Source organism: Rheinheimera sp. UJ63 (genome assembly GCF_021568285.1).
In the GTDB taxonomy this organism is placed as follows: domain Bacteria; phylum Pseudomonadota; class Gammaproteobacteria; order Enterobacterales; family Alteromonadaceae; genus Alishewanella; species Alishewanella maricola.
On the sequence record NZ_JAKGTQ010000003.1, the window covers coordinates 172,557 to 230,227 of the forward strand.

Annotated in this window: 52 protein-coding genes and 1 riboswitch (2 of these 53 cut by a window edge); of the genes, 28 read left to right on the plus strand and 24 right to left on the minus strand. The window is 47.0% G+C overall.

The annotated features are described in order from the left end of the window. The 3 genes in view from glgX to malQ are tightly spaced (at most 48 nt apart) and all read right to left on the minus strand, a layout consistent with a single transcriptional unit that may run on beyond the window. Nucleotides 1–391: the beginning of a glycogen debranching protein GlgX gene (gene glgX / locus L1N97_RS10955; protein WP_236129809.1), read on the minus strand. Its footprint begins 1,658 nt before the window's first position; the window shows 391 of its 2,049 coding nt (coding positions 1–391); the start codon lies at nucleotides 389–391; the stop codon falls past the left edge of the window. 9 nt (nucleotides 392–400) lie between these two features. Beyond that, complete coding sequence (gene glgB, locus L1N97_RS10960; protein WP_236129810.1) at nucleotides 401–2,590, minus strand: 1,4-alpha-glucan branching protein GlgB; 2,190 nt, start codon at nucleotides 2,588–2,590, stop codon at nucleotides 401–403. 48 nt (nucleotides 2,591–2,638) lie between these two features. Further along, nucleotides 2,639–4,831 (minus strand): 4-alpha-glucanotransferase, encoded by a 2,193-nt coding sequence (gene malQ / locus L1N97_RS10965; protein WP_236129811.1) that lies wholly within the window; start codon nucleotides 4,829–4,831, stop codon nucleotides 2,639–2,641. Between the two features lie 208 nt (nucleotides 4,832–5,039). Between malQ and gap the strand changes: the two genes are divergently transcribed. Then, complete coding sequence (gene gap / locus L1N97_RS10970) at nucleotides 5,040–6,047, plus strand: type I glyceraldehyde-3-phosphate dehydrogenase (protein WP_229585847.1); 1,008 nt, start codon at nucleotides 5,040–5,042, stop codon at nucleotides 6,045–6,047. A gap of 98 nt (nucleotides 6,048–6,145) precedes the next feature. After that, on the plus strand, nucleotides 6,146–7,000 hold the full coding sequence (locus tag L1N97_RS10975) for a D-hexose-6-phosphate mutarotase (RefSeq protein ID WP_236129812.1): 855 nt from the start codon (nucleotides 6,146–6,148) through the stop codon (nucleotides 6,998–7,000). A gap of 84 nt (nucleotides 7,001–7,084) precedes the next feature. Here the strand turns inward: L1N97_RS10975 and L1N97_RS10980 are convergent, their stop codons facing one another. After that, on the minus strand, nucleotides 7,085–7,510 hold the full coding sequence (locus L1N97_RS10980) for a hypothetical protein (RefSeq protein ID WP_236129813.1): 426 nt from the start codon (nucleotides 7,508–7,510) through the stop codon (nucleotides 7,085–7,087). A 284-nt stretch (nucleotides 7,511–7,794) separates the two neighbouring features. On the opposite strand from L1N97_RS10980, the gene ccoN reads away from it, so the two are divergent. The 11 genes from ccoN (at nucleotide 7,795) to ttcA (ending at nucleotide 17,544) form a co-directional block, all read left to right on the plus strand. Beyond that, nucleotides 7,795–9,222: a cytochrome-c oxidase, cbb3-type subunit I gene (ccoN, locus tag L1N97_RS10985; protein WP_229585844.1), complete on the plus strand. Its 1,428-nt coding sequence runs from the start codon at nucleotides 7,795–7,797 to the stop codon at nucleotides 9,220–9,222. Between the two features lie 11 nt (nucleotides 9,223–9,233). Further along, nucleotides 9,234–9,842, plus strand: a complete 609-nt coding sequence (gene ccoO / locus L1N97_RS10990; RefSeq protein WP_229585843.1) for a cytochrome-c oxidase, cbb3-type subunit II — start codon at nucleotides 9,234–9,236, stop codon at nucleotides 9,840–9,842. Between the two features lie 5 nt (nucleotides 9,843–9,847). Then, a complete protein-coding gene (locus L1N97_RS10995; RefSeq protein ID WP_226750978.1) occupies nucleotides 9,848–10,030 on the plus strand; it encodes a cbb3-type cytochrome oxidase subunit 3 in 183 nt (60 codons plus the stop codon). Then, complete coding sequence (gene ccoP, locus L1N97_RS11000; protein WP_229585842.1) at nucleotides 10,023–10,997, plus strand: cytochrome-c oxidase, cbb3-type subunit III; 975 nt, start codon at nucleotides 10,023–10,025, stop codon at nucleotides 10,995–10,997. The genes L1N97_RS10995 and ccoP overlap by 8 nt, the downstream gene beginning before the upstream one ends. Nucleotides 10,998–11,063: 66 nt before the next feature. Then, nucleotides 11,064–11,549: a FixH family protein gene (locus tag L1N97_RS11005; RefSeq protein ID WP_229585841.1), complete on the plus strand. Its 486-nt coding sequence runs from the start codon at nucleotides 11,064–11,066 to the stop codon at nucleotides 11,547–11,549. Between the two features lie 14 nt (nucleotides 11,550–11,563). Beyond that, the gene (locus L1N97_RS11010) at nucleotides 11,564–13,945 is read left to right on the plus strand and encodes a heavy metal translocating P-type ATPase (protein ID WP_236129814.1); all 2,382 of its coding nucleotides are present in this window, start codon (nucleotides 11,564–11,566) and stop codon (nucleotides 13,943–13,945) included. After that, nucleotides 13,942–14,121 carry a cbb3-type cytochrome oxidase assembly protein CcoS gene (ccoS, locus tag L1N97_RS11015; RefSeq protein ID WP_226750974.1) on the plus strand — a complete coding sequence of 60 codons (180 nt, stop codon included), beginning with the start codon at nucleotides 13,942–13,944 and terminating at the stop codon, nucleotides 14,119–14,121. Before L1N97_RS11010 ends, ccoS begins: the two co-directional genes overlap by 4 nt. Next, complete coding sequence (locus L1N97_RS11020; RefSeq protein WP_229585839.1) at nucleotides 14,111–14,785, plus strand: sulfite exporter TauE/SafE family protein; 675 nt, start codon at nucleotides 14,111–14,113, stop codon at nucleotides 14,783–14,785. Before ccoS ends, L1N97_RS11020 begins: the two co-directional genes overlap by 11 nt. Nucleotides 14,786–14,820: 35 nt before the next feature. After that, a complete protein-coding gene (gene fnr / locus L1N97_RS11025) occupies nucleotides 14,821–15,525 on the plus strand; it encodes a fumarate/nitrate reduction transcriptional regulator Fnr (RefSeq protein WP_236129815.1) in 705 nt (234 codons plus the stop codon). 97 nt (nucleotides 15,526–15,622) lie between these two features. Next, nucleotides 15,623–16,555: a universal stress protein UspE gene (gene uspE / locus L1N97_RS11030; RefSeq protein WP_236129816.1), complete on the plus strand. Its 933-nt coding sequence runs from the start codon at nucleotides 15,623–15,625 to the stop codon at nucleotides 16,553–16,555. Nucleotides 16,556–16,623: 68 nt separating this feature from the next. Further along, the gene (gene ttcA / locus L1N97_RS11035; RefSeq protein ID WP_236129817.1) at nucleotides 16,624–17,544 is read left to right on the plus strand and encodes a tRNA 2-thiocytidine(32) synthetase TtcA; all 921 of its coding nucleotides are present in this window, start codon (nucleotides 16,624–16,626) and stop codon (nucleotides 17,542–17,544) included. 198 nt (nucleotides 17,545–17,742) lie between these two features. On the opposite strand, the gene L1N97_RS11040 is transcribed toward ttcA, so the two are convergent. Next, entirely contained in the window at nucleotides 17,743–18,618 is an 876-nt protein-coding gene (locus L1N97_RS11040; RefSeq protein ID WP_229585835.1) for a glucosaminidase domain-containing protein, read from the minus strand. Between the two features lie 226 nt (nucleotides 18,619–18,844). On the opposite strand from L1N97_RS11040, the gene L1N97_RS11045 reads away from it, so the two are divergent. Both L1N97_RS11045 and L1N97_RS11050 read left to right on the plus strand, forming a co-directional pair. Beyond that, the gene (locus L1N97_RS11045; RefSeq protein ID WP_226750968.1) at nucleotides 18,845–20,062 is read left to right on the plus strand and encodes a pyridoxal phosphate-dependent aminotransferase; all 1,218 of its coding nucleotides are present in this window, start codon (nucleotides 18,845–18,847) and stop codon (nucleotides 20,060–20,062) included. A gap of 114 nt (nucleotides 20,063–20,176) precedes the next feature. Further along, nucleotides 20,177–21,571, plus strand: a complete 1,395-nt coding sequence (locus L1N97_RS11050) for an alanine/glycine:cation symporter family protein (protein ID WP_236129818.1) — start codon at nucleotides 20,177–20,179, stop codon at nucleotides 21,569–21,571. Between the two features lie 138 nt (nucleotides 21,572–21,709). On the opposite strand, the gene L1N97_RS11055 is transcribed toward L1N97_RS11050, so the two are convergent. Then, entirely contained in the window at nucleotides 21,710–22,048 is a 339-nt protein-coding gene (locus L1N97_RS11055) for a YebG family protein (RefSeq protein WP_229585832.1), read from the minus strand. 142 nt (nucleotides 22,049–22,190) lie between these two features. Between L1N97_RS11055 and L1N97_RS11060 the strand changes: the two genes are divergently transcribed. The 3 genes from L1N97_RS11060 to L1N97_RS11070 all read left to right on the plus strand — a co-directional run bounded on the left by L1N97_RS11060 (nucleotide 22,191) and on the right by L1N97_RS11070 (nucleotide 24,942). Continuing rightward, nucleotides 22,191–23,471, plus strand: coding sequence for an anti-phage deoxyguanosine triphosphatase (locus L1N97_RS11060; RefSeq protein ID WP_236129819.1), 1,281 nt, complete (start codon nucleotides 22,191–22,193; stop codon nucleotides 23,469–23,471). Nucleotides 23,472–23,486: 15 nt separating this feature from the next. After that, nucleotides 23,487–24,527, plus strand: a complete 1,041-nt coding sequence (locus L1N97_RS11065; protein WP_236129820.1) for a patatin-like phospholipase family protein — start codon at nucleotides 23,487–23,489, stop codon at nucleotides 24,525–24,527. A gap of 91 nt (nucleotides 24,528–24,618) precedes the next feature. After that, nucleotides 24,619–24,942, plus strand: coding sequence for a hypothetical protein (locus tag L1N97_RS11070; protein ID WP_229585829.1), 324 nt, complete (start codon nucleotides 24,619–24,621; stop codon nucleotides 24,940–24,942). Here L1N97_RS11070 and L1N97_RS11075 read toward each other — a convergent pair. The 4 genes from L1N97_RS11075 to L1N97_RS11090 are packed head-to-tail and all read right to left on the minus strand — an operon-like array spanning nucleotide 24,925 to nucleotide 28,221. After that, a complete protein-coding gene (locus L1N97_RS11075; protein ID WP_236129821.1) occupies nucleotides 24,925–25,782 on the minus strand; it encodes a cobalamin-binding protein in 858 nt (285 codons plus the stop codon). The genes L1N97_RS11070 and L1N97_RS11075 overlap by 18 nt on opposite strands. Then, nucleotides 25,783–26,388 (minus strand): cob(I)yrinic acid a,c-diamide adenosyltransferase, encoded by a 606-nt coding sequence (gene cobO, locus L1N97_RS11080; RefSeq protein ID WP_226750961.1) that lies wholly within the window; start codon nucleotides 26,386–26,388, stop codon nucleotides 25,783–25,785. A 1-nt stretch (nucleotide 26,389) separates the two neighbouring features. After that, a complete protein-coding gene (locus L1N97_RS11085) occupies nucleotides 26,390–27,400 on the minus strand; it encodes a FecCD family ABC transporter permease (protein WP_236129822.1) in 1,011 nt (336 codons plus the stop codon). Next, entirely contained in the window at nucleotides 27,394–28,221 is an 828-nt protein-coding gene (locus L1N97_RS11090; protein ID WP_236129823.1) for an ABC transporter ATP-binding protein, read from the minus strand. The genes L1N97_RS11085 and L1N97_RS11090 overlap by 7 nt, the downstream gene beginning before the upstream one ends. 85 nt (nucleotides 28,222–28,306) lie before the next feature. Next, a riboswitch (cobalamin riboswitch) is annotated at nucleotides 28,307–28,477 on the minus strand. A 220-nt stretch (nucleotides 28,478–28,697) separates the two neighbouring features. Between L1N97_RS11090 and L1N97_RS11095 the strand changes: the two genes are divergently transcribed. Both L1N97_RS11095 and L1N97_RS11100 read left to right on the plus strand, forming a co-directional pair. Then, nucleotides 28,698–29,249, plus strand: coding sequence for an NADPH-dependent FMN reductase (locus L1N97_RS11095; RefSeq protein ID WP_236129824.1), 552 nt, complete (start codon nucleotides 28,698–28,700; stop codon nucleotides 29,247–29,249). Nucleotides 29,250–29,398: 149 nt separating this feature from the next. Next, a complete protein-coding gene (locus L1N97_RS11100) occupies nucleotides 29,399–30,139 on the plus strand; it encodes a hypothetical protein (protein WP_236129825.1) in 741 nt (246 codons plus the stop codon). A 200-nt stretch (nucleotides 30,140–30,339) separates the two neighbouring features. Here the strand turns inward: L1N97_RS11100 and L1N97_RS11105 are convergent, their stop codons facing one another. Further along, nucleotides 30,340–32,358, minus strand: coding sequence for a S9 family peptidase (locus tag L1N97_RS11105; RefSeq protein ID WP_236129826.1), 2,019 nt, complete (start codon nucleotides 32,356–32,358; stop codon nucleotides 30,340–30,342). Nucleotides 32,359–32,409: 51 nt separating this feature from the next. Next, nucleotides 32,410–33,948 carry a fumarate hydratase gene (locus tag L1N97_RS11110; RefSeq protein WP_226750955.1) on the minus strand — a complete coding sequence of 513 codons (1,539 nt, stop codon included), beginning with the start codon at nucleotides 33,946–33,948 and terminating at the stop codon, nucleotides 32,410–32,412. 99 nt (nucleotides 33,949–34,047) lie between these two features. On the opposite strand from L1N97_RS11110, the gene pabB reads away from it, so the two are divergent. The 3 genes from pabB to L1N97_RS11125 all read left to right on the plus strand — a co-directional run bounded on the left by pabB (nucleotide 34,048) and on the right by L1N97_RS11125 (nucleotide 37,645). Beyond that, on the plus strand, nucleotides 34,048–35,460 hold the full coding sequence (gene pabB, locus L1N97_RS11115; RefSeq protein WP_236129827.1) for an aminodeoxychorismate synthase component I: 1,413 nt from the start codon (nucleotides 34,048–34,050) through the stop codon (nucleotides 35,458–35,460). Further along, the gene (locus L1N97_RS11120) at nucleotides 35,438–36,016 is read left to right on the plus strand and encodes a CoA pyrophosphatase (RefSeq protein ID WP_236129828.1); all 579 of its coding nucleotides are present in this window, start codon (nucleotides 35,438–35,440) and stop codon (nucleotides 36,014–36,016) included. Before pabB ends, L1N97_RS11120 begins: the two co-directional genes overlap by 23 nt. A 246-nt stretch (nucleotides 36,017–36,262) precedes the next feature. Further along, a complete protein-coding gene (locus L1N97_RS11125; protein WP_267867489.1) occupies nucleotides 36,263–37,645 on the plus strand; it encodes an L-serine ammonia-lyase in 1,383 nt (460 codons plus the stop codon). A gap of 72 nt (nucleotides 37,646–37,717) precedes the next feature. Here the strand turns inward: L1N97_RS11125 and L1N97_RS11130 are convergent, their stop codons facing one another. From L1N97_RS11130 to L1N97_RS11150, 5 genes are all read right to left on the minus strand, one after another. Beyond that, a complete protein-coding gene (locus L1N97_RS11130; RefSeq protein ID WP_236129829.1) occupies nucleotides 37,718–38,170 on the minus strand; it encodes a hypothetical protein in 453 nt (150 codons plus the stop codon). A 129-nt stretch (nucleotides 38,171–38,299) separates the two neighbouring features. Next, entirely contained in the window at nucleotides 38,300–38,566 is a 267-nt protein-coding gene (locus L1N97_RS11135; RefSeq protein WP_229585818.1) for a putative signal transducing protein, read from the minus strand. A gap of 21 nt (nucleotides 38,567–38,587) precedes the next feature. Further along, entirely contained in the window at nucleotides 38,588–40,168 is a 1,581-nt protein-coding gene (locus tag L1N97_RS11140; RefSeq protein ID WP_236129830.1) for an L-lactate permease, read from the minus strand. A gap of 19 nt (nucleotides 40,169–40,187) precedes the next feature. Continuing rightward, the gene (locus L1N97_RS11145) at nucleotides 40,188–43,655 is read right to left on the minus strand and encodes an efflux RND transporter permease subunit (protein WP_236129831.1); all 3,468 of its coding nucleotides are present in this window, start codon (nucleotides 43,653–43,655) and stop codon (nucleotides 40,188–40,190) included. Continuing rightward, complete coding sequence (locus tag L1N97_RS11150; RefSeq protein ID WP_236129832.1) at nucleotides 43,648–44,880, minus strand: efflux RND transporter periplasmic adaptor subunit; 1,233 nt, start codon at nucleotides 44,878–44,880, stop codon at nucleotides 43,648–43,650. The genes L1N97_RS11145 and L1N97_RS11150 overlap by 8 nt, the downstream gene beginning before the upstream one ends. A gap of 395 nt (nucleotides 44,881–45,275) precedes the next feature. Between L1N97_RS11150 and L1N97_RS11155 the strand changes: the two genes are divergently transcribed. Next, nucleotides 45,276–45,584 (plus strand): isoamylase early set domain-containing protein, encoded by a 309-nt coding sequence (locus tag L1N97_RS11155; RefSeq protein WP_236129833.1) that lies wholly within the window; start codon nucleotides 45,276–45,278, stop codon nucleotides 45,582–45,584. Nucleotides 45,585–45,675: 91 nt separating this feature from the next. On the opposite strand, the gene L1N97_RS11160 is transcribed toward L1N97_RS11155, so the two are convergent. Beyond that, nucleotides 45,676–46,794, minus strand: coding sequence for a beta-ketoacyl-ACP synthase III (locus L1N97_RS11160; RefSeq protein ID WP_236129834.1), 1,119 nt, complete (start codon nucleotides 46,792–46,794; stop codon nucleotides 45,676–45,678). A 223-nt stretch (nucleotides 46,795–47,017) separates the two neighbouring features. On the opposite strand from L1N97_RS11160, the gene tamA reads away from it, so the two are divergent. Together tamA and tamB are read left to right on the plus strand one after the other, a co-directional pair. Further along, nucleotides 47,018–48,721: an autotransporter assembly complex protein TamA gene (gene tamA, locus L1N97_RS11165; RefSeq protein WP_236129835.1), complete on the plus strand. Its 1,704-nt coding sequence runs from the start codon at nucleotides 47,018–47,020 to the stop codon at nucleotides 48,719–48,721. Between the two features lie 31 nt (nucleotides 48,722–48,752). Then, nucleotides 48,753–52,487 (plus strand): autotransporter assembly complex protein TamB, encoded by a 3,735-nt coding sequence (gene tamB / locus L1N97_RS11170; RefSeq protein ID WP_236129836.1) that lies wholly within the window; start codon nucleotides 48,753–48,755, stop codon nucleotides 52,485–52,487. Nucleotides 52,488–52,536: 49 nt separating this feature from the next. Here tamB and L1N97_RS11175 read toward each other — a convergent pair whose 3' ends face one another. Continuing rightward, nucleotides 52,537–52,755, minus strand: a complete 219-nt coding sequence (locus L1N97_RS11175) for a YcxB family protein (RefSeq protein WP_236129837.1) — start codon at nucleotides 52,753–52,755, stop codon at nucleotides 52,537–52,539. 438 nt (nucleotides 52,756–53,193) lie between these two features. Beyond that, nucleotides 53,194–53,523 (minus strand): hypothetical protein, encoded by a 330-nt coding sequence (locus L1N97_RS11180; protein ID WP_229585808.1) that lies wholly within the window; start codon nucleotides 53,521–53,523, stop codon nucleotides 53,194–53,196. A 143-nt stretch (nucleotides 53,524–53,666) separates the two neighbouring features. Between L1N97_RS11180 and L1N97_RS11185 the strand changes: the two genes are divergently transcribed. Then, nucleotides 53,667–53,951: a type II toxin-antitoxin system RelB/DinJ family antitoxin gene (locus tag L1N97_RS11185; RefSeq protein WP_236129838.1), complete on the plus strand. Its 285-nt coding sequence runs from the start codon at nucleotides 53,667–53,669 to the stop codon at nucleotides 53,949–53,951. Further along, nucleotides 53,938–54,207: a type II toxin-antitoxin system YafQ family toxin gene (locus L1N97_RS11190; protein WP_236129839.1), complete on the plus strand. Its 270-nt coding sequence runs from the start codon at nucleotides 53,938–53,940 to the stop codon at nucleotides 54,205–54,207. Before L1N97_RS11185 ends, L1N97_RS11190 begins: the two co-directional genes overlap by 14 nt. Nucleotides 54,208–54,303: 96 nt before the next feature. Here the strand turns inward: L1N97_RS11190 and L1N97_RS11195 are convergent, their stop codons facing one another. From L1N97_RS11195 to L1N97_RS11210, 4 genes are all read right to left on the minus strand, one after another. Further along, nucleotides 54,304–54,750 (minus strand): hypothetical protein, encoded by a 447-nt coding sequence (locus L1N97_RS11195; RefSeq protein WP_236129840.1) that lies wholly within the window; start codon nucleotides 54,748–54,750, stop codon nucleotides 54,304–54,306. Between the two features lie 96 nt (nucleotides 54,751–54,846). Further along, on the minus strand, nucleotides 54,847–55,284 hold the full coding sequence (locus L1N97_RS11200) for a hypothetical protein (RefSeq protein WP_229585805.1): 438 nt from the start codon (nucleotides 55,282–55,284) through the stop codon (nucleotides 54,847–54,849). Nucleotides 55,285–56,754: 1,470 nt separating this feature from the next. Continuing rightward, nucleotides 56,755–57,528 (minus strand): methyltransferase, encoded by a 774-nt coding sequence (locus L1N97_RS11205; protein ID WP_236129841.1) that lies wholly within the window; start codon nucleotides 57,526–57,528, stop codon nucleotides 56,755–56,757. Between the two features lie 20 nt (nucleotides 57,529–57,548). After that, nucleotides 57,549–57,671: the 3' portion of a Nif3-like dinuclear metal center hexameric protein gene (locus L1N97_RS11210; RefSeq protein WP_236129842.1), read on the minus strand. 636 nt of this gene lie beyond the right edge of the window; only the last 123 of its 759 coding nucleotides appear in the window; its start codon lies off the right edge, out of view; the stop codon is at nucleotides 57,549–57,551.

Below are 57,671 nucleotides of genomic sequence, written 5' to 3' on the forward strand. Positions count from 1 at the left end.
CTTTCGCTAAAGAATAATGACTGTGGCTAGCGTACTGGCGTTCTTGCCAAATTTGTGGCCGATTTAACTTGCGACAATAAGGGTCAAGTAATAAACGCTCTTTATCAAAACGTAAACCAGCATCCGGAATAGTGGGCCCAGCCGCTTTTAGCGCATATAAAGAGCCCTGCTCAATACCACTGACCGCCACATGCCAGATTTCACCGGTACGGCCTTGAAAGGGGATCTCGGCAAGCAACTCTTCGGTGTCGGGCAGAAACAAACACAAGGTCAGTTCACTGGCATCAGGAGCATACACAGCAAAATTCCACGTTTCTGCTTGCACTAAACTCGCCCCTAACGGACTCGGCTGGCCAGCAGACATTTTTAACAACCCAATGACGGCGGTCATGGTATTTCCTTAGATTTTTTGTCGAATGTATAACGTCGATAATGGCGGTAAATCTAACACGATACTACAAGCCTGACCGTGCATAGCCTGCTCAAGCGCTAGCAAAGGTGCTTGCTGCACCGGATAATTACTGCCCCAGTAATGTTCGCTATCGGTATTTAAAATGATTTCGTATTCACCGGCCTGTGCCACACCTAAACAAAAAGCATTGCGTGGAACCGGGGTAAAATTACTGACCACATAGACCCGCTCGCCTGCGGCATCTTGCCGAAACAAGCTTACGGTACTGTGTGCAGCATCCTGATGATCTAACCAACCAAAACCGGCGGTGTCATAATCTAATTGGTACAAAGGCGTATGACCGCGATAGGTATGGTTTAGATCACGAAACAACTGCTGCATACCGCGATGTTTATCAAAGCTCAGTAAATGCCAATCTAGGCTTTGTGAGTGCGACCATTCTCGCGCTTGCGCAAACTCAATGCCCATAAAATTCATTTTCTTACCCGGATGGGCAAACATAAAGGCTAAAAAGGCACGCATATTGGCCGCTTTTTGCCATTCGTCACCCGGCATTTTTTCTAACAAACTGCCTTTACCATGCACGACTTCATCATGCGATAACGGTAAAATGAAGTTTTCATTATAGGCATAGACCATTGAAAACGTCAGATCGCCATGATGATACTGCCGATAAGCCGGATCTTTACTGATATAGCGCAAGCTGTCATTCATCCAGCCCATATTCCACTTAAAGCCAAAGCCTAAGCCGCCACTATCAGTGGGTCGTGATACTTGAGGAAACGAGGTCGACTCTTCCGCAATGGTCATCGCTAAAGGGAATTTGCTATACACTTCACGGTTAAGCCATTGAAACAAACTAATGGCTTCATAGTTATGATTACCCCCATCAATGTTTGGCACCCACTCTCCCGCATTACGCGAGTAATCCCAATACAACATCGAGGCCACGGCATCGACACGGATCCCATCAATGTGGAAGTGTTCGAGCCAATAAATCGCACTCGCCACTAAAAACTGTCGCACATAGTCTTTACCAAAGTCATAAATGCAGGAGTTCCAATCTGGATGCCAGCCACGACGCGGATCTTCGTATTCGTATAAACAACTGCCATCAAACCGTGCTAAGCCATGGCCGTCTTCAGGGAAGTGCGCCGGAACCCAATCTAAAATCACGCCAATACCGGCCTGGTGGCAAGCATCGACAAAGGCTTTAAAGTCATCTGGATGACCAAAGCGGGAGGTCGGCGCAAATAAACCCAATGGCTGATAGCCCCAAGAACCATCAAAGGGGTGCTCCATAATCGGCATCAGTTCGATGTGGGTATACCCCATCTCAAGCACATAAGGAATTAACTGTGCAGCAAGCGCTTGATAACTCAGCGGGGCATTTTCACTGTCACGACGCCAAGAGCCTGGATGCACCTCATAGATGCTCATCGCACTTTGATAGACATTGCCAGACTTTCGTGTTGTCCAGTTTTGATCTTGCCACTGATAAGCGCCATGATCATAAACTAAGGAAGCATGTGACGGATATTGCTCAGCATAAAACGCCAGCGGGTCGGCTTTGTGCGGTAATAAATCGCCATGTTTGTTTTTAACTTCAAATTTATAACGAGTGCCAGTGGCGATTTCAGGCATCACTAATACCCAATGCCCGCATTCGGTGCGCTCCATCGGATGACAACGGCCATCCCAATGGTTCATATCGCCAACCAAACTGACGGTGCTGGCATCCGGCGCGTACACGGCAAAGCGAGTAGCCGGTAGGCTTTTACCAGCAAAATCTAAAGTGATCAGCTGAGCACCTAACTGGCGGTATAAATTTTCTGGCTGGGAATGCACAAAATGCACAGCATGATAGGCTTGCTCAGTAAACTGATAGGGATCAACCAACCGATATTGGTGTTGTCCTTGCTTAACTTGAAGATAATAAGGCACGGCTTTACGTTTTCTCGGCTGCGCCAGTTCAAACACACCCGGGCAGCCTATCACTGCAGCTAATTGCCCTAAGCTTTTATCGGTATTAGCATCAAAAGCTTCAACTTCACTCGCATGAGGTAGATAGCAGCGTAACACTAAGCCTTTATTTTTATTGTCTGGTTGCATTAACTGCCAACCCAAAACACTAAAGGGCTGTCTGCAGCGCGCTTGTGCAAAAAACGTTAAGTTCATTACCTTGTCCTTATCTTATTATTGTTGCTTAATCCTGAGTCAACACGATTACTGGCCTTTACGGCGAAGTGCGAGTTGCTTTAATAATTCATTGATCGGTGCTTCGGTGGTCCATTGCTCCAGATCACGGCTTAATTTACGCCGCCAGTTTGGATATTCATTACTGGTGCCAGGCACATTGACCGGTTGCGTCATCTCTAGCCAGTCTTCGATTTGTAAACATAATAATTGTGAGCTGCCACTGGCTAAATGTTGCTGTAAGGCAAAATTGAGTACCCGGTCCATGGCTAGCTGATCGACACTACGTGGGTAATCAGCGGGTAGCAAGTTATGGCCATGCAAAGAATCTAAAATACGTTGTTTATTGTGATGACGCTGATGATAAAGCTGCTCTAATTGCGCTTCATCTTGATATAACCCGAGCGCTTTGCCCAGTTTTAAATCTTCACAATGCCAAAAACCAATTAAGGTCGGCAAGTCATGCGTACTGAGTGTCGCCATTGCTTGTTGCGGGTAGTGTGCTGGCGAAATATAGCCACCATCGGCAGCTGTTTCAAAAAAGAATACCCGATAAGAATACATGCCAAATTGCTGTAATAACTCGCGAATACCGTCTGGCACCGTACCTAGGTCTTCACCAATAATCACCGCCTGTTGCCGCTGACTCTCTAAGGCTAAGATCCCGAGCAAATCCATAATAGGATAATACACATAAGCACCGCCACCGGCATTAGTTGCGGCCTTAGGTACCCACCACAACCGCAGAAGCGCCATCACATGGTCAATGCGCAGCGCCCCCGCGTTTTGCATATTACTGCGAAATAAATCAATCATCGGCTGGTAAGCTTGCTGATATAACTGATAAGGCTTCATTGGTGGCAGCCCCCAGTTTTGTCCGGCAGGCCCTAATGGATCTGGCGGAGCACCTACGCTGGCATCACGACAATATAACTCAGGGTTGCCCCAAATCTCAGTAGACGCTTCGCTGACGCCCACGGCCAGATCGCGATATAAACCTAGCAACATGCCACTGTCTTTAGCCAGTTGCTGGGCTTGCGCTAATTGCTCTGTGGCCAGAAATTGCAGGTAACAATAAAAATCGAGTTCCGCCGCGTGATCTTGGGCAAATTGCAGTACTGCGGTATCAGTAGGATCACGGTATTGTTCTGGCCAATTTGGCCACCCCCAATATTGTGAGTCTTGCTGATACAGCCAAGCATGTAGCGCATCATATAAGGCTAGCTGCTGTAAGCTCTCACCGCCATCGGCTTTAAACTTTGCAAACGCAGCCAGTAGTTTTGACTGTTTTGTGCTTTGTGTTTGCAGCCACTGATATAAGCTTTTTAATACAGGCAGTTTTAACGTCATTACGGTGGGGTAATCCACCCAGTCTGCGGCACGCACCGCTTTTAATTTCTCCTGAAATGCGGTGTCTTTAACTTGCTGTTGTGCAGCAGCACATTGCGCATAGCCCGGCACAGCCGTAACATCAAGATAAATAATATTTAACCAACGCCGCGAAGACGGGCTATAAGGGCTGGCATTATCGGCAATAGCGGGATAAAGCGCATGAATAGGATTTAACCCAACAAAATCAGCACCATGCGCCCCAAGATAACGCACTAAATTATTCAGATCAGTAAAATCACCAATGCCCCAATTCCGCGCTGAACGCAGCGCATATAATTGGATTGCTGTGCCCCACTGTTTTTGTTCAGTAAAGGCAGGCGGTTGATAACAGCGCTCAGGCGCAATAATCAGTTTTTGACTGACTGACAATTCTGTACCGGCGCAGGTTAAGATCAACTGATGATAACCTAACGGTAATGCCCCATCGAAGACATGTAAATATTGCTGATATTCTTCCTCTTGCAGCACGGTCACTTGCGTTAGCTCACCATTAACCGGCGTTAACGGATAATCCGTTACCTTGCCCTGCTCGGTGATCAGTTGCAAAACAAAATCTGTGTTAGCCAAGGCTAATGGCACTTGCACTTCAAGTTGCCATTGCTCCGCGACCGGCTGGACAGAAACAGGGGCAATTAACTGCTGCCAAAAATCGAGTTGTCGTTCAAGTAATTCTGTGCGGGTCGCGTCATCATCTGCAACCGGGTAACCCATTGCAGCTAATAAGGCTAATTGATTGACTTCGCTGACTTCTGTCGGCTGCCCCCAGGCATCATTAAAATGTGTTTCGATACCATTAAAAGCGATAAGTTGTGCCCGTAAAGCTGCGTCCATTGGAATTCCTTGGCAAATTAGAACTAATATAAAGCATTCTAAGCGGCATAGATGCCGATGTCATGAGCTAATTTATGTCATAAAATTACAAAAAAGCCAACAAAACAGTTTTCAAGCTTGAAAAATGTGGCAAAAAATGTAATTTTACTACATATTATATTGATATTACTTTTTCAAACTTAGTCTAGCACTTAACAGCGGGGTTCTTATGTCAATTCGTGTTGCTATTAACGGTTTCGGCCGTATCGGTCGTAATGTACTACGCGCACTCTATGAGAGCAGCAAAAATTACGATATTAAAGTGGTTGCCATTAACGACTTAGGTGATGCGTCAATTAATGCTCACTTATTAAAATATGATACTGCCCATGGCATTTTCGCGGCTGACGTTAAGCATGATGAGCGAGCTATCTATGTTAATAACGATGAGATCCGCACGTTAAGCGTCCGTAACCCTGCCGATTTACCTTGGGCTGAGCTGAAAGTAGATGTCGTACTAGAATGTACTGGCCTGTTTACTGATCGTAAAACGGCTGGCGCGCATTTAACCGCAGGTGCCAAGAAAGTGATTATTTCTGCACCTGGTAAAGATGTTGATGCAACGGTTGTTTATGGTGTTAACCATCAGATTTTAACGCCAGAGATGAACATTATCTCTAACGCATCTTGCACCACTAACTGTTTAGCGCCGATTGCTAAACCGTTATATGAAGCGCTAGGTATCGAGTCAGGTTTAATGACCACTATTCATGCTTATACTAACGATCAACGTTTAAGTGATGTGTATCACACTGACTTGCGTCGTGCTCGCGCAGCGGCCATGTCTATGATACCAACTAAAACCGGTGCGGCAGCGGCTGTGGGTTTAGTGGTACCTGAACTAAAAGGCAAATTTGACGGTTTAGCGGTACGGGTACCGACGTTAAATGTGTCGTTGGTTGATTTAACCTTTATCGCCGGTCGTGAAACCGACGCAGAAGAAGTGAATAGTATTATTCGCCAAGCTGCAGCGAGCAGCCCGATGAATCAGGTATTGCATGTTAACGATTTACCTTTGGTGTCAATCGACTTTAACCACAATCCCATGTCATCTATCTTTGATGCCACTGAAACACGGGTGTTGGGCCGTTTAGTCAAAGTGATGAGCTGGTATGACAATGAGTGGGGCTTTAGCAACCGTATGCTAGATAACACTGTTGAATTAATGAAGTTCTAAGCCTTACGCTTTTCAACAACAGCCAGCCTTTGCTGGCTGTTTGCGTTTAAGCCTATAATAACGTTTTAATAATCACAGCACCGTTGTTGAGGAATAGCATGTCAATCGCCAGCGCACAATTGGGTTTTGCCCATCTTACCGATCTACCCTGTTATCGCCTACAGTTTCAGCAAGCCAGTTTAGTGGTGTCACTTTATGGTGGGCATTTACTGTCTTATCAACCGCAACCTGGGCAAGAAACGCTGTGGTTATCGCCACTTGCAAGCTGGCATCAACAACAACCGCTACGCGGGGGTGTACCGATTTGCTGGCCTTGGTTTGGTCCAATTGAAGCCAAATTAAACCCAGAGCAGCAAGCCGTACCCAATCATGGGTTAGTGCGCAATCGAATGTGGACCTTTATCGACAGCCAAGCGCACAGCGATTTTAATAGCCTAACCTTAAACATCAGTATCGATGATATGCCTGGACATCGGGCTAAAACACTCAGCTTAACGCTTTGTTTGCGACTTTATGCCGATAAGCTGAGTATCACACTCGAATGTGACGAACCCCTGTTACAACAAGCCGCTTTACACAGCTATTTCCAAGTGCCCTCGCTGAGCGCTTGCACTGTGCAGGGGTTGGGTCAGCGCTTTATAGATAAAGTTAGGCAACAACAACACTTTATTGAAGCGGATCCCGTCGTGTTTAATCAAGAAATTGATCGGGTTTATCTTGAACCAGCAGCGCAGTTAAGCGTGCAAAGCGGTCAGTATCAGCTACTTATTGACCAACAAGGGCATGACAGCACCGTGCTGTGGAACCCGGCAGCAGAACGTAGCAAAGCGATGGCGGATTTGCCTGATCACGGTTATCAAGAATTTGTCTGCGTTGAAACGGCACAACTGCAGATGGCTACGCCTAGCCCATTGCAGTTAACACAGACATTGCAGCTAACAAAAACAGAGTAACGGCGCTAGCGCCAAATTGCACTGGCACAACTGCAGATTGATAACCCTAACCCACTGCAAGTTAACAAAGACAGAGTCACAGCGTTAGCGCCAACTGGAGGTGAACTGCAGCTGATGCAGTTCACGTTCACCATCTTGATAATCCAAAATCAATTGTAATTGCCACTGCATATCTGGATCGCGACAAGCGCCCAAGAACAGCTCGGCCTGCCAAGTTGTTAACGCCTCAGGCTGTTCTGCTGCTTGCTGGCGCCAGACTAGCGGAATGCGCCCCATATACATGGAAATACCTTGGAGCTCACCGCTGATGGCTCGTAAAGGCTTTTGACTTTGTAAACGGAGCTGTAAAGGGGTTTCTACAGGTGCATGCTCTGGAGAGAGCGTGAGTTGCAGCGTCGCGGTTTGCAGCAACAGTAGCTGACTGGTATTCTCGGCGGGTGGTTGACATGCTGTTAACGCCAATAAAAAGAGTAAAGAAATAACAACGTTAAGCGCAGTTCGTATCAACAATTTATTGCCACTAGATTGTGCTAAAACGCTATTTTAACCGTAACAGCACAAAAAAAACCAGCGCAGCCGAAAAGCGATGATAAATTGAACAGTGACTTTGTTCTACATCATAAAAACGGCTGTTTTACCTATCTTTTGACCGGTAAAACTCGTATCATTCGAGCCAATTATAGTAGGTAAGATTAGGCATTGAGAATATTGTGCCGATAGTACCTGCCTATCACAAGAAGGGCCACCTCAAGGTGGTATATTTAGTAACCAGCAAAACTGCAGCGGAACTCAACATGAGCCAGACCAAACCGTTAAATGTTGAATACAACTATAGCGTTGTCCGCCTCTTTGCCATCACTACCGTATTATGGGGTATTGTTGGCATGGTGGTGGGTGTATTACTTGCAGCCCAGTTATACTGGCCAGCGCTTAACTTCGACACCCCGTGGCTGACCTACAGCCGTCTTCGTCCCTTACATACCAATGCGGTTATCTTCGCGTTCGGAACCAGTGCTTTGTTCGCCACTTGTTATTACGTTGTGCAACGCACCTGTCAGGTACGTTTGTTTGCTGAAAAGCTGGCAATGTTTACATTTTGGGGCTGGCAAGCGGTTATTGTTGCCGCGGCAATTACCTTACCTATGGGTATTAGCCAAAGCAAAGAATATGCCGAGCTAGAGTGGCCAATCGATATTTTAATTACTGTCGTTTGGGTGTCGTTCGCTATTGTTTTCTTTGGTACTTTAGCCAAACGTAAAACCAGCCATATCTATGTAGCCAACTGGTTCTACGGTGGTTTTATTATCACGGTTGCTGCGCTGCATATTGTCAACAGCATGGTTATCCCACTGAATTTAGTTAAGTCTTATTCAATTTATGCCGGTGCCGTCGATGCCATGGTGCAGTGGTGGTATGGTCACAATGCGGTCGGTTTCCTATTAACCGCAGGCTTCTTAGGGATGATGTATTACTTCGTACCTAAACAATCAGGCCGCCCTGTTTACTCATACCGCTTATCGATTGTGCACTTCTGGGCACTGATTGCGTTATATATTTGGGCTGGCCCACACCACTTACATTACACTGCCCTGCCAGACTGGACTCAGTCTTTAGGTATGGTGATGTCAGTGATTTTATTCGTACCAAGCTGGGGCGGTATGATCAACGGTATCATGACCCTGTCAGGCGCATGGCATAAACTGAAAACCGACCCCATCTTACGCTTCTTAATCGTTTCCTTATCATTCTATGGTATGTCAACGTTTGAAGGCCCAATGATGGCCATCAAATCCGTTAATGCCTTATCGCACTATACTGATTGGACTATCGGCCACGTGCACTCAGGTGCTTTGGGTTGGGTTGCGATGATTTCAATCGGCGCGATGTACCACTTAATCCCTACTGTCTTTAATAAAGCCGGTATGTACAGCGTAAAACTGGTCAATACTCACTTCTGGTTACACACTATCGGTGTGGTACTTTACATCGTTGCTATGTGGATTAGCGGTATTATGCAGGGCATGATGTGGCGTGCAGTGAACACTGACGGCACCCTGACTTACAGCTTTGTACAAAGCCTTGAAGCCTCTATGCCCTTCTATCTGATGCGTTTTATCGGTGGTGTATTCGTCGTAACAGGTATGTTAATCATGGCCTACAACGTCTACAAAACGGTAAGTAGTAAACATCCCGCTGCACAGCCTGCAGTGGCGACGGCGTAAGGAGACTGACCATGCAAAAGAATCATCATGAAAAAGTCGAAAAAAGCGTGGGTTTGTTAGGGGTGTTAACAATCGTCGCGATCAGCTTCGGTACCCTGGTACAAATTACACCTTTGATGTTTATGGAAGAAACCACGCAACCGATTGATGGCTTAAAGCCTTATACGGCGCTGCAGATGGAAGGTCGTGATATCTTCATTCGTGAAGGTTGTACCAACTGTCACAGCCAGATGGTGCGACCATTCCGTGCTGAAGTAGAACGTTATGGTCACTACTCTGTTGCCGGTGAAAGTGTTTGGGAACACCCATTTTTGTGGGGTTCCAAGCGGACGGGTCCCGACTTAGCCCGTGTGGGTCAACGGTATAGTGACGACTGGCATTATGCTCACTTAATGGATCCTCGTTCAGTGGTGCCACAGTCAAATATGCCAGCTTACCCGTGGTTAGATGCTAACCTGCTTGATGGCAAGTATACCGCGAAAAAATTAGAAATATTCCGTAAGTTCGGCGTGCCGTACACGGATGAAGATATCGCTGGTGCAGCTGAAGCAGTGCAAGGTAAAACTGAAATGGAAGCCCTGATTGCATATCTGCAATCGCTGGGCACCGCCTTAAAGTAATCGCCATGGAATTTGCAACAGTTCATAGCATTCTGACAGTGATTCTGTTCGTCGCGTTTGTTGCTTTCGTTATTTGGGCTTACAGTAAAAAACGTAAGTCCGATTTCGACGAAGCAGCCAACCTTGTTTTTGATGACGAGCCAGAATCAAAAAAACAACATTCTAAACGGGAGTCGGAGCATGAGTAGCTTCTGGAGTCTTTGGATTTGGGTACTAACCATCCCAGTATTGGTGCTGTGTTTAGTCCTGATCATGTGGAACTTAAAAAACTATGTCGGTGTGCCTGAAGATGAGACCACTGATCACGAAGTGGATGGCTTAAAGGAATTTAACAACCCACTACCAAAATGGTGGACGTACATGTTCCTTGCCACCTTAGTCTGGTCGGTGTTTTACTTAGCCGCCTATCCAGGTTTAGGTAATTACAAAGGTTTCTTAGGTTGGACTAGCTCTAACCAAGGTATCAAATCTTTGGAAGAATCTCGCCAAGCGGTATTACAAGCGCAAGCTGAAGGCCGTAACGTACAGTTAGATATGGAAGTGGCTAAAGCTGATGAAGTGTATGGCCCCGTATTTCAACAATTTGCTCAGCGCGATGTGTTGGACTTAGCCTACGATCCAGAAGCGTTAAAGATTGGCCAGCGCTTGTTCTTACAAAACTGTGCCTTATGTCATGGTTCTGATGGACGCGGCCAACGTGGCTTCCCAAATTTAACCGACAACGATTGGTTATATGGTGGCACAGCAGACAAGATCAAAGAAACCTTATTGCACGGTCGTAAAGCCGCCATGCCAGGTTGGGAAGCCGCACTAGGTGACCAAGGGATCAAAGAGATGACCGCTTATGTTCTGCAGTTATCGGGTCGTGCTGTTAACGAAAAAGATGCGGAAGCCGGTAAAGCGAAATTTGGTATGTGTGCTGCCTGTCACGGTGTTGATGGTCGTGGTAGCGTCGCGCATAACTTACCTTTCGGTGCCCCTAACCTAACGGATAACATTTGGTTATATGGCGGTTCTTCAGCCACTATCGAAGAAACACTGCGGTTAGGTCGTTACGGTGTAATGCCGGCCTTTAAAACGACGTTAGGCGAAGACAAGGTGCATATCCTAACGGCTTATGTGTATCGACTGTCTAATCCGGAAGACTTGCGCTAAACCGCACAGCAATCCGAAGCGCACTAAGCCCCGTAAAGGGGCTTAGTTTTATGAACGAGGTGAGTTATGCAAGAAGATACTAAACCCTGGTATAAATACGCTTGGACCTGGGTGTTAATCGCCATCCCTGTGGTCACCGCATTAAAAGCCGTTCACACCGTTGTGGTGATGCAGCAGCATAAGCCTGAAATCGTCATTGACGACTATTATCAAGCCGGTAAAAGTATCAATATGCAGCTGGCGAAATATCGCGAAGCCGCCCTGCGCAATATGGATGCACGTATTTTGGTCGCCGGTAATCGGGCGGTCATTCGATTTACTGAAAACCAAGTACTGGGTGAAACCATTCATCTTGATTTTTACCACCCTACCCTAGGTGCACATGATTTTGCGGTAGATGCCGAACGCAGTGGCGAGCTACTGTATGTGGCAACATTACCTATTACGCCAGACGGCCGTTGGCGTTTAACCGTATCAGACAAATCCGAAGAATGGCGACTGCGCGCCAACTTAACACTGCCGGCAGAACAAGAAATTAAACTGGGTTATTAAGAAGGATAACGGCTGTGGCAGCAGTTAGGTGTTTTCATTGCCATGAAACGGTACACACCGGCGAGCGTTTTACTTTAAACGTTGACGGGCAACAACATAATTTTTGCTGTGCTGGCTGCCAAGCCGTCGCTGATACCATCTTTAGTAATGGTCTTGCCGATTATTATCGTTTTCGAACGGCTGCAGCCACTAAGAACGATGCCCTACCTTTGGATCTCAGCGCCGAATTAAGCCAATTTGATAACGAGGCGGTGTTAGCCGATATTAGTCAGCAGCATGATGAGCTAACCGATATTGAATTGTCCATCAGTGGTATGAGCTGTGCAGCTTGTGCTTGGCTAATCGAAAAACAACTTCGCAAACTGCCTCAGCTCCACAGTGTGAGCATTAACGCCTCAACCCAGCGAGCATTGCTGCGGTTTGATAGTAAGCAGCTGTCGCTAAGCGCTATTTTACAACGTATCAACGAGATTGGTTATCAAGCCAGCCCCTTTGTGGCCGATCAAGAAGAGCACAAATTCAAACTCGAGCTTAACCGTTATCTCAAGCGGCTCGCGGTATCCGGCATTTTAACCATGCAAGTGATGATGCTGGCTTTTGCGCTGTATTTTGGCGAATACACTGGCATTGAAACAGCCCACGAAGGCTATCTACGTTGGATCAGTTTGCTTTTAACGATCCCTGTGGTGCTGTATGCCGCTAAACCTTTTGTAGTCAGTGCTTGGCGCAGTATTAAAGCACGACAAATGAATATGGACGTGCCGGTTACGCTGGCCCTGTATTACACCTTTTTTGCGTCTGCGTATGCCACCGCGATGCAAACCGGCGAAGTGTATTTTGAATCCGTTTGCATGTTTACTTTCTTGCTGCAATTAGGCAAATTCTTTGAATTCCGCGCGCGTGCGCAAGCCCGCGAAGCGACCAGTAATTTATTAAAAATTATGCCAGTTACGGCCACCCTTCACACCGAACAAGGGCCACAGCCCACATCGGCTCGGCGCTTACAAACGGGCGATATCATCTTAGTTAAAGCCGGTGAAACCCTGCCCGCCGATGGCATAGTAAAAGACGGGCAAAGCTCAGTTGATGAGTCGATGTTAACCGGTGAATATCGCGCGATCAGTAAAACAATTGGCGATACAGTATTGGCCGGTAGCGTTAATCATGATGGTTTATTACAGGTGCAAGTAAGCCGAGTTTTAGCCCATTCGCGCTTAGGTCAAATCATTCAATTACAACAACTGACGCTGAGCCAAAAACCGAAACTAGTCGAAAAAACTGACCAATTAGCCAAGTATTTTGTTGAGCGTTTGTTGGTGATCGCCCTGCTCACTTTCTTACTTTGGTATTTCTGGTGGGATCCCAGCCGCGCATTTTGGGTCACCCTATCGGTGTTAGTTGCCACCTGCCCTTGCGCGCTTAGCTTAGCGACCCCCACGGCGATAACCTGTGCCTTGGCCAGATTAAATCGACAAGGCGTGCTAATTAAAAATGCCCAAGTGCTAGAGGTTTTACCCAACATTAGCCATATCGTGGTAGATAAAACCGGCACCTTAACTGAAGGTAAATTTAGCTTACAACAGGTGCACAGGGTCAACCCTGCCCTAGCTGAAACCGATTTACTAAACTTAGTGGCCAATTTAGAACAATATTCTGAGCATCCGATTGCCCGGGCCTTTGCGCCGTATTTAACGCAGCCCCTAACATTAAACGACGTACAGGTAGCCATTGGCGCCGGTATTCGTGCTCGTTGGCAAGGCCAGCAACTCAAAGTAGGCAGCGCACAATTTTGTGGCGTACCGGCAGAGCTAGAATGGCAGGTGTATTTTACTCTCGATAACCAACTGCAAGCCAAGTTGCAACTCGTCGATAAATTACGCGAAGAAGCGACGGCGTTAATTCAGCAACTGCAGCAGCAAGGCTATAAACTAGGGATGTTAACCGGTGATCACTCGGTACAAGCAGAACAATTAACCGCAGCGTTAAAACTCGACTTTATGCACAAAGGTTGCAGCCCTGAAGATAAAGTTACCGAGATCCAACAATTAATCGCTGCAGGTGCCAAAGTACTGATGCTCGGTGACGGTATTAACGATAGCCCGAGCTTTAACGCTGCGCATATTTCGGTTGCGGTGCAATCTGGCACCGATTTATCGAAAAACCAAGCAGACGTCGTATTTTTAAAAGCCGATTTACGCTTATTACAAAATCTCCTACAAGGTGGCAAACAAACCGCCCGAGTGATCAAACAGAACCTTGGCTGGTCAGTGGGCTACAATCTGGTTATTATCCCCCTAGCCGTTGCGGGTTTTGTTTCCCCTTACATTGCCGTGATTGGCATGTCGTTTAGCTCGCTGTTAGTGGTATCCAATTCATTGAGGTTACTGAAAAAATGAGCATTATCTATGTACTGATCCCGATTGCCATCCTGTTTGTGGCTATTGGCATTGGTATTTTCTTTTGGGCGGTGCGCTCAAAGCAATTTGAAGATTTAGAAAAAGAAGGCTTAAGTATCTTGTTCGACGAAGATAAGCCCAAAGCGACACCACCGAACAAGCCTGATGAACATTGATTATGTCGCGGCGCTGCTGATTGGTTTTTTAGGCAGCAGCCATTGTTTAGTCATGTGCGGTGGTATTGTTGCCGCCTTGCAATTTGCCATGCCATCCCAAAGTGCTTGGCAAAAGTTTCGCTTACAAGTGTTGTTAAGCCTTGGCCGCTTGATTACCTATGCCTGCTTTGGTGGCTTGGTCGGTTATTTTGGTGCGACCGCCATGGGCATAACCGGGGCCACTTTTATTGGGTTGCGTTTATTGGCCGGCTTATTATTACTGGCGATGGCGCTGTATATTGCTAGGCTTTGGTTTGGTTTAACCCGCTTAGAGCGCGCAGGGCAAGGTTTATGGCGTTTCATCCAACCTTATACCAAACGCTTATTACCGCTTGATAGCAGTGGTAAAGCCCTAAGCTATGGCATGTTATGGGGCTTTTTGCCTTGTGGCTTGGTTTATTCGACCCTTAGTTGGAGTTTAGCCAGCGGCAGTGCCAGTAGCGGTGCACTGATCATGTTACTTTTTGGTGTCGGCACCTTACCGGCGTTACTGGTATTTGGCTCCGCGGCTAATAGCTTAGTCAAACTAAAAAACCAATTATGGTTTCGTTACAGCGCGGCATTATTGTTAGCGGTTTATGGTATTTATACAATATGGCTTGCTTTGCATAGACTAGTTTTTTAAGCTGTTACCCTATTAAGGGAAAAAGGGTGTGTGTGATGCAACGTTCAGCTATAAATTGTCAGGATTGCGGTTTTAGTCAGCTGTGTTTACCGTTTTCGCTCAGTGAGCAAGAAATGAGCAAACTTGATGATATCATTCAGCGAAAGCGCCCTTTGCACAAAGGCGATATGTTGTTTGAAAGCGGTAACGAGCTTAAATCGTTGTATGCCATCCGCACGGGCTCCTTTAAAACCTTTACGCTCACCTCACAAGGTGAGCAGCAAATCACCGGCTTTCATTTACCTGGCGATGTCATTGGTTTTGACGCCATCAATACTGAAAAACATGCCAGCTATGCTGAAGCCCTAGAAACCGGTATGATTTGTGAAATCCCCTATCAAAACCTTGAAAATCTGTTAGGTCAATTACCTAAACTGCGCCAGCAAATGATGCGCTTAATGAGCCAAGATATTCAATCTGATCAACAAATGATGTTGCTGTTAAATCGTAAAACCGCAGAGCAAAAATTGGCAACATTTTTAAATCATTTGGCTTCGCGTTATGGCAATCGTGGTTTTTCTGAAAAAGCCTTCCGGCTTAGTATGACCCGCAGCGACATTGGTAATTATTTGGGCTTGACCGTAGAAACCATCAGCCGCTTGCTCAGTAAAATGCACAAAGATGAAATTATTCAAGTTGATGGCAAGCTCATCACTATTTTGGATGCCCCTAGCTTAACCGCGCTTTCAGGCCAGTGTTAACGCCCCTTAACTTGATATAGCACAAACATAAATCCCACTTAATCGCTTATCTTGGTCTACACTTAGATAAGCTTATTGACTTAAGAGGGAAGCTTTAATGTCTATTTACAATAATGTGTTAGTGGTTTTAGATCCGATCGCTGATGAGCAAAAAGCGCTCGATAGGGCCATCGAACTTGCCCGCAAGCAAGGCTGTCAACTGACCGCTTTTCTTAGTGTTTATGAATTCTCTTACGAGATGACCACCATGTTATCGGGTGACGAGCGCGAATCGATGAAACAGTCGGTGATTAAAGATCGCGAGCTTTGGGTCAAAACCTTATTAGAACAACCCAGCGCCTTGGGTTTAGACATCAAAATGCACGTGGTTTGGCACAATCGCCCCTTTGAAGCCGTGGTGAAAACCGTCTTAGATGATGATTATGATCTCGTGATCAAAGGGACGCATGATCATGATGTTTTAAAATCGATGATTTTCACACCGACTGATTGGCATATTTTGCGTAAATGTCCTTGCCCAGTATTGTTAGTTAAAGATCATGCTTGGCCTGCTAAAGGCAATATCATTGCTGCCGTTAATGCCGGTAGTGAGCAAGAGCATCACCTGTCATTAAATCAACGGGTGATCCACAAAGCACAACAAATGTCGCAATTACTCGATGCTAAGGTGCATTTAGTCAATGCCTACCCCGGCACCCCGGTGAATATCGCGATTGAGATCCCCGAGTTTAATCCACAAGAATACAACGACACCCTTCGCCGCCATCATAAAGATGCGATATTAAGTCTGGCCGAAAAACATCAAATCAGCAAAGATCAATGTCATGTGTTAGAGGGTATGCCAGAAGACGTGATCCCGAAACTGGCCAAAAAGCTGGATGCCGAAATGGTCATTATCGGCACTATTGGGCGTACGGGCTTATCTGCGGCGATCATTGGTAATACCGCTGAACATGTCATCGACCGCCTAGATTGCGATGTGTTAGCCATGAAACCCGCTGACTTTATTTGTCCGCTTGAAAAAAGCTAACTATCAGACTTTGGTAAAGGCGCGAGGTTGGGTATAATGAGCGCCTTTTTTCTGGCGGGTAGTTACTGATGTCGCACGCAGCACAAGCAAAAGCTCAATACAATCTGAACAAATTACATAAAAGATTGCGCCGGGGTGTGGGTCAAGCCATTGCTGATTTCGGCATGATTGAAGAAGGTGATAAGATTATGGTCTGCCTTTCTGGCGGCAAAGACTCTTACACCATGCTCGATATCCTGATGAATTTACAGCAATCCGCGCCGGTAAACTTTAGCCTCATTGCCGTTAACCTCGATCAAAAACAACCGGGCTTCCCTGCTGAGGTATTACCTCAGTATTTAAACCAGCTGGGTATTGAATATCTGATTGTTACTGAAGATACCTACTCGATAGTCAAAGATAAAATTCCAGAGGGTAAAACCACCTGTTCGCTGTGTTCACGTTTGCGCCGGGGTATTTTATATCGCACCGCAAAAGAGCTGGGCGCCACTAAAATTGCGTTAGGCCATCATCGTGATGATATGCTTGAAACCCTGTTTTTAAACATGTTTTATGGTGGCAAGATGAAGTCGATGCCGCCTAAACTGGTCAGCGACAACGGTGAGCATATCGTGATCCGGCCTTTGGCTTATTGCAAAGAAAAAGACATTGAAAAATACGCTGTTGCACGGCAATTCCCGATCATCCCTTGTAACCTTTGTGGCTCACAAGACGGCCTGCAGCGCCAAGTGGTCAAAGAGATGCTGCAAGATTGGGATAAACGCTTTCCAGGGCGCATAGAAACCATGTTTCAAGCCATGCAAAACATCGTGCCATCACATTTAGCAGATAAATCGCTGTTTAATTTCGCTGGGCTGACGAAGGGCGACGCTTTAATGACTGAGGGTGATTTAGCATTTGATAAAGCGACTATCCCCAGCATTCCGGTTGGCTTAGAAATAGATAGCGATGATGAGCAGCCGCTGCTACAAGCGGTCGAGTTAAACTAACCCCTGATTATCGCTGCGCTTTAACTTGGCATCATGCTGTTGGAGCGCAGCCTTTCGTTTGGCATAGCGGCGCGCTATGCCTGTTTGCCTTTGATAACCATGCTGCACCTTGGCTTATGCGCATTTTGGCTGCTTAGCGGTGATGTCCAGCTAAACGATACCCAACAGCATATCGCAGCGCGGGCAATAGCGAGCAGCTTAATCCTCTAAAAAACGTCGATTGTAACGGATCATGGCGGTTATCTCTTCGATGTACTCTTCACCGCGCTCAGAATAAGCATGCAGCCCATGCGCTAATGCTTCACCACGTAAGGGGCGATCTTGCTCACGCAACTTCCAGCGGATTTGGCGTAACGACTCATAGGTATGAAAAGTATTCAGATTATAAAAATAACTGCTAATCGCTGCGGAGGCATCTTCAAATCGGGCCACTTCGTGAAACTGATCTTCAGCACGATTTAATGGCACCAGGCCACAGCCCTCCCGAAAGCACCATTGCCCAAAAAAGTTATAGCCTTCCACGGCAAAACGACTGGTACCCCAAGCCGACTCATTGGCTGCCTGCATTAAGACTAAACTCTCCGGAATAATATCCACGCGCAGCAGTAATTCTTGCAGCGATGCCATATCCGTTTCGGTAATATCTAAGCGGAACTCATCATACAAACTATAAAGAAAGGCATATTCGTCGATATGTAAGCGCATATTCTTACGCTTTTTATCTTCAATTTCTAATAATTGCTCGCGCAATAACAGCAAGCGTTGATTCTCGCGACGCACATGAGGACGCAAATAATCAAAAAAAGCTTTTTTCTTTTTGCGGACATCTGTAATAGCATTAAAGTCCGGTAACGGCCGAGCGGGGATTTCAGAGCGAGGATAAGCCAACCGCTGTAGCAGTTTTTTCTGATCAGCCTGCGATAATGCAGACAGCCGAGTTGGGATCTGCCATTGCTCGAAAGACTCGAGCGAATCGCTTTCTTTTAGTGGTTCGAGTTGGCTAAAAGGGCTTAACGTGGCAATCAGCACCCCTAACCAAAACAACACCAGCAATAATTTTCGGAAAAACAGCATTAACCACCTTTGTCATGAAACAACAATTCAACACTATTAGAACGTATTATTATTATTTAACCTGCCATTCTACCGCCTTAGTCTGCTAGATTCGACCAAAAGTTGCTACGCTGGGTTTTTTTACGCATTTTATGCTGAAATCATTGCAAATTTAGTCTGTCTGATAAAAACTGGCTTAATAAGATTTAGCTGTCTGGATGGATATAACGGGGTAAATGGCGAAGATATGAAACCAATTGAACGTTCAACTAAGTTAGATGGGGTATGTTATGACATCCGTGGGCCCGTTGCTCGAGAAGCCAAGCGCATGGAAGAAGAAGGTCATCGGATCCTAAAACTCAATATTGGTAACCCTGCCCCTTTTGGTTTTGAAGCACCCGATGAAATTCTCAAGCACGTTATTCATAATTTGCCAACGGCACAGGGCTATTCTGATTCACAAGGTATCTATCCGGCGCGAGTGGCTGTCGCGCAATATTATCAACAACGGGGTATTCGTGGTGCCGATGCCGATGATGTTTATATCGGTAATGGCGTTTCTGAACTGATTTTGATGGCCTTACAAGGTTTATTGAATACCGCCGATGAAGTGTTAGTGCCGATGCCCGATTATCCGCTGTGGACTGCCGCGGTTAATTTAGCGGGGGGCAAAGCGGTACATTATTTATGTGATGAACAACAGGACTGGTATCCTTCACTTGAGGATATTAAAGCGAAGATCAGCAAAAAAACCCGTGCTATCGTGTTAATCAACCCGAATAACCCAACCGGTGCGGTGTACAGCCCAGAATTCTTACGTGAACTGCTTGAAATCGCCCGGCAACATAAGCTGGTGGTGATGAGTGATGAGATCTACGACAAAGTCTTATACGACGGTACCGAGCATGTCAGCACGGCAGCATTAGCAGATGATTTAGTAATGCTGACCTTTGGTGGCTTATCTAAAAATTACCGCATAGCCGGTTTTCGCATCGGTTGGTTGTTTATCTCTGGTGCGAAAAAGCTCGCCAAAAACTATATCGAGGGTTTAAATATCCTGGCCTCGATGCGCTTATGTGCCAATGTGCCCTGCCAGCACGCCGTACAAACGGCACTGGGCGGCTATCAAAGCATTAATGAACTTACCGTTCCCGGTGGCCGTTTATACGATCAAATGGATTTGGCGCACAAGTTGGTCAATGAGATTGATGGCGTAAGCTGCATGCGCCCAAAAGGCGCCATGTATCTCTTCCCCAAAATTGATTTAAAGAAATATCACATTAAAGATGACGAACTGTTCGTGTTAGATTTTTTACGGCAACACAAAGTGCTGTTAGTGCATGGTCGCGCCTTTAACTGGCCAGAGCCGGATCACTTTAGGATTGTTACACTGCCGCATAAAGATCAATTACGACAGGCAATTAGTAAGCTTGCACAATTTTTACCCAGCTATAGTCAAGAATAAAACATAACGCTTTAACAGCTTCATCGGTAAAAATGCCGTGTTTGACACATCACTGTTGTCAGCACGGCGTCAAGCAGGTATGCTCGGCCAGGTTGTAGCCATCTGGATAGCAAAATGTCTGCTGAATACTTTTTTCAATCTCTGTTTGAAGCTTTTACGACGCAACTTGCTGCAGTCGTATTTTACGCCTTTTCCTTTAATGGCGTGGATATTCCCTTGGTCATGATTTGGCTAATCAGCGGTGCCATCATTTTTACCCTGTACCTCGGGTTTATTAATATTCGTGGCTTTCGCTATGCGATTGGCCGCTTATTCGCCAAACCAGAACGCGATAGCGCCGGTGAAATCTCCCCTTATAAAGCCCTAACCACCGCCCTCTCTGGTACGGTGGGTACAGGTAATATTGCAGGTGTGGCGATTGCTATCAGCCTTGGCGGCCCGGGCGCGACGTTTTGGATGATCATGGCCGGTTTATTGGGCATGTCGACCAAGTTTGTCGAATGTACCTTGGCTGTGAAGTATCGTCAGCAAAACGCCGACGGCAGTATCTCGGGTGGCCCGATGTTCTACATTAAAGCCGCGCTGGATAAATACCATTTACCGCGCTTGGGCTCCGCTTTGGCCATCTTTTTTTCTATTGCTGTTATCTTTGGCTCGGCCGGCTTTGTGCATGTAAACCAAGGCTTTGTGCAAGTAGAAAGTGTAACGGGCTTTGATCAGCCCTGGCTGTTCGGGGTGATTTACGCGGCGCTAATTGGCGCAGTGATTATTGGCGGGATCAAAAGTATTGCCAATGTCACCAGTAAACTGGTGCCTTTTATGTGTGCCATTTACTTGCTGGCTGCCTTGGTGGTGATTGCACAGCATTTACCTGCCGTGCCCAGCGCCTTGCTGTTAATCGTACAAAGTGCCTTTGCGCCCGATGCGGCCTATGGTGGTTTTATTGGCGTGTTGATCCAAGGTTTTCGGCGCGCCGCTTACTCGAATGAAGCGGGCATTGGCTCGTCGCCTATCGCGCATGCGGCTGCCCGAACCAAAGATCCTATCTCGCAAGGTTTTGTCGGCTTGCTCGAACCCTTTATTGATACGGTGGTGATTTGTACCATTACCGCTTTGGTGATTATTTTAACTGGGGCTTATCAATTACAAGGGCTGGATGGCGTACAAATTACCTCGGGTGCGTTTGCTACGGTATTTGATTGGTTTCCGATAGTCTTGATGGTGGCGTTGTTGCTGTTTGGTTTTTCAACCGTGCTTAGCTGGTCTTATTATGGCTTAACCGGCTGGCGTTACATTATGGGTACCGGCCCAAAAATGACCACGCTGTATAAGATTTTATTCTGTGGCATGGTATCGATGGGCGCAGTACCCAGCATTATGGCAGTGTTTGATTTTATCGATTCAATGATTTTCTTAATGGCGATCCCAAATATTCTGGCCCTGTATTTACTGCTGCCAGAGGTAAAAGCCGATTTAAATCGTTATTGGCAAAACCGCGTTAAACACTAGATCGTGTTGAAGTAGCTAAGCCTGGTTGCGCAACTGAGACTTGTGCTGCCAATAAGAGCAACACCTTGCCTTTGGCGCTTCACGCGCGCAGACAAGGTGTTGCCTTAGCCGTATTGGCTAGGAAGGCTGAGCTGAGGGTTAAGCCGCTTGCTCGGTTTTACTGCTTTTCTTTACGGCCGTTAACTCTGCTGCGCTTTGCTGCGACTTCTCGCTGACTTTAGGCTCTTTCGCTGCCGTTTTTGCTGGCGCTTTTTTGGCACCTAAGGCAATTAATACCGCGTCTTTTTGCTGCGCTAAATATAACGCCAAGGTTTCAGTTTGTTGTTCGTCAGCGATTAAAGCGCTGTCTTGAAGTAATAGTTGCAAAGCATCTGCCGTATCGAGCATTTTGTCATAGGCATCCGCCTCAGCTTTTGAGGTAAACGTCATTTTTTCTACTCCATTTCGCTCTACAACATATTTGGTGATTACCGCCATCGTTTTACCCTCTGCTAGAAAACTGTTTATTTATACAGTATAAATAAGACCCTGTCCAGCGCTCGCATCTGAGCTGTAATTGCATTACTATCATCACTATAACAAGGCCTAATCGAACTATAGCGATTTCAGCGGAGGATTTATGGGTTCAGTTTGGTCAGAACGGCGGTCGGCGGCACCCGGTAGTCGCCCGTTAGATCATCGTACGCCATGGCAACGAGATCGGGCTCGTGTGTTACATTCAGCTGCCTTTCGTCGTTTGCAGTCTAAAACGCAAATTCTTGGTATTGGTCAAAATGACTTTTACCGCACGCGGTTAACCCATTCTTTAGAAACCGCGCAAATTGGCACCGGTTTACTCAATCAATTACGCCTAAACGCGGATGATACCGTACGCGCCTTTTTACCCGAAGACAACCTAATGGAAGCGCTGTGTTTAGCGCATGACTTAGGTCACCCCCCTTTTGGGCATGGTGGCGAAACAGCACTTAATTACAAAATGCTGGCCTACGGTGGCTTTGAAGGCAACGGCCAAACCTTACGTATTGTCAGTAAATTAGAACCTTATACCGAACATCACGGTATGGATTTAACACGCCGCACCTTACTGGGATTATTAAAATATCCGGTGCTACAACCGATGCTGACAGCACCAATCCAGCTCGATAACCCGTTAAGTTTAGCGCCGTGGAAACCCGCAAAGGCGATTTTTGCGGCTGACAGTGCTATTTTAGATTGGATCTTAGCGCCACTTAGCGCAGCCGATCGCCAAGCGTTTCAACAAACCCAAGTACTGGATGACTCACCGTGGCAAAAATCGCGCTATAAATCCTTAGATGCGTCGATTATGGAGCTGGCCGATGACATCGCTTATGGGGTACATGATCTCGAAGATGCTATCGTGTTGGGGAACATAAGCTTTAGCCAATGGCAACAGTTTACCGCTGAGCCCTTTGCTGCACTGCACCACGAGCAACAACAAGCACTGCAGGCCGTTGGCGTTAAGTTGTTTGCTAAGGCGCATCACTTGCGCAAAGATGCGATTGGCTCCTTGGTAAATCAGTTAATTACGTCGGTATCGTTATATGAAAGCCTACCCCGCTGCGAAGAGCCGTTAATTCGTTTTAATGCCTGCCTAGCTGAAGCCGAGCAACATATCTTACAAACGCTGAAACAACTGGTCTATCGTTGTGTGATCCAACAACCGACCATTCAACAATCACGCTTTCGTAGTCAAAATATGTTATTGAAATTATTCGATGCTTTTGCCTCTGATCCCCAACGTTTATTGCCGCTTAACACGCAGCAACGTTGGTTAGATGCCGCGGATAAAACTGCCAAGCAGCGGGTAATTTGCGATTATATTTCAGGCATGACCGATGATTATGCCGAGCGGATGTATGGCAGCTTATTTGGTAGTTAAACTGAGGGCGTAAGAGTGCAAAGACCACTTCGTGTACTCGCAGGCCAACGCGCCTTTACACAGATCCAACAACAGGGCTTACACGCTGATGATATCAGCGTAATGATTGGCGCCAGCGGTGGCCCTAAATGGTTTTGCCTGTATGGGCTTGATCAGTATCTGCTTACACAATTTTTTAAAAACCGCAGCAAGCCATTGCACCTGCTGGGCAGCTCTGCCGGTGCTTGGCGCTTTGCTTGTTACGCCCAGCAAGATGGTGCAGCTGCATCAAGCCGCTTTGCTAAAGCCTACTCCGAAATTCGCTTTCCCCCGCAGGCCGACATCAAACTGATCACGCAGATCTCACAAAATATTATTAAGCAGATCCTGCCGGATAAAGACAGTATTCAACAGGTATTGCAGCACCCGGTTATGAAGTTAAATTTAATAGTTGACCGCGCTAAAGGCTTAAACCGCAGCAACCGCCCTTGGCTGCAAGGCACGGGGTTGATGCTCGCTGCTGGGGCGAATTTATTAAATCGACGATTGTTACGGCATTTTTTTCAGCGTATCCATTTTCATGTCGCCGGTGAAGCGGCGCCTTTTTTCCACAGTGCGGATCTCCCAACCGAACACGTGTTACTGAATGAACACAATTTATCCGCCGCGGTGATCGCCAGTGGTGCCATTCCGATGGTGCTAGAGCCCGTTTTGGATATTCAAGGTGCAGGCCAAGGACACTACTTTGATGGTGGTATCACCGATTATCATTTTAATCAGCAGTTTAGCAGCGAAGGCTTGGTGCTCTATCCGCATTTCTACCCCGACTTAACGCCAGGCTGGTTTGATAAAGGTTTAAAATGGCGCAGAGCCAATCGTGCTTATCTTGATAATGTGGTGATTCTCTGCCCTAGCCCGGCTTGGATCAACAGCTTACCTCACGGCAAAATTCCTGATCGTAAAGACTTTAAACTCAACGAGCCACAGCGCATCCAAGCCTGGCAAACGGTGCTAAGTCGTTCACATGAACTCGCCGACGCCTTTGCCAGTGGCCAATATCAGCTAGAGCGGCTGTAACGTTATTTTTAACTGGCTATTTGTTAGCCGAGGTTGTATTTTTGTCACCTTATCAGCAACAAAAAGGATGTTTTGCAAATGGAGCGGCACAATGTTATCAACTAAATGGATAGTTTTAGGCGGCAGCTTGCTGCTTGGTAACCTGTTATCGGGTTGTACCGCTTTAGGGATGCTCGGTGATAGCCAGCTACAAAGCGACAACAGGCGCGTGGTGCAAGATCAACAAACCGGGCAAAGCAAAACCGTCGAACCCCCTTCACTGTTAACTGAACTGGGCCTTGCGGTAGATAGCGCGGTGATTGAAGGCGTGAAAAAGCTCGGCAAAGACGAGCAGCCCAAAGAAATTTGCAAGCACAACGGTCACTTCAACGAATGCCGACCGCTAGGCAAGCAACGCTCAGATATTATCGACTGAGCCACGATAAGGTTCTAGCCCTTCGCACAAGGCCTGCATGGCATCGAGCATACGTGGGCCTGCTCGATACACCCAATCCGCATTTAAACTAACAAAAGCCTGATTTTTTACCGCGGGCAGGTTGGGATAGCGCTGCCAAAACGCTGCTGTTGCCGCCTGCTGTGGTTGAATAATCACCGTGGGTTGGCGTACTAATAACTGCTCTAACAACGGCTGCGGATAATCGCCCTTAGCATCAGCGAAAATGTTATCACTGGCACACTCACGTAATAGTTGCGCAGGCCAAGCCGAATTGGCGACCGTCGTTAACGGGGCCACCCCCATGGCATAAAACACCCTTGGCCGCGGTTTATGCGCGTAGGCTTTACGCAACGTGGTTAAGCGTTGCTGAAACGCTGCCGCTTGTTGCTGACCTAACTGTGCATGCCCGAGTAAGGCACCGAGCTGCTTTAACTCCAGTGCAATATCATCAAGCATGACCGGATCAGAATAAGCTACCTGAATACCAAATTGCTGCAAGCGTTCAAGATCCTGCGCCGGATTGCCGCTGCGCCAGGCCAGCACCAGATCCGGTTTTAACGCTAAAATGGCCTCAATATTTAAGGCCGCAAAACTGTTCACCCGCGGTAATCCTAAGGCAGCTTCAGGATAATCACTGTAATCACTCACGGCAATTAATTGCTCGCCCGCCCCCACCGCATACACTAATTCCGTAATATGTGGCGCCAGACTGATCACTCGCTGCGGCGCGGCAGCGAGCGGCAAAGCGAGTGGCAAAGCGAGTAGTGCTAAAATAACGCCACTAAGCCAAAGCTGCGACACGCTATGCAATAATCGCATTTACCAATCCAAACCTTGTTGTGCTTTCACACCAGCGTCAAACGCATGTTTTACTGCTTGAATTTCGCTAACGGTATCGGCTAATTCCAAGATACGTCGATGACAAGCGCGACCGGTTATCACCACATGTTGTTTAGCTGGGCGCTGCATCAGCGCTTTTTCAATGCGTTCTAGTGGTAAATAATGATAACTGAGCATGTAGGTAAGCTCGTCTAGTAACACCAAATCGAGCGTATCGTCGGCTAAAAAGCGTTCGGCATCTTGCCACACTCGCTCGGCCGCTTCGATATCCGCCGCTTTGTCTTGCGTATCCCAGGTAAAACCCGTTGCCATCACCGAGAACTCAACACCATGTTGTTGCAGTAAATTACGTTCACCACAAGCCCAACTGCCTTTAATAAATTGCACCACTGCCGCATTCAGACCATGGCCGACCGCGCGTGCCACGGTGCCAAAACCGGCAGTTGATTTACCTTTGCCGTTGCCGGTTATCACTAACAACAAGCCTTTTTCAATATTGGCTCGTGTTACGGCGGCATCAACATACTCTTTTAAGCGTTGTTGCCGTGCCTGATGGCGTTGTTGTTTTAATTCATCTGCACTCATGCTATCCACCTTGTTGTAACTGTCGCCGTAAAATAATCAGAAAGAATACACTGCCAAGCACCGAGGTGATCACCCCTAGTGGAATTTCTTGCATCGCTAACAGGCTACGCGCGGCATTATCCACCCACATCATAAAGATGGCTCCAAATAGCGCCGAGCCCAGTAATAATGGTACTGCCGTTACCCCCATAAAATAACGCACCATATGCGGCACCATTAAGCCCACAAAAGCGATACCACCACACTGCGCCACAATACAGGCAGTGACTAACGCGGTAAGCAGTAATAACACCAGCCGCAGACGCTGTGTATTCACGCCCAAGCTGCGGGCACTGTCGTCTGATAATAACAAGGCATCCAATTGCCGCCTGACCGCCAATGCCACCACCAGCAATACCATCACGGCGGGCGCAATTAATGCCACACTGTGCCAATCGGTTCGACTTAAGCTTCCCATCATCCAAAAAATAACCCGATTAGCCGCAAAAGGCTCAGCAAAATACAGAATAAAGCTGCTTATCGCGCTGAGCATAAATGACACCGCCACCCCAGCGAGTAAGGTCACTTCCATTTTTTGTAGCCGATTACCCATACAGGCAATAAACACCAACAGCACCGCAAGCAGTGCCCCTAAAAAGGCCGCCAACGCCATGCTGATCAGTTGATCGGGTAGCACAATACTGACAATGGTCGCCCCTAACCCAGCACCAGCCATTAAACCAAATAAATAAGGATCAGCCAGTGGATTACGACTGACGTTTTGTAAAACGGCACCGGCCACAGCCAAGCCTGCCCCCACTAACATGGCGACCAGTAAACGAGGTAAACGAATTTGCCAGATAATCGTCTGGGTCAGAGGCTCGCTCACTGCTTGGCCAGTTAAGGCGAGCAGCAACTCACGCCAACTGATCGCGACACTGCCAATCTGCAAACTGAATAGTAAACTCAGCACCAATAAACCGCTTAACAGCCATAGCAAGGCTTGCTGACGGGGTTTTAACTGTTTTAGCATGGGCTTGGCACTCCGACTTTCGCGTGCGCGAGCTCAGGTATAAAGGTCACTTGCAGCCAGCCATAATCGGCTTGCGATGACACCACGCAAGGCAAACCAAAAACCTGCTGTAATAATGCAGGGCGCAAAACGTCGTGTGGCGTACCATAGGCGCGCACCCTACCGTTTTCCAATAACAATAGCTTGTGGCAATAACGTGCGGCTAAATTCAGATCGTGCAAACAACAAATAATGGTTTTATTCAGCCCCTGTAGCAGTTGCAATACCTGATGTTGGTATTTCACATCCAAATGATTGGTCGGCTCATCCAATAATAAAATAGTCGCTTGCTGCACCAAAGCGCGTGCTATATAAAGCCGCTGTAATTCGCCCCCCGATAAGGTATCGGCGCGCAGCTGCGCTTTATCAGCTAAACCCACTTGCTGCAATGCTAACCTTACCTGCTGCTTGTCTTGGGCACTGGTGCCTTCATACCAGCGTTTATGTGGTAACAAGCCCATCGCCGCAACTTGCTCACAAAACAACCCCTGCGGTGCACTGCTGATTTGTGCCACGGTGGCAACTTGCCGCGCTAAAGCTTGTGCACTCTGCTGCTGCAACGGCTGGCCAGAAAGTAAGATTCGGCCACTATTCGGCGCATAACGGCCATTTAATAACTGTAATAAGCTACTCTTACCCGCCCCATTCGGGCCGATAATACCAACGACTTCGTCAGGGGAAATAGTCAACGTAATCTGGTCGAGCGCCAGCACAGAGCCTGTGCTACGCGAATTGGGATACGCTAAACAAAGCTGGTCTAGAGTATAAATGGCGGCTGTCAAAACAATATCCTGTAGTTGCTCGCAGGCAGCATCCTACAGCCCGTTTGACACAGGTGGCAGGCCGCTACCGTGTTTTCCCGCACGGGGGCATTTTTACACCAAGGCAGGTATCCTGACTGACTACGATAACCCATGTTTCGCCTTCCCGTTAAGTGGCCTTGAAACACAGCGTAGTTTACAGTTGCGGGTACAGTTCAGGGTTCGCACCTGATTCCCTATGTTAAGCTTTAAGCTCACCTTAGCGTTTAAGCGTTGCTTGTTATCAGAGAGCAACGCTGAGTATTGTAACAGTAAAAGGTCAAAGCAGATATCGGATTACTGCTTTGCTTTTTTGCGGTTTACCGGTGAAATTGTTTACGCATTTGGTTAACTTTTATCCTGCAATTTTAATGATAACTGCTAGGCTTAAGCTATTTATCAAACCTGAACGCGGCAAGCCTCAAGGCTAAACACCTGACATGGAGCATCCTATCACTATGACAAAAACACTCAACGTCTTGGCCATCGGCGGCAGTTTACGCGCTAAATCAACTAATCGCGGTATGTTGCTATGGGCGCAAGCACACGCACCTCAGGGTATGAAAATTCACCTGGCCGACTTATTGGATGTGCTCTTTTATAACGCCGATTTAGCGGAAAAACCCGCTGCTGTCAGCCGGTTACTTAACGATTTCGCCCAAGCAGATGCATTAATTCTGGGCTGCCCAGAATACAATTACTCACTGGCCCCCGCCTTAAAAAACGCGCTAGATTGGGCCTCGCGTGAACCTGATAATTACCTATTACGTGGCAAGGCGGTGGCCATTATGGGCGCAGCAGGTGGTATGGGTAGCTCGCGCGCGCAATATCATTTACGTCAAGTCTGTGTATATCTCGATTTACACCCGTTAAATAAACCCGAAGTTTTTGCCAATGCGTTTAGCGGCGCTTTTGACAATGAAGGACATTTAATTGATAGTAAAATCCAAGAAAATATTAAACAGCAACTGCTCGCGTTGGCGGCATGGCAACAAAAATTGCAGCCGTAAACTGATAACACGTTGCCCGTAAGGATATTTTTAGCGCCCTTTTAGCTGAACGGGTAACAAAATTCGCCTGAGGTTGCTTTATTAACTCATAAATAGCCGCACAGCATCTCGCAAGATGTTTTAACGCTGAGACTAAACGGATTGATCTGATGAAATGGCTGCTACTTTTTAGCACAATGATCTGGAGTGTATCGTACGCCGAAACGGCAGAAACATTGCCGTCGCAGCTGCAATTTCGCCAAGCGCTAACCTCACCCGCAGCACAATATAGCCAAGCTTTGTTGTCGGAAGCCTATCGGCGTTTAAATATTGATGCGCACTTTATTGATATTCCGTTTGGCCGAAGTTTATTAGAGTCGAACAAAGGCAGCTTAGATGGCGAGCTGGCACGGGTGCTGGATGTCACTAAGCATTACCCTAACCTCGTCGCAGTACCCTATGTATTGTTTGATACCAAGGTCTATTTGTATATCAATCAGCAACGCTGTGCAAAATGCAGCCTAAACGATGTGCCAAGCTTGGCTTATGTCCGAGGCTCTTTGGTGCTGGAAGAAATCTTAAAAAAGCTGCCGCCTTCGCGCCAAGTGATTAGCTCTGGCAGTATCGAAAGTACCAAAAATTTATTCTTAACCGGCAAAGTCGATGCCGTGATTTTTGCGGCTTATCAGCTAAATGCACAAAGCCATTTCCCGATTAACGAGCAATTTATTTTGAGCTTACCCGATTACCATCTACTGCATCGCGACCACAGTGCCTTATTAGAGCCCTTGGCGAATATGCTATTTGAATTAGAACGTGAAGGCTTCACCGAAAATTTGCGGCTCTATTTTGGCATTGCCGCCCCAAGACGACAACTGCAAGCGGGACAGCAACCCTTTGCTTACTATTAACCGCGGCATGACCGCATAACAAAGCCCCGCTGATCGGTCATACCGAGCAGTTTAGTGTTAAGCAAAATGCGGTTTACTCAGTCAACACGCCATGAATCATCCCTGAGGCTTCTTTGCGGCCATCCATGGCCTGCAACGGTTGATTTAGCGCAAACAGCTCATGCTTAACTTACGTGCATTACGCTTAACGGAGCTTATGTTTAACGTGTATATTTATCTAACCACTGAAACACTTCGTTGTACCAACGCACGCGGTTATCCGGGTTTAAGATCCAATGGTTTTCATCTGGAAAGATCACCAACCGTGAATCAATGCCTTTTCGTTGTAAATTAGTAAAAGCCCCTAAGCCCTGAGCATAAGGCACACGGAAATCTTTTAAGCCGTGGATCACCAACATCGGTGTTTGCCACTTTGCGGCATGCGCCGCCGGATTAAACTTTTGATAATCTGACTCAGCCTGCCAAGCTGGCCCGCCTAAATCAAACTCAGGAAACCACAGCTCTTCTGTGCTGCCATAAAAACTCGGCATATCATACAAACCGGCATGGTTCACTAAGCATTTAAAGCCCTCTGGCCAGTTACCGGCGATCCAGTTCATCATAAAACCGCCGTAGGACGCTCCCAGCGCACAAGCACGTTCGCCATCAATCCAAGGCTGCGCTTGCACAATATACTCAAAGCCTTTTTGCAAATCGATTAAGGGCTTGCCGCCCCAATCACGGCTAATCGCATCAGTAAAGGCTTGACCATAACCGGTAGAGCCATGGAAATCGACCATGACCACCGCATAGCCTTTAGCCGCATACATTTGCGCATTCCAACGCTCGTTAAACATATTACCGAAGCTACCTTGTGGCCCACCGTGCACCAAAAATGCCATCGGATACTTTTTGCCTGGCTCAAAATTCCACGGCTTCACTAAATAGCCGTAAACGGTGGCGTCATTTGCCCCTTTAAAGCTGAACTGCTCGTAATCACCAAACTGCACCTGCTCGCGCCAGCGGGCGTTAACATCGGTTAATTGTTGTAATTGCGAACCATCGGGCCCAGTTTGAAAAATTTCTGCTGGCATATTTAAGCGATGATTGGTAAACACAATTTTATCGCTGGCAACCTGTAAGTTAGCGGCATAGCCATCACCATACACTTTGACGACATCACCAAAGCTGGTGTTGATGGCATAAATGCTATATTGCCCCACATCTTGGGTAGTCACATAAATAGTACGATTATCTAAGCCAAACTGATAATCAGAAATCGAGCGATCCCAGTTTGGCGCCACTTCTTTCTTCTCACCGGTCACCAGATCCAACAACATTAAGCCAAAGCGATCGGCTTCAGCGCCGGGTTTTTTCATGGCCAAATAAGCCATAAAACGGCCATCGATAGAGAATTTCGGTTTTGCATCCCAAGCGGGATTATTGGCGGTTAAATTAACTTTTTCGCCACCGCTAATCGGTACCTGGAAAATATCGTAATTGGTATGCCAGGCTTGATCGACGGCAGGGATCTTGGCACTAAACACCAGTTGCTGATTGTCTGGCGTAAAAGCCACTTCGCTGATCCCAGCGATATCGGTATTCCAATCTGCCATCAGATTTTTGGCATCGGTCAGCACTTTATCACCGATGGTGGCGATATGCAGATGTTCACGATATTGATCGCGCCAGTGATCCCAATGCCGAACCATGAGTTGGTCATAAGCCAAGGCACTGTCTTTTTTCTCAGCGTCTTTGGCTTGGGCGTCCAAGGTACATTGTAATGTTTGGCAGCCCGGTTTCACGGTCAACGCTAACGCCAAGGTTTTGCCATCCGCCGCCAGTTTAAACGCATTTACGGGTACCGGCAGTTGGGTTACTTGTTGTGCTTCACCACCGTCTAACGACAACCGCCAAATTTGATTACTGCCACTACGATTGGCAATAAAGAAAATACTCTGGCCGTTAGGATGCCACTGCACTGCAGTTTCACGGCTACTGTGTGTGGTCAGGCGTTTGACACTACGATTTTCACCTAGCGTCATTAGATATAAATCATGGCTGGTATCGGCGGGCGCAAAACCGCCATTGCTCTGGCTGTAAACCACCGCTTGACCATCTGGCGCTAACGCCACATTACCCACTTTATTAAATTGGTTTAGGTGCTCGACCGTCAGCGGCCCCTTTGCCATGGCCGTACTGCTTAAAATACAGGCAGCCAGTAACGTCAGTTTTTTCATCAGTTCCCTCGGTTAGCAAAAGGCCGCAGTCGTTGCTGCGGCCTGTTATTATTATTTCGAGCCTTTGCTTAACTTGGCATCTAACTCAGCGATGTTCGCTTTCCAAATCACCGGCCCTTGTTGGTGCACATTATTACCGTTGCTATCAACGGCAACCGTCACCGGCATATCTTCAACATCAAACTCGTAAATCGCTTCCATACCTAAGTCTGCGAATGCCACTACCCGGGCTTTTTTAATCGCTTTTGACACTAAGTATGCCGCGCCACCTACCGCCATTAAATAGGCTGCTTTGTGTTGCTTGATACTGGCCACGGTTTTATCACCGCGCTCAGATTTACCAATCATGCCCAGTAAACCGGTTTGCGATAACATCATATCGGTAAATTTATCCATTCGGGTTGCGGTAGTTGGACCGGCTGGCCCTACTACTTCATCACCTACCGCATCAACTGGGCCGACGTAATAAATAAATTTGTTTTTAAAATCAACGCCAGCGGGTAAGCCCTCGCCTTTATTCAGCATATCAGCAATACGCTTGTGCGCCGCATCACGCCCCGTTAGCATTTTACCGCTTAGTAATACTGTTTCACCGGCTTGCCAGCTTTGCACTTCCTCGGGTGTCACGGTATCAAGGTTTACCCGACGCACTTTATCGCCTAGCTCCCACGTCACTTGTGGCCAGTCTTCCAATTTAGGCGGCTTAATATCAGCCGGGCCGCTACCATCTAAATGAAAATGTAAATGCCGAGTGGCCGCACAGTTCGGGATCATCACTACCGGTAAAGATGCGGCGTGGGTCGGTACCGATTTGATCTTAATATCAACAACCGTGGTTAAACCGCCTAACCCTTGGGCGCCGATACCTAATTTGTTCACTTTTTCGTACAGCTCAACCCGCAGTTTCTCTTCTGCGGTCTCTGCGCCTTTATCCAGTAAATCTTGAATATCCACGGGATCCATTAATGATTCTTTGGCCAATACCGCCGCTTTTTCAGCCGTACCACCGATACCAATGCCCAGCATGCCTGGAGGACACCAGCCAGCACCCATTTTTGGCAGGGTTTCCAGTACCCAATCCACAATAGAATCTGACGGATTTAACATCGCCATCTTGGTTTTATTTTCAGAGCCACCGCCTTTGGCCGCAATCATCACTTCAACGTGATGGCCTGGGACTAAATCAATGTGCACCACGGCTGGGGTATTATCTTTGGTATTTTTGCGCAGACCGGCAGGATCAGCAACAATAGAGGCTCGTAGCGGATTGTCTGGGTTAAGATAAGCACGACGGGTGCCTTCATCAACCATCTGCTGTACCGTCAAGTCGGTTTTATCCCACTTCACATCCATACCGATCTTCACAAAACAGGTAACGATGCCGGTATCTTGGCAAATAGGCCGGTGCCCTTCTGCCGACATGCGCGAGTTAATTAGAATTTGGGCGATGGCATCTTTAGCCGCTTGGTTTTGCTCTTTATGGTAAGCCACTTCCAGCGCTTTGATAAAATCCAGTGGGTGATAGTAAGAGATATACTGTAATGCATCTTCGATACTATCAATAAAATCTTGTTGGCGAATAACCGTCATGCTTGCCCTTCCTCAGTCGCCAAACTTGGCGAGACATTTAACTATTGATGTAGGTACTGGTATGATAGCGTGCATCGAAAACAGCGGCTAGTCCCAATCATGCAGCAGTATCTAATCTACGACGCGAAAAAGGTTCCTGACCCGATATTTTCTCTGTTAAGCCTGTTCGAGGTATTTGCTGAGCAGCCTTGGTCAATGCTTCTTGACTCGGCAGATGCCAGCCATCCGAATAGTCGTTATCAGATTATGGTTGCCGAGCCCATTGCCACCCTGACCAGTCAGCACGGCGAAACCATCTTAACAGATGAGCACGGCGCCCATCATTACACAACCGATCCGTTTAAGGTATTAGACTGTGCGCTAAAACGGTATTTTCCTAAGGCCATCAGCAGTGAATTGCCCTTTCATGGCGGTGCACTGGGCTATTTTGCTTATGATCTTGGTCGTTACCTGGAAAAACAACCCAGCCTGGCGGCCGCGGATATTCACCTGCCGGATATGGCACTTGGGCTATACAGCTGGGCACTGATTTTTGATCAGCACAGCAAGCAACTGTGGTTTACTGACTATACGGGCGATGCCGAAGAAAATTGGTATAAGTTACAACAACGCTTACAAGCGGCACCTCAAACGTCAAGCCACTTTCAGTTAACCTCAGCTTGGCAAGCCAATATGAGCCAACAGCAATATCAAGAAAAATTTGCGCAAGTACAACAAGAGTTGCTTAGCGGCAACTGCTATCAAATTAACTTAGCGCAGCGCTTTAGTGCAAAGTATCAAGGGGATGAATGGCAAGCCTATAAACTGTTACGTGAGAAAAATGCCGCACCTTTCTCGGCGTTTATTCGTATCCCTGAAGGTGCGGTGATCAGCATGTCACCTGAGCGTTTTATTAAACTTACCGATCGACAAATCGAAACCAAACCGATTAAAGGCACTCGACCGCGTGGGCTTTGCCCTGAGACCGATCAAGCTGAAGCCGATGCGCTGACCCTATCTGAAAAAGATCGCGCTGAAAACGTGATGATTGTCGATTTACTGCGTAACGATCTGGGTAAAGTCAGTGAAGCCGGCTCAGTGAAAGTACCGGCATTGTTTGCTATCGAAAGCTTCCCAGCGGTACACCACTTAGTCAGCACTATCACCAGCACCTTGGCAGCGCCGTTCAGCGCTTGTGACTTATTACGCGGCGCCTTTCCAGGAGGCTCGATCACCGGTGCACCGAAAATCAGTGCTATGCATATTATTGAGCAGTTAGAACCGCATCGGCGTAACGTGTATTGTGGTGCTATTGGCTATATCAGCAGTAACGGCAATATGGATACTAATATTGCCATTCGTACCCTGGTTTGCGAACAAGGACAACTGCATTGCTGGGCCGGCGGCGGTCTGGTGGCAGACTCTGATGCCGATAGCGAATATCAAGAAACCTTAGATAAAGTTGCCCGCATTTTACCGGTACTCTCGGCTACTCGCTCTGATCAGGACGATGATGTTAGCCGCGCAGTTTAAAAATCGCTTTTTGCTGCAGCCTGGTTTGCCACCGCAAAGCGAGTTACTGCCTATCGAGCAAGCCACGCACGTTAGACAAAGTGCGGTGTTGGTGCCGATTATTGATTATGGCGACAGGCTCAGTGTGTTATTTACCCAGCGCTGCTGGCATTTAACCCATCACCCGGGACAAATTAGTTTTCCGGGCGGCAAACTGGAACACACTGAAACGCCTGCGGCCGCTGCGCTACGTGAAACCGAAGAAGAAATCGGCGTTACAGCCAACCGTATTCAGCTATTAGGGCAGTTGAGCTCACATCATACGCTGACCGGTTTTCAAATTAGCCCCTGGGTGGGTTTATTGCCTGCCGGCACCCCGATCATTGCCGATCCGGCTGAAGTCAGCGCGGTGTTTGAAGTGCCACTGACTTTTTTTCTTGACCCACGGAACTGCCATGAACTACGGCTGCCTTTGCGCGGGCAGGCTCGACAACTGCATTTTATGCCTTTTGAGAGCAAATTGATTTGGGGCGCCACCGCAGCCATCATGGCGCAATTGCTGCAACACATCCGCTAACTGAGCTTTAGCCCTGCCACCCTGTAACGTTTTCAATACACCAGCGTGCTATTTGCTTCGGCAAACTCAGAGACGACAGGTCTGCTCACCGGCTCGCGGCTTACAGTCTGTCGGTGCTTCAGCTACAATGGCCTGAACAACACCCCTGCATAAACCAAAATGGAAACGGCCGGGTGCAAGGATTTGCCCACACGCTAGCCCTGCCCTCTGTTCGTCAGCCAATGAGAATTCAGAAGTAGATTTATTATGATTATCAGTGCATTTGATATGTTTAGTATCGGTATCGGCCCCTCTAGCTCACACACGGTTGGCCCGATGCGCGCCGCTAAAAAGTTTACCGAAGACTTAGCACAAAATGAGATGCTACCTCAGGTAGCCAGTGTAAAAGTAGAGCTTTATGGCTCACTTGGCCAAACCGGTATTGGCCATGGCACCGGCAAAGCCGTTATTTTAGGCTTATCGGGCTATCTGCCAGAAACCATTGATCCTGATGCCGTTGACGGTATTTTAAAACAAGTACACGACAGCCAACGTTTACAATTGGCACAGCAACACTCGGTCAGTTTTGCCCGCGAAGGCGCCATTATGTTTCATCGGCGTAAAACGTTAAAAGAGCACTCTAACGGCATGGAGCTGATTGCTTTTGATGCCGAGAAAAATGTCTTGCTGCGCGAAATCTACTTTTCGATTGGCGGTGGCTTTATTGTTAAAGCCAGCGATTTTGCCAAAGAAAAAGAAGCGGCTAGCCAATTTGCCGCCGATAACCCGCCCCCCTTTCCGTTTGAATCTGGTGCCGAATTACTCGCGCTATGTAAAGAACACGGTTTCTGTATTGCCGGTTTAATGCAAGAAAACGAAAAAGTACTGCGCAGCACCCAGCAAATTGAAAGTGAGTTAAATAATATCTGGTTAACGATGCGTGCCTGTATCGAACGGGGTATTCGAACTGAAGGCATTTTACCCGGCGGCCTGAAAGTGCGGCGGCGCGCGCCAGGGCTTTATAAACGTTTAATCGCTGAAAAAAGCAATGATCCGCTGCAAGTGATGGACTGGGTTAACCTGTTTGCTTTAGCGGTGAACGAAGAAAACGCCGCCGGTGGCCGTGTTGTAACGGCGCCGACCAATGGTGCTGCTGGCATTATCCCCGCAGTGTTGATGTACTACGATAAATTTATTCAACCGGTAACCCCAGAAATCGCCTCGCGTTATTTGTTAACCGCAGCGGCCATTGGCATTTTGTATAAGAAAAATGCCTCAATTTCTGGCGCAGAGGTTGGCTGCCAGGGCGAAGTTGGGGTTGCGTGTTCCATGGCCGCCGCCGCCTTAACTGAAATTCTTGGCGGTAGCCCCTCACATGTCGAAAACGCCGCCGAAATTGGTATGGAGCATAATCTTGGGCTAACTTGCGATCCGGTTGGGGGTTTAGTGCAAGTGCCTTGCATTGAACGTAATGCGATGGGCGCCATTAAAGCCATTAACGCTTCACGCTTGGCGATCCGTGGTAGTGGCGATCACAAAGTCTCGTTAGATAAAGTGATTAAAACCATGTGGGATACGGGTAAAGATATGCAAACCAAGTACAAAGAAACATCACGTGGTGGTTTAGCGGTTAATATTATTGAGTGTTAATGGCTTTTTAATATCCCTGCTTGTGCAAGTGAAGTCAGTAAGGCCTAGGTCTCACTGACTTTGCTAAGCAGATTAAACATAATCAATCTTGCCTAACCCCTTAACCAAGTGCGCTTTAAAATCTTCAAGCTGTTCTACCGCAAATACAAAGCTCGGTAATTTGTTGCTATTAAAAGGTAACGAAAAATACACTTGCTGCTCCACCACATCTAGCGCAACTTTTTGTACTTTCTTTATTTCTATATTCGCCTCGCCAATCAGCATTTGCTCAGCATTAAAGCGCACATAATTCCTCGGATCGCTGATGACTAATGGCTTAGGCCCTTTAAATAATTGTGGTAACCAAAAAGGATAGCTGAGCCACAACAAACCATAAAATGTCTCGACCAGCCAAAACTGGTCAGTTATATAGCGATACACTAAGTAAAGGATGCTCAAAAACAACCAGATTGCAAACATGATGCGCGGTTGTTGGTAAAAAGGCTTAGCCTTCACAGCCGATGGTATCGTACTTAACTTTTTCATTTTACTACTAACGTCCTTGTTCATCTGAGCGTTCGTTAATAAAACGCGATAACGGCGGCCCATGCCATACACTGATAGATTACCAGCCGGTTGTCGCGGCTTAATTTATGCATCTTAAACCGTCTGGTGTTATTTAGCGCCTTGCAAACCTGTTTCATCCCAGTCTGCTGCAGTAGGCTCAACGATTTCCGCCGCTTGATAATCTTTTAATAACTGCTCGGCCCGTGGCATGTCTTCATCAGCCACAAACACATTCGCAAAACCCATGGTGCCAATATCGCCAATAGCGCCTTGTAAATAATGACCACCAACATGAGCGGCAATATCATGAGCTTGTAGCATACCGGCGACGATATGTGCTTCGATTATTTCATGCGCTCGAAAGACTATTTGCATACTTCATCCTTTTCTTTGAGCTTAGTTGAAAAACCAGTTTGCCACCAGCACCGCACCTAAGCAATAAAACAGCATTGGCCACAGGGTATAGCGGATGATCTCACCTTCACGGCCATTTAAATTAACCACACTGGCCGCCGCCACCACGTTCACCACACAAATCATATTCCCGGCATTGGCGCCTAGCATTTGTAAGGCCAGCACCAACTGGCTACTCACGTCAGCTTCTATCGCCATGGCGTGCTGAAAACTGCCAAACATCAGATTAGAAAAGGTTGCAGAGCCTGCGATAAAGGAGCCTAAGGCACCAACAAAAGGCGCTAGCCATAACCAACTCTCAGCTAAACTGCCTGCGGCTAGCTGGGCTAAGGCCATCGGCATCGCCGGCAAACCCGCGTCATTCAAATCAGAGTGTAAAAAGATCCGCACCATGGGCACGGCAGCGGCCAAGGCAATCACGGAAGGAAGCAACATCTTGCTACTGTCTTTAAAGGCATGGCGCAACATCTGGCGCGGTGCGGCCAACATAAAACAGGCTAACATGGCCGTGATCACAAAAATTGTGCCCGGTAAATACAAGGGCGCAACGCTAACATTTAAGCTGGAACCGATAATACCCTGCCATTGCCAACTCAGTTGTTGTAACCCGCTTTTAAAGGGTAAAGCCGGCACACGGCTTAGCACCAGCAACAACGCTACCATCAGATAGGGTAACCAGGCACGCCAAAGACTTAAGGTGGGTGCAATGCTTGGCTCTGTTGCTACAGAAGAATTAGCTAACACGCTCGGCAGTAAAAAACGGTACTTGGCGGCAGTGCAAACCAAGGCTAAGCCCACTAAGGCACCTAATACAGAGGGAAACTCTGGACCAAACGCCCACGCCACCCAATAAGCTGGCACAGTAAAGGCTAAGCCGGAAAACAGGGCAAACGGCGCCATAGCAAAACCGGCGCGCCAACTGGCAGGCGTACTGAAATAACGGGTATACAGCACACACATCAACAGCGGTAGCCAAGAGGCCACCATAATATCAATACTAATTGCCGTAAGCGCTATCTGCTGTAATTCGCTGGAGGAGGTGCCTGGTACACCTTGCGCAATCCCCACTAACACCGGCGTACCCACCGCGCCAAAAGACACGGCACTAGAATCGGCAATCAGTGCCAACACCACGGCCGCTAGCGGTGGAAAACCCAAAGCGACGAGTAAGGGTGCAGCAATGGCGGCCGGGGTACCAAAACCGGCAGCACCTTCTAAAAAGCTGCCAAATAGCCAAGCAATAATGATCAGTTGTACGCGTTTGTCGGCCGAGATCTGACTAAAACCCTGTTTGATGACCTCTAAAGCGCCACTACGCTTCAACACATTGAGCAGTAAAATAGCGCCAAAGATGATCCAAATAATGGTCGCAGCAATCACTAAGCCTTCTAACACGGCAGCACTTAATTGCTGTAACGGCATCTGCCACACGCTATAAGCCAATAGCGCGCTAAGCAGTAAACTCAGCGGCATCGCCTGCTTTGCTGGCAGGCGAAATAACACCAATAAGATAAATACACTGAGCAGCGGCATGGCCGCTGTCAGAATTTGCCATAGTGTCATGCCACGCTCCTTGGGCTGATTACTGGCTGGTCACTAAAGATGCCTGATGTTTTTCTTGCCGACTAGGCATGGCACAGATCACGAATACGAATAATCTACCGATGGTCGGAATAAAACTAACAAGCACCCACCAAGGATTCCAACCCACACTGCGTATACGGCGAACCGTGGCGGCGGTTACCGGCAAATACATAAACAACATATAGGTCAAAGCGACCATGCCTTTCGTGCGTAAAATGGCATCAATGATTAAGAACACGACAATCATCACCAGATGCAGCATGTAAAAATGCACATAAGCCTTGCGATCCGTTAAACCACGCCAATCGGCATAACGGCCAAACTCCTGCATAAAGTTACGGAACCACTGTGGTACATGCTTTTTGGCATCTTCCAGCATCACATATAGCGCCGGGATCAACACTAAGGTAATCACCGTAGCGAACAAAATACCAAAAGCCAACGACACCGCCATAGGCACCACAATTTTTGCTTGTAAGCTGCGCTCAAACACAATCGGAACTAAACCCACAAAGGTGGTTAATGACGTCAGCAAAATGGCGCGAAAACGTTGCGTACCGGCTTCCACTACCGCTTGCTTAATCGCGATACCTTCTGCCCGTGCCCGATTGACAAAGTCGACCATGATCAAACTGTCGTTTACCACGACCCCAGCCAGCGCGACCAAACCAAATACGGACATGATACTTAAGCTTAACCCCAACAGCATATGGCCGATTAACGCACCGACTAAACCAAATGGGATCACGCTCATGATAATCAAAGGCTGGGCATAAGATTTCAGCGGTACCGCCATCAAGGCATAAATACAGAACAAGGCAAAGGCACCGGCAATTAATAAATCACGAATGGCATCGACTTCATCCTGACTTGCGCCATCGAGCTCACCGGTGACACCCGGGTATTTTTGTTCCAGCTCTTTAATAAGGGTCTTACGCACTTCGGCGACCACTTTACCCGGTTCAATGCGCGCTTTGTCAGCCGCCGCGGTAACGGTAACGGCTCGTTCACCATTAACCCGGTTGATGGCACTAAAGCTGGGTTGCAAGGTGTAACTGGCAATTTGTGAGAATGGCACTTCGCCGCCGTTAGCGGTGCGCACACGCATATTCTCTAAATCACCAATCGAACGACGCTCTTCTTGTGGGTAGCGCACCATCACTTTAATTTCTTCGCCATTGCGCTGAATACGCTGCGCTTCGGCACCATAAAAACCATAGCGCACCTGACGCGCTAAATCAGCTAAAGTGATGCCTAACACATCGGCCTCGGGCTTTAGCGCCAGCACAATTTCATCGTTGCCGCCGAGCAAGTTATCTTCGATATCAAAGACCCCTTCATAAGTAGCTAAACGCTCTTTTAATTCTGCAGTGGCTAATTGCAAATTAGCCAAATTACTACCGCGTAATTGCAGCGCAATGTCAGCCCCGCCACCAAAACCAGAACTACTGAGTTTAAAGGTTTTTAAGCCTGGAATTTCCGGGATCTGTTCACGCCAGCGTCGACCAATTTCGTTGCTGTCCACTTCGCGACCTTCACTTTTATCCAGTTCAACTTGCAGTTGCCCTGCAGTATCGCTACTGAGGAACACTAAACGATGTTTAACAACTAAATCTTCGCCTTCTGCTAACAGCTCTTTATCTACCCGCATTAACGCTGCTTCAATTTCTTTCATGGCGAGCACCGTTGCTTCGTTAGATGCGCCCTCTTCCATTTGCACCGTGGCGCGTAAGAAATCATTCGGCACATCAGGGAAAAACACCCAACGCACAAAACCGGCCGAAATGACCCCAAACATTAAAATCAACAAGGCAAAAAATACCGCCATGGTTAAATAGCGAAATTCGATGCACTTCTCAATAAAAGGCCGGTATTTCTGTTGAATAAAGTGGTTTAAGTGGCGAGTGACCGCGCCACGGATTTTTTTCAGGGTATTGCTACCAAAACGACCTAAGGCATAAATACCGCCTTTATCGGGATCCCAAGGTTTGGTGTCCATATTGGCAATGTGCGCCGGTAAAATCAGCTTAGATTCCACAATCGAAAACAATAAACACAACACCACAACCCAAGCAATAGAACCCCAAATAGCCGATTGGGCGCCGCCAACCAATAGCATCGGCACAAAGGCAGCTACCGTGGTTAACACCCCGAAGGTGGCTGGCATCGCCACTTTTTTAGCACCGGCAATGACCGCTTCGGTTGACTTGCCGCGTTTTTCAATTTCGGTATAGGCGCTTTCGCCGATGATAATCGCATCATCGACCACTATCCCCAGCACCAAGATAAAACCAAATAAGCTGATCATATTGATGGACACATCAAAAAAGGGCAGCGGTAACATGGCCAAGGCACCCAAGAAACAGATTGGAATACCCACCATCACCCAAAAGGCAATGCGAAATTCTAAAAACAGCGTCAGCGCCAGCAGCACCAATAACACGCCATACAGCAGGTTACTGGTCATTAAATCCAGGCGACCTTGCAAGTAATAGCTCGAATCACCCCAATAATCTAACGAGATACTCGGTGGCAGCTCATTACGCTTAGTTTCAACATATTTTTTAACTGTTTCAGCAATTTGTAGGGTGTCGTCTTCACCCACCGCATCAATGCGCACAGTCACGCTATTTTGGCCATTAAACGTTGCTAAACTGGCGCGCTCAATAAAACCATCGGTCACTGTCGCGATATCACTTAATGTTAAGCGAGTACCATCAGGGTATTTCACCAGAACAATGCTGTCGAAATCGTTTTGATCGTAAGCTTGGCCTTTGGTGCGCAGCAAAATATTGCCGCTTTCTGAACGAATTGAACCACCGGGTAAATCGACCGAACTCCCCCGAATGGCACTGACCACTTGATCAAAGGTTAAACCGTATTCACGCAAGCGTGATTCAGGGATCTCAACAGAGATTTCATAGTTTCGTGCTGAAATCACATCAACCTTGCTCACACCCGGCTGTTTTTTAATTTCATCGCGAATGGTTTTCGCCAGTTCTTTTAATGCCGCCTCTGAGGCTGCACCATAGAGTGATAGAAACATCACATTACTTTGAAAGCGAATCCGATAGACTAATGGCCGCTCGGTTTGCTCTGGCAGGGTGGAAATCGAGTTCACCTGCGTTTTAATCTCCTCCATCACCTCGGTAATGTCATAACCCGAGGCAATTTCCGCCACAACAGTGCCTAAACCTTCAACCGCCGTTGAGCGAATACGTTTTATGCCGTTAACGCCGCGAATACTTTCTTCAATTTTATCAATAACGCCACTTTCCACTTCTTGTGGCGCAGCACCTAAATAAGGCACTCGAATATTCACTTGCTCTAGCTGAATCTCTGGAAAAGCTTGTTTTTTAATGGTTAATACTGCGGCTAATCCGGCCAGCAGTAAAATGATCATCAATAAATTGGCCGCTACGCTATTGCGAGCAAACCAAGCAATAATACCTGTTTCTTTATTCATTGCCGGTTGCCTCAGTTGCGCTTGCGAGTTGCTCGGTTGTTATCGCAGGCGAATCATTATCTGACGCATCCTTGGGCGTATCACCCGCCACGCGCACCACAGTACCACCAATCGGATTGGTGACCGGTGATACCACTAAACGATCGTTCGGCATAAAGCCCGCATTGATATAGGCAAAATTAGCATCAGCGCGTGCTAGGTTAACTTGGCGAAATTGCAAAGTGTTTTGCTCATCAACAATTAACACCCGATTTCCCGCTTGCAGTAAATGCCGTGCCACTTTGACCACTTGTGATGCGGCAATACCACTGATTTCAGCTTGTACAAAACGACCAAATTGCAGCGGCTGGCCGGCGGCATTTTGCCGCTGATAGGGATCGGCTACTTCTGCCACGGCATAAATCACGCGGCTGCGCTCATCCAATACCCCTTCGGTACGCACGATAGTGGCTTGCCATTGCTGTGGTTGCCCTGCTACCACAGTGCTTAAGCTCACCGGAATAGACAAGCTTTGTTGCGTATTGGCTGGCGGTAAAAAACCAAAATCGGTATCCGTTAGTGGTAAACGAATTTCGGCAATCTCAGTGCCGTAAATCATCCCTAACTGAGAGCCGCGAGTGATAAATTGCCCTAAGTTGGCGCTGCGGCTATTCACCATACCGGCATAAGGCGCTCGGATCTGTGTTCTGTCAAGATCACGCTGTGCCCGCTCTACTTCGGCTTCGGCTGCTTGCACGCTGGCTAAGGCACTGGCCAATTGCGGTTGGCGCAAACCTAACGCCGGGGCTTTGCCTTCGGTAAAAGAGCGCCATTCGGTTTCAGCCACGCGGCCACGGGCTTTTTCTTCTTCTAGCTGTGCCTTGGCACCCGCCAATGAGGCTTGCGCCGCCTTGACTGCAGTTTCGTAATCGGCCGGATCCACTTGAAATAACAAGTCGCCTTTTTCAAAAAAACCGCCCACCACAAATTGCTCTGAGACCGCGACAATACGCCCGGTAACTTCAGAGATCAGGGTTGTTTCAAGCTTTGGCGTTACTGTACCTTGCGAAGCAATTTTATAAGTAATGTCTTCGGCAGGTAACTCAGCGGCATTCACTAATAACGCTAAACGCTGCTCTGCCACCTTGGCTGGGGGTTTACGCAACTTTGACAAACCGTAAGCCGAGGCAATGGCGAGTACCAGTATGATGATCGGCAAACCGACCCGCATAAATTTTGAAGACATAAGGTGATCCTGAGTTTAATAAGAATTTGCTATTTGCCATCATACGCAGAATTACGACAGATCGTTGCATTGGTCTGTTAATTTTTGTATCGATAAAAATACGCCGCCAACCCGTGTCGCTAATACCTTAAAAAACGCTGTTACAAGCAAAAGCGCTAATACAAAGGGCTTAGCGCTGATAGCCAGGTAGAGTGTGGCGGCTCGATTTAGGAAAGCCGTATTATTACGCCTGAATGCAAAAAATATTTTGTTACAAACTAATGATGCCAAAAAACCTGCCATGCTTAATTTTTAGGCATTGGCAAAATCGTTACATTGCGTTAGGGTTATGAGGTACCAAACATGATGCTTGGTATCTATTTGATATAATCCCTAAGCCGCAACAGGAGTGTGCAATGAGCATTAGTAAGCAGTATTTGAAAACCAAACCCGCTTGCAAAGTGACCTTTAAGTTGGCAGCTGCTCGCCTGCCTGATGCTACACAGGTTGCTTTGTTAGGGGAGTTCAACGATTGGGATCCTGCAGCCCTTTTGATGAAGAAGAGTAAAGCCGGTGATTTCAGTGCCAGTATTACGTTACCTAAAGATAGCGAATACCAATTTCGTTATCTTATCGATGGTACCACTTGGTTAAATGACGATGAAGCAGATGGCTTTTCACAAAGCGATATGTCGCATGATCAGAACTCAGTATTAAAAATTTAATTAACAAGGGGCATTTCGCCCCTTATTTTTCATAGCCTCAGGCGTTCAATTTAAGTGATAAATTAACCTTTATTGTGGCTTTTGCGCTGCGTTAGCACTTTTCTAAAACTAAACAGCCAACAGAGTATCCGGCGCCAAATGAGCATAAAATGGCTTTGTCACCCGTATCCAATCCTTGTTGATGCAAATGAAAAGCAATAATCGACCCCGCTGAAGCCGTATTGGCATAAGTATCTAACACTAACGGCGCTTCTTCAGGTAAAGGCTCGCGCCCTAAAATTTTCCGCGCAGCGAAGATATTCATATTGATATTGGCTTGATGTAACCACAGCCGTTTTAGCTCGGTTGGCGCAATGTGCTGCGCCGCAAGCTCATCTAAAATGACATCGGCGACAATCGGCAACAACTCTTTGAAAACTTTACGCCCTTGTTGTTTGAAAAAAGGCGTACTGGCATCATGCTGATCAAAGCAATGCTCGGTATAGCCAATATCACAACGAATATTATTAGAAAATTCGGTTTTCAGGCGCATGCCTAAGATACGAAAAGCGTATGGGCTATTTGCGGTTTCTTCCGCTTCAATAAGGGTTGCAGTACACACATCACCAAAAATAAAGTGGCTATCACGATTACGATAATCGACTTGTGGCGAAGCAAATTCGGGGTTGACCACCAAGACGGTTTTCGCCGTGCCACCGCGAATTGCATTGGCAGCATTACTAATGGCAAAGGTGGCAGAAGAACAAGCAACGTTCATATCAAAAGCATAACCGCCCGCCCCTAGCTGCTGTTGCAGTTCTATCGATAAAGCCGGATAAGGGCGCTGCATGTTCGACGCCGCACAAATAATTAAATCGATATCTGCCGGTGTTTTATTCGCTTGAACTAAGGCTTGATGCGCGGCAAACAACGCCATTTCAACCATTTCTGGCATCTGCTCTTCACCACGTTTTTGAAAAATAGGCCGCATCACGGCAGGATCTAAAATGCCGTCTTTATACAACACATGTCGCGATTTAATGCCCGAGGCTTTTTCGATAAACTCGCAACTAGAATACGCCAGTGCCGCTAACTCGCCTGCGGCAATCGCTTCAGCATGTTCCGCATTATATTGATCGGCATACTGATTATAACTTTGTACTAATTCTTCATTACTAATGGTTAGTTCTGGCGTAAATAAGCCAGAGCCGCTGATCACTATGTTTTTCATCGCGCCACCTTGTGTAATTGTGAACCTTTGTCACTTTTGTGGCTCAGTATAACAAACTTGCTGGTCAGAGGTGATGCCAAGTTCAGTTATTGCAGAATATTTCAGCAGTTAGCCTGCTCTTTACTGCCGCCATGCTGGCGATAAGGTACACTTAACTTAACAAGTTCGGTTTTTTGCTGCTAACGACCTAACGTTGGCTAACCGACAACCTCACAGGAGTGTCATGTTCCGATTGATCATGTTTTTAATGTTGTTGCTGCTGCCAAGCATTGCCACGGCGCAAACAAGCTTGCGCCTGACGGGTTTATCTGGCGAGCTGGAAGATAATGTAAAACTTTATCTCGACCGTTATACACCAGACGAGATCTCCACAGCACTGCGTTTTCAATCTCGCTTAGAAGATGACATTAGCACGGCTCTGCAAGCACTGGGCTATTACCACAGCACGGTCAGCATTGAACTGCAACACAGTGGTAAAAATAGTCGGCTGCTCATTCAGGTGGATGCCGGTGAGCCCACGCTTATCAACAAAGCCAATATTCTGATTAACGGCGAAGCGCAAAACGATAGTGATTTTCTGGCACTATTAAAACAAGCCCCCCAAGTTGGCCAAACCGTGCATCATGGCCGCTATGACAGTTTTAAAAAAGCGCTGACAAATTTAGCCCTACGCAAAGGCTATTTTGAGGCAAATTTTAGTCTTGCTCGTTTAGAAGTGGCGCCGGCGCTGAAACAAGCCTTTGTACAACTGACGTTTGACAGTGGCCCTCGTTACCGTTTTGGCCCGGTGAGGTTTCAAGGCAATCAAATTGAAGATGCCCGCTTACAAAGTTTAGTGCCGTTTAAAGTGGGCGATCCTTATCTGGCAACACAACTGGGTGAATTAAACCAAGCGATTGCCAATACCAGTTGGTTTTCTTCTATTTTAGTCACCGGTAATACCGATCAGGTGGCCGAACATATTTTACCGGTGGATGTTGAGCTAGCACCGCGCAAACGCAACAGTATCGAGACCGGTATTGGTTTCTCAGATGATGTGGGCGCGCGCTTAAAGCTCAATTGGTTAAAACCTTGGTTAAATGAGCGTGGTCATAGCTTAGACAGCAAATTAGCGCTGTCGGGGGCCGAGCAAAGTATTCAGGCGGCCTATAAACTGCCATTAGAAAGCGTGGCCACCGATTTCTGGCAATTACAATACGGCCTGCGCAACCGTGATTATCAAGATACCTTGTCAAAAGAGTCTAATTTGGCATTAGAACGGCATTGGCTGCTCAGCAACGATTGGTATCGCACGGCATCGCTACGCTGGTTGTATGAGGATTACACCCAAGCCGATCAACAAGACACCAGCAGCTTAATTATGCCCGGTTTGAGTTTCTCGCGCAGCCGGCAAACGGGTTCAGGCATGCCAACTCGCGCTGATCGCTTGTTATTTGGCGTGGAAGTATCCGATCGCAGTTGGGGCTCTGATGCTAGCTTTGTCAGGTTACGTGGTCGAGCGGGCTACATTACCACCTTTGCCAATAATCATCGTTTCGTCGGTCGGCTAGACGCCGGTGCCGTGCTGATGGAAGATATCGATAACTTACCGCCATCGATCCGTTTTTTCGCTGGTGGCGATAACAACTTACGTGGCTACGCCTATGAATCTGTTTCGCCTCTTAACGATGAAGGCGAACTGATTGGCGGTCGTTACATGACAACGGCCTCAATAGAATATCAATATCGGGTAAAGGGCAACTGGTGGTTAGCCGGCTTTACCGATTATGGCAGTGCTTGGACAGACACCCCAGATTGGAAGCTCGGGGTCGGTTTTGGTGTGCGCTGGGCCTCGCCTATTGGCGCCGTCCGTATCGATTTAGCTTGGGGTTTAGATGCCGTTGATTCCCCTTTCCAACTCCATTTTTCTTTAGGGCCTGAATTATGATCACTCGGTCAGAACAAAGGAGCAGCGTCTAATGCGCGTGCGCCGCTGGTTAAACCGTACACTGGTACTGCCCTTGTTAGCGGTATTACTGTTACTCAGCTTGCTGTTGTTTACGCAGCCAGGGCTACGTTTTAGCGTGTGGATAGCCGATAGCTTGGTCGATGAATTAAGCATCGGCAAAACTGAGGGCGCTTGGTTAAGTGGGGTGAGCTTAGCGGATATTCGCTTTAAAAATGCCATTGCAGATGTGCAACTTGAGAGCCTAACCTTTCGCCTGCAAAAACGCTGCATAATACAGTTGCGTGTGTGTATCCCTGAATTAAAACTGCGTGGTAGTCGGATTGATCTCGCTAGCCTAGCAGAACCCCACCCAGACACGGTAAGCGCAGCACCCGCCGAGGCCAGCGGTTCAGGGCGTATTTTACTTCCTATTCCTATTAACATTAACCGCATCATATTAGAAGATGTGGCCCTCAATACCCCGACTCAGCAACTTGCTTGGCAATCATTTAGTACCACCTTGGTTGCTTGGGGCAGTCGAGTGCGTTTAAGCGAAACACGCTGGCATCAATTAAGCGTTGAGCTCGCGCCAGCAGCTACTGAAACCGCCGCATTAACCGGCTATCATGCGCCGGTATTACCCGAGTTTTCGCTGCCGCTGTCGATCCTGATAGAAGATTTCCAACTGACAGAATTCAGCTTTAAGCAAGCAGGATTGCAACAGCAACTGGCGAAGTTAACTTTGAGTGCCCAGTTAACTCCGCAACAAGTCCGGCTACTGGATGTCAGCGCCGAGCATCCGCTTGCCTCTGTGCAATTCAGCGCCAATGTCGAGTTCAAACCTAACTACCCGCTACAAGCACAACTTGATGCAACGTTAAACCAAGGCGATTTTGCAGGACAACGCTTGAAGTTAACACTCGGTGGCGATCTGGCGGATCTGTCGGTGTCATTGTTGGCTTCAGGGCCGATTACTGCAGAGTTACACAGCGAATTGGCGTTGTTAACCGATGATTTACCGTTGCAACTTAGCCTGCAAAGCCCCCAGTTAAGCTGGCCGTTAAGCGCACCGACTATGCAGTTGCACGACACCCAATTAACAGTGACTGGCCGTTTAAGTGCTTTAAACCTGTCCTTAGCCAGCGCCATCACGGGTAGCAACCTGCCCGACAGTCAACTGCTGCTGCAAGGTCAGTGGCAACATTGGCAACAACAACTTGATCTTGCCCAACTGCAATTGACGACCCTAGGTGGCATTATCAATGCCGAAGGTTTACTCAACTTACAGCAGCAGATAGCCTGGCAATTAGCCCTAACCTTAAGCGATATCCAGCCGGGTCAATATTGGCCTGATTTCCCCGGTCGCTTGCAAGGCTCGCTGCAAACCCAAGGCAGCTATAACACAGCAGGACAACTTGAGTTGCACGTACCACAAGTAAACTTGAGCGGCCCATTACGTGGTCAAGCACTGCAATTACAGGGCGAGTTAGCGCTAACCGGCCAACCCGCGAACGCCGATTGGCAGCTAACAACGCCGGGCTTAACCTTAAGCCACGGCAGCAATACGCTGAGTGTCCAAGGTTCACTGGCAGAACAATGGCAATTGGATGGCGAAATCACACTGCCGCAATTAGCACTGAGTATCCCGGGTTTAAAAGGCGCAATAAACGGTGCTTTATCAGTACGCGGCCTGGCGAAACAGCCTGATATTTCAATCGCACTGAATGCCAGTAAGCTTGACTATGAAGATTTTCGACTGGCCGAAGCGAACCTAACCGCGCAGGTGTCTTTGGCGCAACCGATCCGCAGCCAACTGAAACTGAACGCGACGAAGGGGCAGTATCAACAACAACGTTTGCAGCAATTATCGCTAGAGCTCAGCGGCACCGAGTTGGCACATCAATTAAAACTGGCGCTGACCGCAGATGAGTTCAGTACCGATATCAACTTATCGGGTGCTTTAACCGATCGCCAGCTTTGGCAAGCCGAGCTGCAACAAGTGGCTTTAACCAGCCCAGCAGGCGCTTGGCAATTAACTGCGCCGCTGCCTGTTACCGTCGATATTATCAAGCAACAATTAAGCCTGGCCGCGCATTGTTGGCAGCAAGCCCCCACCACCTTATGTTTAACCGAAGCAACCACCTTAAACCGTGAAGCGATCAGCCTCAGCTTAACGCTAGCAGATTATCAATTAGCGCAATTAAACCCGCTACTGCCCTATCAATCGAGTTTAAAAGGCGGTATTTCACTGCAATTGGCCGCCTATTGGCAACAAGGCCAAGCCGCCAAGGCAACGCTACAATTAAACGGTGAACCGGGCAGTTTTACGCAACAACTGGATGTGCCGGTGACCCTAGATTGGTCGGCATTATCACTCACTGCCTCGCTCGAACAACATCAGCTACGCAGCCAACTTGAGCTGCGTATTGGCAAGGAGGGTGTGTTACAGGCACAAACCTTGATCAGTGATTTAAACCAAGAACAAAAACCGTTACGCAGTGAAATTACGCTACAAAACCTGACATTAGATTTTTTACGGCCGTTACTGGATGAATACAGCGAGCTGGCGGGTACCTTATCCAGCCAATTAAGTATCAGCGGCGATTTAGCCGAGCCGCAAATTGCCGGTGAGCTGCGCCTTGCCGATCTGCGGGTCAAAGGTAAATTAGCGCCAACCGATATTGAGCAAGCCGATTTACAAGTGAAGTTTACCGGTGAACAAGCCAGCTTAAGCGGCATCGTCAACACCCCTGAAGGCCGCGTCACCTTAAGCGGTGATGCTAATTGGCAACAGCGTGAAGATTGGCGTTTAGCGGTGCAAGTTAAAGGGGATGAATTAAAACTGCAGATCCCACAAGCCTTACTGTTTGTAAAACCCGATCTGCAGATCACCGCCGCACCCGGGCGCAGTAAAATAACCGGTTTAGTGCAGATCCCACGTGCAACGATTATCGTTGATAGCTTGCCGCAAAATGCCGTGGGCTTATCCAACGATCTGGTGCTCTTAGATCGCCGCTTAAACCCCATTAGCGAAGAGCAAACGGCGGCCTTTGCCATTGAAACAGACATTCGCGTGCAACTGGGCCAAGCGGTGAATTTATCCGCCTTTGGCTTAAAAACCCGTTTAAACGGTGACTTACGTGTGCAACAACAACAGTTTAACCCCACTGTGCGCGGTGAAGTGAACTTAAAAGACGGTACCTTTCGTGCTTATGGCCAAGACTTATTGATCCGCCAAGGCAAAATGACCTTTAGTGGCCCCGCTGACCAACCGTTCTTAAATGTCGAAGCCATTCGTAACCCAATTAATATGGAAGATGACGTGATCGCCGGTATTCGCGTCACGGGTCCGGCCGATCAACCGGTGATTAGTATTTTCTCCGAGCCCTCCAAACCGCAAGCCAATGCCCTTTCCTATTTAATTATGGGCCGAGATCTCGACAGTGAATCAGGCAATGCCGCCAACAGCGTTACCACCAGCTTAATTGGCATGAGTTTCGCTTCCAGCGGCAAACTGGTTGGGGAAATTGGCGAGGCTTTTGGGGTCAGTGATCTCACTCTGGATACCGAAGGTGCCGGTGATAACTCACAGGTTACCGTCAGTGGTTATCTGACCCGAGATTTGCAACTAAAATACGGTATTGGTATTTTTCAGCCGATTGGCCAGTTTACACTGCGCTATCGCTTAATGCGCAGCCTGTTTTTAGAAGCAGTATCAGGCTTGGATAACGCTGTTGATGTGCTCTACAAATTTGAATTTGATTAAACCAACTTACTTATAAGTGAGCCACGACAGTGGCGACAATAGCACCTTGTTATACATACTTTTTCATTATTGATTGGAGCTCTGCTTTTTCTGTATCTGAGGAAAAAGAAGCAGCAGGGATGATTAAGGCAAAAAGCTTATCTAAGAAAATATAAAGATCACCGCTATTATCTTCTACAGACTCAACGCTTTCCCACTTATAAAAACAATTTCCAAGTGAGTTTATTTCTGTAATTCCGTCAGTACCAAACTCTGGTTTTTTCTCCAAGCATTAAGCCATTTTGATTGGGAATACTCGACTGACGGAGTTTACGCATATTGTTAAAGTAAACGACAATAAACACTACAAAAGGAAGTGCAGTTATTGCCACTGATGGCCAATGAAACCTAGATAATGATATTGAATCAATCTGAAATACAAACATAAAAGCTATGGTTAAAATGCACCAAATAACCATGTTTTTGATGAAACCTATAGCGCCCTTAGGTTGTGGTGTGCACAGGCGTTTAAACGCGTAATGAGTGAAGTTGAGATAATCTTTCTCAGTCACTCTAATTGTCTTAATCATAAATCAACTTTTCCATGTATCTATAACGCAAACTGTCCAGCACACGTAGTGCGCGATGCGAGAACGCTTTGTTAGGAATTTCACTGAACATAGCTATTTGTCATATTTGAGTTTTTGCAAATTGTAAAATAGCGAATTTATATTTCACCCGTTAGCTTAAATTGATAAAACTTTCCGTCCGGTAAATATGTTTCAACATAGAAATTACCTTCAGTTTTAACAGTTAAAAGAGTTTTTTCATTGTGGCTAATTGAAAAACAATATTTATTTTCTGCAGTTTTTGCTACCCAAACAAAAGCTTTTTCTTTATTTGTTAATGTAATAGATTGCGACTTTTCAAATTCAAGGCCCAATAGTCCAGCAAAAGATTTCATTGCAACTAAATCAAATTCGGCAATTTTTGAAACAGTATCTAAGATTGAACCCCGCCAACAGCTTTCTATTGTAACTTCAAGTTTAAGTCCCATTTACTATTCCTTACGCTCCGCGCATGCCCGCGAACTGGTGAGCGTTGCCAAGGTCGCAGGCACTGAATGACGCGGTTTGTCATGTGATGTTCCAACTATGTGCTACAATGTCTAACATTGCAACACACGCTGGAGTAATTAACATGAAAAGCGAAATGCTTAGCACACGCATAGATCATGACACAAAAGTAGCTTTCACCAACATTTGCGATGATGTCGGGCTAAGCCCATCTCAGGCTTTAAAGCTTTTTGCTCGTGCAGTTATCAATCATGGCGGCATACCTTTTGAGCTTAAAGCTCGTCAACCAAATGGAACAACTGCCGCTGCAATTAAAGAATTGGTTGACGGCAAAGGCAAACAAAGCGCATCTGTTGATGATATGTTCAACGAGCTGACCGAGGGCAAGGATCCAAATGCTCACCCTTGAATATTCGACACAATTCAAAAAAGATTTTAAAAAAATCACTAAAATACCTATTCCCGACATTCTCGAAGTCGGGAATATTATTTCCCAGTTACAACGCGGTGAAACGTTACCACCCAAGAATGTTGATCATCCCCTAACGGGAAACTGGCACGGCTTTCGCGATTGCCACATTAAACCAGACCTTATTCTGATCTATAGAATCAACAATGACACACTTCAACTTGCACGAATTGGCTCTCACAGCGAACTTTTCTAACTGCTGCATACATCGCATAACGCCGTCATAAATGGCTAAATAATAGTTGGCTAAAATATGAAGTGAAGCGGAACCGAGACAACTGTTACGTGTACGCTATTTAATGGTCTTGTTATGTTTCTCAGCAAATTCTTGCAAGAGCATTGAATAACCTGATTGCTTTTCAATAGTTTTACCATTTTCAATAACTTGGTAAGTATCATGCAGCCCACCATGTTCATTCAGGTAATCAATTACTTCAAAGTAAAAAGACTCTATAAGCTCTTTATCCCTACTATTTGTAGGTAGCTCTAGTTGAATGCCAACAGTTGAAACTTTTGCAAATAAGTTATTACGCAGTGTACTTATAGCGCCATCGACGTCTTTCTTTTCTTCAAGCCTTTTTAATGCATATAGAAAAAAACGACCATTATCTACATGTTCTTTAGTATATGAAGCCCCATTCATTTGAAACGTCAAGACAGCACCACTAAATAGTCCCGCTACAAAAACTAAGATAATAAATAGACCAACTCCAACCCATGTTAAAATTTTAGACTTCACTGCATTCTCCTAGAAACATAACGCTCGCCTAAATGGCGAGCAACTTGTTGCGAGTCCAGCGGCCGCAGGCCGCTATGTTTAAGGCGCTTGTTAGCATTACTTTTGAGATGACAAAGCGGCCTTTCTTGCTTCGGTTGCTATTTCTTGGGTTATGCCGTCATCAAATGAAAATGAATATATTCTCCAACCGCTTTTGACTTTAAAAAATTGAAACTCATAACGAACAGGTTGCCTATCGTATGTGGCCAAATATGTAACATGAACAAAGTTATCACCAACTGCGTATGTATCAACTTTACCGATATTGTTAATATCTCCTATAAGCCCTTCAAGCGCATTTAATTGATTTTTAACATTTTTAATTTGATCTGGGATTGATGATACGTATTTATTTGTTCGATAAATGGAATCAACTGCTTCATCTACCTTCCCAGATTGATACAACTTAAAGAAATCATCAATCTCGGTTTGATAATCCGCAGCTAAAGAATTAAATGACAGCAAAGTCGCTAAAAATAAAATCGATAACTTCATGTTTGTTAATGCTCCTGTAATGCTAACATTTATTATGTGGACCTCTCAGTTATACTCGAAAGGCAAATTAAACTTATACCCATCAGTTTACCTAAAATCAATAACTTGAGCAGCCAGCCAAGCATTTAATTCACTTTAAATTTACCATGTTACTGAGAAATCTCAGTAACACCCTAACTCCAAATAGAGTAAACATAAGCAATATCATAAGCCTAGGTTAATTGTAGGCTGTGCAATAACCACATCTTGCGGTGTGGCTGTTGATCAGTAAGGCAGGAGTTGTTGCAATTGCTCTTCAGTATTCGCTTTGGAGAGCTCTGTCGGGGGTCTTAATATCTGCCCCCAAAGCTATTTTGCTAAGCAAATACCGCTCTGGCTTTTATTCCCCTTAGAGCGAGCCGACTGATCATCGTTGGCCAAGGTTTTAAGAAAACGGGTGTTTGAGTGCGGCGACGGTAGCGCCGCGCGAGTTACGTTTTCGCCTTGGACAGCGCATGAGCAGTTGGGCTTTCGAGCGGAAGTGGGGTCGCATTTTCTTTGGATACTTTCTTTTGGCGACGCAAAAGAAAGTATCTCGCCAACGGCGAAAAGGTTAAACGCTACGTAAAGCTTCGACTGGAGCACGCGGTAAATACATCCGTGTACGCTCCTCTTTTTCATCCCTGAAAAAGACGTCTCCAGCCAAAGTTTACTTCGCTATTAACTCATCAATAGAGTCTTGGTATCTGCCCCCGAAGCTTGGAGCTTGCTCTGGATTTTAGTCCCCTTAGAGCGAGCCGACTGATCATCGTTGGCCAAGGTTTTAAGAAAACGGGTGTTTGAGTGCGGCGACGGTAGCGCCGCGCGAGTTACGTTTTCGCCTTGGACAGCGCATGAGCAGTTGGGCTTTCGAGCGGAAGTGGGGTCGCATTTTCTTTGGATACTTTCTTTTGGCGACGCAAAAGAAAGTATCTCGCCAACGGCGAAAAGGTTAAACGCTACGTAAAGCTTCGACTGGAGCACGCGGTAAATACATCCGTGTACGCTCCTCTTTTTCATCCCTGAAAAAGACGTCTCCAGCCAAAGTTTACTTCGCTATTAACTCATCAATAGAGTCTTGGTATCTGCCCCCGAAGCTTGGAGCTTGCTCTGGATTTTAGTCCCCTTAGAGCGAGCCAACTGCTCATCGGTGGCCAAGGTTTTAAGAAAACGGGTGTTTGAGTGCGGCGACGGTAGCGCCGCGCGAGTTACGTTTTCGCCTTGGACAGCGCATGAGCAGTTGGGCTTTCGAGCGGAAGTGGGGTCGCATTTTCTTTGGATACTTTCTTTTGGCGACGCAAAAGAAAGTATCTCGCCAACGGCGAAAACGTTAGGATTCTTAGGGTCTTAGTATCTGCCCCGAAGCTAAGTAGTGTAATTCAGTTGCAATATCAGGTCCTATGAGTGCTACTAATTCATGCTGACTGACTTGTAATACCCATCACTTATTGCTTAACCTTGCAGCAACAAGTGCGTGTAACGCCCTAACGAGGCATAAGGCTCTTGTTGATTGTATTGTAACTCGAGCGCTTCAAGTTCGCTGTATTGAGTGATTTGTAGCTGACGATCACGTAAATAATCATGAAAACAGCGTACACCACTTTTACTGATGACGCTGAGCCCCGCTTGTTGACACCACGCCAGCACATCCGCTTGCAGTAACGGCTGTTGTGGGCTTAAGCGCACCGGTTTTTTCACTCGCATATCGGCTTTTACGTAATCAAAGTTGCCATACACAATATTACTAAAGCGTAGCGCGTCTTTATTAAAAAACATCAGCGACAAAATGCCACCGGGCGCCAGCACTTGCCGTAATTGTTGAATTGCGCTGGCCGGATCAACCAACCACTCTAATACCGCATGACAAAGCACCAGCGGATACTGTTGCCCGGCAAGTTGACTGGCCAGGGTTTGTAATGGGCTATGGGTAAAGCGAAACTGTTGCGACAAGTTTGCCGCTGCAGCCTGCGCCTGTGCAATCGCCAGCATGTCGGCAGAAATATCGGTTAAGTGCACCTGATGCCCCAAGGCTGCTAGCCGCAAAGCGAGTTGCCCCTGACCACCGCCGACATCTAACACCGAACAAGGCTTAGCTAACAGCGGTAGCGCCAAGAGATCGCGCATTAACACCGCTTGGCGTAACTGCCCCTTGCTGGTGTTATAAATGTTTTGCTGGAAACGCTCAGCTAATTGATCAAAATTACGATCGGTTAATTTATCACGCATTGCGCCTCTTTGTCGGCGGCTTAGGCCGGGTTAGCAATATCAACAAAATGTACGGTTAAACCCAGCTCAGCGGCTAAATGCTCACCCAAAGCTTTGACACCATAACGCTCTGTGGCGTGATGGCCTGCGGCAATAAAATGAAT

What these genes read in the sequence shown, in the direction of transcription:
- glgB (WP_236129810.1), bottom strand. Translation starts at nt 2,590, where the DNA reads ATGAACTTAACGTTTTTTGCACAAGCGCGCTGCAGACAGCCCTTTAGT.
- malQ (WP_236129811.1), bottom strand. Translation starts at nt 4,831, where the DNA reads ATGGACGCAGCTTTACGGGCACAACTTATCGCTTTTAATGGTATCGAA.
- gap (WP_229585847.1), top strand. Translation starts at nt 5,040, where the DNA reads ATGTCAATTCGTGTTGCTATTAACGGTTTCGGCCGTATCGGTCGTAAT.
- L1N97_RS10975 (WP_236129812.1), top strand. Translation starts at nt 6,146, where the DNA reads ATGTCAATCGCCAGCGCACAATTGGGTTTTGCCCATCTTACCGATCTA.
- ccoN (WP_229585844.1), top strand. Translation starts at nt 7,795, where the DNA reads ATGAGCCAGACCAAACCGTTAAATGTTGAATACAACTATAGCGTTGTC.
- ccoO (WP_229585843.1), top strand. Translation starts at nt 9,234, where the DNA reads ATGCAAAAGAATCATCATGAAAAAGTCGAAAAAAGCGTGGGTTTGTTA.
- L1N97_RS10995 (WP_226750978.1), top strand. Translation starts at nt 9,848, where the DNA reads ATGGAATTTGCAACAGTTCATAGCATTCTGACAGTGATTCTGTTCGTC.
- ccoP (WP_229585842.1), top strand. Translation starts at nt 10,023, where the DNA reads ATGAGTAGCTTCTGGAGTCTTTGGATTTGGGTACTAACCATCCCAGTA.
- L1N97_RS11005 (WP_229585841.1), top strand. Translation starts at nt 11,064, where the DNA reads ATGCAAGAAGATACTAAACCCTGGTATAAATACGCTTGGACCTGGGTG.
- ccoS (WP_226750974.1), top strand. Translation starts at nt 13,942, where the DNA reads ATGAGCATTATCTATGTACTGATCCCGATTGCCATCCTGTTTGTGGCT.
- L1N97_RS11020 (WP_229585839.1), top strand. Translation starts at nt 14,111, where the DNA reads ATGAACATTGATTATGTCGCGGCGCTGCTGATTGGTTTTTTAGGCAGC.
- fnr (WP_236129815.1), top strand. Translation starts at nt 14,821, where the DNA reads ATGCAACGTTCAGCTATAAATTGTCAGGATTGCGGTTTTAGTCAGCTG.
- uspE (WP_236129816.1), top strand. Translation starts at nt 15,623, where the DNA reads ATGTCTATTTACAATAATGTGTTAGTGGTTTTAGATCCGATCGCTGAT.
- ttcA (WP_236129817.1), top strand. Translation starts at nt 16,624, where the DNA reads ATGTCGCACGCAGCACAAGCAAAAGCTCAATACAATCTGAACAAATTA.
- L1N97_RS11040 (WP_229585835.1), bottom strand. Translation starts at nt 18,618, where the DNA reads ATGCTGTTTTTCCGAAAATTATTGCTGGTGTTGTTTTGGTTAGGGGTG.
- L1N97_RS11045 (WP_226750968.1), top strand. Translation starts at nt 18,845, where the DNA reads ATGAAACCAATTGAACGTTCAACTAAGTTAGATGGGGTATGTTATGAC.
- L1N97_RS11050 (WP_236129818.1), top strand. Translation starts at nt 20,177, where the DNA reads ATGTCTGCTGAATACTTTTTTCAATCTCTGTTTGAAGCTTTTACGACG.
- L1N97_RS11055 (WP_229585832.1), bottom strand. Translation starts at nt 22,048, where the DNA reads ATGGCGGTAATCACCAAATATGTTGTAGAGCGAAATGGAGTAGAAAAA.
- L1N97_RS11060 (WP_236129819.1), top strand. Translation starts at nt 22,191, where the DNA reads ATGGGTTCAGTTTGGTCAGAACGGCGGTCGGCGGCACCCGGTAGTCGC.
- L1N97_RS11070 (WP_229585829.1), top strand. Translation starts at nt 24,619, where the DNA reads ATGTTATCAACTAAATGGATAGTTTTAGGCGGCAGCTTGCTGCTTGGT.
- L1N97_RS11075 (WP_236129821.1), bottom strand. Translation starts at nt 25,782, where the DNA reads ATGCGATTATTGCATAGCGTGTCGCAGCTTTGGCTTAGTGGCGTTATT.
- cobO (WP_226750961.1), bottom strand. Translation starts at nt 26,388, where the DNA reads ATGAGTGCAGATGAATTAAAACAACAACGCCATCAGGCACGGCAACAA.
- L1N97_RS11085 (WP_236129822.1), bottom strand. Translation starts at nt 27,400, where the DNA reads ATGCTAAAACAGTTAAAACCCCGTCAGCAAGCCTTGCTATGGCTGTTA.
- L1N97_RS11095 (WP_236129824.1), top strand. Translation starts at nt 28,698, where the DNA reads ATGACAAAAACACTCAACGTCTTGGCCATCGGCGGCAGTTTACGCGCT.
- L1N97_RS11100 (WP_236129825.1), top strand. Translation starts at nt 29,399, where the DNA reads ATGAAATGGCTGCTACTTTTTAGCACAATGATCTGGAGTGTATCGTAC.
- L1N97_RS11105 (WP_236129826.1), bottom strand. Translation starts at nt 32,358, where the DNA reads ATGAAAAAACTGACGTTACTGGCTGCCTGTATTTTAAGCAGTACGGCC.
- L1N97_RS11110 (WP_226750955.1), bottom strand. Translation starts at nt 33,948, where the DNA reads ATGACGGTTATTCGCCAACAAGATTTTATTGATAGTATCGAAGATGCA.
- pabB (WP_236129827.1), top strand. Translation starts at nt 34,048, where the DNA reads ATGCAGCAGTATCTAATCTACGACGCGAAAAAGGTTCCTGACCCGATA.
- L1N97_RS11120 (WP_236129828.1), top strand. Translation starts at nt 35,438, where the DNA reads ATGATGTTAGCCGCGCAGTTTAAAAATCGCTTTTTGCTGCAGCCTGGT.
- L1N97_RS11125 (WP_267867489.1), top strand. Translation starts at nt 36,263, where the DNA reads ATGATTATCAGTGCATTTGATATGTTTAGTATCGGTATCGGCCCCTCT.
- L1N97_RS11130 (WP_236129829.1), bottom strand. Translation starts at nt 38,170, where the DNA reads ATGAAAAAGTTAAGTACGATACCATCGGCTGTGAAGGCTAAGCCTTTT.
- L1N97_RS11135 (WP_229585818.1), bottom strand. Translation starts at nt 38,566, where the DNA reads ATGCAAATAGTCTTTCGAGCGCATGAAATAATCGAAGCACATATCGTC.
- L1N97_RS11140 (WP_236129830.1), bottom strand. Translation starts at nt 40,168, where the DNA reads ATGACACTATGGCAAATTCTGACAGCGGCCATGCCGCTGCTCAGTGTA.
- L1N97_RS11145 (WP_236129831.1), bottom strand. Translation starts at nt 43,655, where the DNA reads ATGAATAAAGAAACAGGTATTATTGCTTGGTTTGCTCGCAATAGCGTA.
- L1N97_RS11150 (WP_236129832.1), bottom strand. Translation starts at nt 44,880, where the DNA reads ATGTCTTCAAAATTTATGCGGGTCGGTTTGCCGATCATCATACTGGTA.
- L1N97_RS11155 (WP_236129833.1), top strand. Translation starts at nt 45,276, where the DNA reads ATGAGCATTAGTAAGCAGTATTTGAAAACCAAACCCGCTTGCAAAGTG.
- L1N97_RS11160 (WP_236129834.1), bottom strand. Translation starts at nt 46,794, where the DNA reads ATGAAAAACATAGTGATCAGCGGCTCTGGCTTATTTACGCCAGAACTA.
- tamA (WP_236129835.1), top strand. Translation starts at nt 47,018, where the DNA reads ATGTTCCGATTGATCATGTTTTTAATGTTGTTGCTGCTGCCAAGCATT.
- tamB (WP_236129836.1), top strand. Translation starts at nt 48,753, where the DNA reads ATGCGCGTGCGCCGCTGGTTAAACCGTACACTGGTACTGCCCTTGTTA.
- L1N97_RS11180 (WP_229585808.1), bottom strand. Translation starts at nt 53,523, where the DNA reads ATGGGACTTAAACTTGAAGTTACAATAGAAAGCTGTTGGCGGGGTTCA.
- L1N97_RS11185 (WP_236129838.1), top strand. Translation starts at nt 53,667, where the DNA reads ATGAAAAGCGAAATGCTTAGCACACGCATAGATCATGACACAAAAGTA.
- L1N97_RS11190 (WP_236129839.1), top strand. Translation starts at nt 53,938, where the DNA reads ATGCTCACCCTTGAATATTCGACACAATTCAAAAAAGATTTTAAAAAA.
- L1N97_RS11200 (WP_229585805.1), bottom strand. Translation starts at nt 55,284, where the DNA reads ATGAAGTTATCGATTTTATTTTTAGCGACTTTGCTGTCATTTAATTCT.
- L1N97_RS11205 (WP_236129841.1), bottom strand. Translation starts at nt 57,528, where the DNA reads ATGCGTGATAAATTAACCGATCGTAATTTTGATCAATTAGCTGAGCGT.